Source organism: Streptomyces sp. KR55 (genome assembly GCF_052245645.1).
GTDB classification, from domain to species: domain Bacteria; phylum Actinomycetota; class Actinomycetes; order Streptomycetales; family Streptomycetaceae; genus Streptomyces; species Streptomyces flavusporus.
Window position 1 is genome coordinate 1 of the sequence record NZ_JBQQCE010000008.1, and the last position, 50,977, is coordinate 50,977.

Sequence of the window (50,977 nt, forward strand, 5' to 3'; positions counted from 1 at the left end):
CGTAGGAACCGTCGGCTCCGGCACGTACAGCGTCCTGAACGGGCCCAGTGTGAAACGCGTCACCGTCCCGCTGGCCAAACTCCCGCGTGCGGCACACGGTTTCCGGATCGCGGTGGTCAGCGACATCCATCTGAGCCCGGTCCTCGGCCGGGGCTTCGCCCAGAAGGTCGTGGACACGATCAACTCGACGCAGCCCGACCTCATCGCGGTCGTCGGCGACCTCGTCGACGGCAGTGTGAAGGACCTGGGGCCCGCGGCCGCGCCCCTCGCCCAGCTGACGGCCCGCCACGGCGCCTACTTCGTCACCGGCAACCACGAGTACTTCTCCGGCGCCGAGCAGTGGGTGGAGGAGGTACGGCGACTCGGCCTGCGCCCCCTGGAGAACGCCCGTATGGAGCTGCCCCACTTCGACCTCGCGGGCGTCAACGACGTGACCGGTGAGGAGGAGGGCGACGGTCCGGACTACGCCAAGGCCCTCGGCGACCGGGACGCGGCACGCGCGTGCGTGCTCCTGGCCCACCAGCCCGTGCAGATCCACGAGGCCGTCGAGTACGACGTCGACCTCCAGCTCTCCGGCCACACCCACGGCGGCCAGCTCTGGCCCGGCAACCTCATCGCGGCGGCTGAGAACCCGACCCTGGCGGGCCTGGAGCGCTACGGCGACACCCAGCTGTACGTCAGCCGCGGAGCGGGCGCCTGGGGGCCGCCCACGCGCGTCGGCGCACCCTCCGACATCACGGTGATCGAGCTGGCCTCGCCCCGGTGACAGGGCGAACGGAGCGGCGGCTCACCCGGATCTGAGCCCTACACGGGTGCAGCCGTCCGGGCCGGCAGGGTCACCGTCACCGCCAGCCCCTCGCCCGGCGCCGTACGCACCGCCACCTCGCCGCCGTGCGCATGGACCACCCCCTGCACGATCGCCATGCCCAGCCCGCTGCCGGCGCCGCCTCCCGCGCGGAAGAAGCGGTCGAATATGCGTGCCGCGTCCTCCGTGTCGAGGCCCGGGCCCTCGTCGGCGACGCACAGCCGTACCACCCCGTCGGAGCGCTCCACGCCGAGCCGCACCGGCACGTCGGCGGGTGTGTGGATACGGACGTTGCCCAGGAGGTTGCCGAGTATCTGGCGCAGCCCGGACTCGTCGGCGTGCACCAGCAGGGAGCCGTCGGCGCCGACCGTGATGGGCCGTTCGGGCTGCTGTACGCGCAGGTCCTCCGCCGCCTCCCGCACCAGTCGGCTCAGGTCGACATTGTGGAAGCGCAGTTCGGGCTGCTGGTCGAGGCGGGCGAGAGTGAGCAGTTCGTCGACGAGCCGGCCCATGCGGTCCGCCTCCGCCATCACCCGCTCCCAGGCCCGCTTGCGGTCCGCCGGGTCGCGCAGCATGCCCTTGTCGTACAGCTGGAGGTAGCCGCGTATCGCGGACAGCGGGGTGCGCAGTTCATGCGAGGCGTCGGCGACGAAGCGGCGCAGCTGGGCGGCGCTGCGTTCACGCGTGCGATACGCCGACTCGACCTGATGGAGCATCGAGTTGAGGGCGAGGCGGAGCTGCTCCACCTCCAGGGTGGCCTCGCGGCTGGACGGCACGCGCCGGGTCAGGTCGCCCTCGGCGATCGCCGTCGACGTCTCGACCATGTCCTCCAGGGGCTGCATCCGGCGGCGCACGCTGAACATCGTGAGACAGGCCAGCAGGGCCAGCAGCAGGGTGCCGACGGCGAGGTCGAGCTTGAGGGCCCTGCTGAGGATCTGGTGCACGGCCTCGGTCGAGGTGGCGAGCAGGACGGTGGTGCCGTCGGCGAGTTGGCCGGCGGTGACGCGGTAGTGGTCGCCCTGGACCTGGATGTCGTGGGGCTCGGTGTCGGCCACGAGGACCGCGGGTTCGTGCACCGCGGCGGCCAGCGCGCGCTGGGTGTCGGTCGGCGCGAAACCGCCTATGGTCAGAGGGCGCCCGGCCTTGTCGACGGCCGCGAAGACGGAGCCCTGCACGAGCGACTCGGCGTCGCCGCCGGACGAGTCGGGAGCCAGCTTTTCGCTGAGGGCGAACAGCGCGGTCAGCGAGTCGACCTGCTCGAAGGTGAGCGGGGCGTCGCCGATCGAGGCGCGGGACGTCATCAGCTCACGGTCCACGGTGTCCAGCAGGTAGATCCGCATGCCCATCAGGCTCACGGCGGTCGCCACGACGATGGAGAGCGCCAGCAGCACCACGTTCGCCAGCGTCAGCTTGCCGCGCAGGGAGTGCAGGCTGCGTCCGCAGCGGCCTTTGTACGGCCTCATGCCAGCCCGTATCCGACGCCCCGCCGGGTGGTGATCACCGGCGGTCCCAGCGCGTCCAGCTTGCGCCGCAGATAACTGATGTAGGTCTCGACGACCGTCGACTCGAGCGGGACATGCTCGTACTGCCAGACATGGCGCAGGAGTTGCTCCTTGGGCACGATCCGGCCGCCGTTGCGCACCAGGAAGCGCAGCAGGGCGTACTCGGTGGGGGTCAGCTCGACCGTGCGGCCGGCGCGGCGCACCGAGTACGTCGTCTCGTCCAGCTCCAGGTCGCCGTACCGCAGCGGGGGGCGGTGGGGCAGCACGTCGGCGGGGCGGGTGCGGCGCAGCACCGCGGTGACCCGGGCGACCACCTCGTCGATGTTGAACGGCTTGGTGATGTAGTCGTCGCCGAAGCCGAGGGCGCCGACGACCTCGGCGGGCGAGTCGCGCGCGGTGAGGAACACCAGCGCCAGGTCCGGGCGCCGCTCGCGCAGTTCACGGCCGAGGGCGCGGCCGTCGCCGTCCGGGAGCATGACGTCGAGCAGCGCCAAGTCGATGGGGGTGCCCCCGCGCGAGCCTGTTCGAGCGTGGGGGAGGGTGCGCTCGGCGAGGGTGAGCGCCTCGCGGACGGTGCCCGCGGTCATGACCTCGAAACGGTGGTAGCGCAGGGCGATCGCGAGGACGTCGGCGATGCTCACCTCGTCCTCCACGACCAGCACGGTGCCGGGAGCCGTCGTCATGCCCCCAGTATCGGCGCGGGCACCGACAACCGGTCCGTCTTCGCTTTGGAGTTCGTTGAGAGTCATGGGCGGGTCGTGTCCACGCCCGCGCCGGGCCGCCGATCCTGTTGCCCAGGACCTGGGGGACCAACCGACAACGGATGAAGGAGCGTTGAGCGTGGCGACATTGGCACGATGGTGCTATCGGCACCGGCTGGTGGTCCTGTTGCTGTGGGTGGGGGCGCTGTTCGGCCTGGGCTTCTCGGCCTCGAGCGCGGGCACGAACTACGCGGAGGTCTTCTCCCTGCCGAACACGGACTCCAAGAGCGCGTACGACCTGATGCAGAAGGCCTTCCCGCAGCGCTCCGGGGACGTCGACACGGTGGTGTGGAAGGTCGACGAGGGATCGGTGCGCGACGAGGACGTGCGGTCCCGGATGGAGCCCGCGCTGCGGGAGATCGGGGAGATGGACGGGGTCGGCGAGGTCGCCGGCCCGTACGGGGACCGGGGTGCGGCGCAGATCAGCGAGGACGGGCGAACCGCCTACGCCCAGGTCACCTTCGCCGAGCAGGCGAACGCGGTACCCAAGGAGCTGGTCCAGGACGTCGTCGACACGGCGCAGGACGCGGGAGGCGACGGCCTGCAGGTGGAGCTGGGAGGCCAGGCCATCACCCGCGTCCAGGAGCCGCCCACCGGCACCGCCGAACTGGTCGGCATCGTGGCGGCCGCCGTCGTGCTGTTCCTCGCCTTCGGTTCGCTGTTCGCGATGCTGCTGCCGCTCGTGGTCGCGATCTTCGGTGTGGGTACGGGCATGTTCTCCACCCAGCTGCTCAGCCATGCCACGAACGTGCCCGAACTCGCCTCGTTCCTGTCCACGTTGATCGGTCTCGGCGTCGGCATCGACTACGCCCTGTTCATCGTCACGCGGCACCGGCGCGGCATCCTGCGCGGCATGGCCCCGGAGGAGTCGGCGGCCACCGCCCTCAACACCTCCGGCCGGGCCGTGCTGTTCGCCGGCGGCACGGTGTGCATCGCGCTCGCCGGGATGCTGGTGACGAACCTGCGCTTCCTCGACGGTGTCGTCATCGGCACCTCGCTGACCGTCGTCCTGAGCGTGCTCGCGGCCGTCACCCTGCTGCCCGCGATGCTCGGCTTCCTCGGCCACCGGGTGCTCAGCCGCCGCCAGCGCCGCAAGCTGGCCGCGCAGGGGCCCGAGCCGGAGCGGCCGAGCGGGCTCGCGGCCCGCTGGTCCGCGACCGTCCAACGGCGCCCGCGTTCCGTCGCCGCGCTGGGGCTCGTCGTGATGGTCGTCCTCGCGCTGCCCGTGCTGTCACTGCGGCTCGGCACCGTCGACCAGGGCAACGACGAGGCGTCGACGACCACCAGGAAGGCCTACGACCTGCTCGCCGAGGGATTCGGCCCCGGTTTCAACGGCCCGCTCCAGGTCGTGGTGGACGGCGCCGGGACCGACGGGCTGGTCACCGCCATCCGGGAGACGGAGGGCGTCGCCCAGGTCGCCGCGGCACCGCCCGCGAACGGCGTCACCGTGATCCAGGTCGTACCGACCACGTCACCGCAGGCCGTGGAGACCGACCGCCTCATCGACACCCTGCGCGACGACGTCATCCCGGACGCGGGGGCACAGGCCCATGTCGGTGGGGTGACCGCCGTGTCGAAGGACTTCGCGACCGTCACCGGTGACCGGCTGCCGTTGTTCATCGCGACGATCATCGGACTCGGCTTCCTGCTGCTGATGGTCGCCTTCCGCTCCCTCGTCGTACCGCTGACGGCGGCCGTGATGAACCTGATCGCGGCCGCCGCGTCGTTCGGGGCGCTCGTCGCGATCTTCCAGTGGGGCTGGGGCCTGGATCTGCTGGGCCTCGGCAAGGAGGGCCCGATCGCCGCGTTCCTGCCGATCATCATGCTCTCCCTGCTCTTCGGCCTCTCCATGGACTACCAGGTGTTCCTGGTCAGCCGGATGCACGAGGAGTGGGTGCACACGAAGGACAACGCGCGCGCGGTGCGCGTCGGCCTCGCGGAGACCAGCCGGGTCATCAACTCCGCCGCCCTGATCATGGTCTGCGTCTTCCTGGCCTTCGTGCTCAGCGGCGACTACGCGGCGGCCATGGCGGGCGTCGGCCTGGCAGCGGCGGTCGCCCTGGACGCCTTCATTCTCCGTACGGCCCTGGTGCCCGCCGCGATGCACCTGCTGGGCCGCGCCAACTGGTGGCTGCCGGCGGGGCTGGAGAAGTGGCTGCCGCATCTGGCGGTGGAGCCGAGGGAGGCGGCGGCGACGACGGAGGAGCCGGTGGCCGCAGGGGGCGCCTCGGTGATCCACGGCTTCGTCCGTACGGCGGACGGCGAGCCCGTGGAGGGCACGGTGGTGACGCTGCTCTCGCGCGGCGGGCGTCAGCTGGACCGCGTGACGTCCCTGGCGGACGGCTCGTACATCGTGGCGGTGCCGGGGCCGGGGACGTATCTCCTGGCGGCGACGGCGAGCGGCCTGGGGTCGCGGGCACGGCATGTGGTCGTGGGTGAGGGGCCGCTGGTGTACGACGTGGAGCTGGCGGATGTGACGGAGGGGGAGGTGGACGCGGTCAACTAGCCTTCGGCTGACCGGCCTTCAGGATCTGGTCGACGTCGAGGACGACTTCGGCGCCGACTGACCTGGGCAGGGTGACGACCTCGCCGGGGGAGTGCGGGCGGTGATTCTCGTACTCGTCCCCGGCGGGCTCGGTCAGTACGTGAAGGCGCTGGTGCTTGCGGTCGACGATCACGTAGACCGGGATTTTGGCGCTTGCGTAGGCCTTCACCTTGTCGCGCAGGTCGGTTCGATAGTTGCTGGAGGTGACCTCCAGGACCAGGCGGAAGCAGACGGGGTCGTAACAGTTGTTCTCGACGTAGTGGTCCTGGAAGTCGGCGTCCACCAGAGAGAGATCGGGGATCGCGTAGTCCTCGGTGCCGGTCGGCAGCCACAGGCCGATTCCCTGTACCACCCTCGATTCTGTCTCGTGGAGACCGGCGGTCAGGAAGGGCAACATGAGATCGGTCAGGGCTACGGCGTGCGGGCCGTCCGGTGGCGGGGTCACGAGGATCTGGCCTCCGATGATCTCGACGCGGTAGCCCGGATTGCGGTCCATGAGCCGGTTGGCCTCTGCGGTCAGAGGGCGGTGCTCATGGGGCCGCTCGACGGATGCTGCGGACATCACGTGCCTCCCGTGGGCTGGTGTCGAGAGCATCATCGTAGGCAGGTCAGGACCCGAACGTCCCGCTCAAGCCGATTCACCCGATCGTGGATCACCCTGCCCGCCCTGCACCCCCCGGATCCGGCAACACCTTGGTCATCCCCGGCAGAAAATCCGTGAACAGCTCGTGCACCTCCAGCACCAGCGGCCGCAGCACCCGGAACCGCGCCAGGCTCACCCCGCGCGCGGTGAGCCGAGCCCCCCGCTCGGCCAGCCGGTAACTGCGCCCGCGCCCCTCGGTCCGGTCGAAGATCCAGTACAGGCACAGGCCCATCTGAGCCAGCCACATCAACTCGGGAAGGACGTCCCGCAGTTCCTCCGGTACCTTCGCCCTGGACCCGGCGAGCACCTCCTGGTGCACGCTGATCGCCTCCACGCGCGCGTGCTCCGACTCCGGCGAGAACGGGCTGAGCGGGCTGTCGGGGTCGGCGGCGTTCTTGAAGAACTGCACCGCGAACTCGTGGTACGGCGTCGCGACGTCCAGCCACGCCTTCAGGACGCCCGCGAGCCGCGCCTCCAGGTCGGTCTCCCGGTCCAGGACGTCGCGGACCGCCGCCTGGTGCTCGGCGGCGATCCGGTCGTAGAAGCCCTGGACCAGGTGCTCCTTGCCGGCGAAGTAGTAGTAGGCGTTGCCGACGGAGACCCCGGCCTCTTCGGCGATGGCCCGCATGGTGGTCCTGTCGTACCCGCGCTCCCTGAACAGCCGCATCGCCGTCTCCAGGATCAGCGCACGCGTCTGCTCGGACTTGGTCGGCGTACCGCTCCCCTCGGAGTGGTCGCTCGGCGCGGGACTGTCGTTCTTCGCGGGCACGAAGAGAGCCTAGCCAGTGGGATTCAGGGCCTCCGCCCCAGCTCCGGCCGCTTGCTGTAGTCCGTGAATCCGAGGATGTTCCCCCACGGATCGGCGATCTCGACGGTCCAGCCGGTGGCCACGGGGGAGGGGGCGTCCAGGAGGGGGATGCCGGCCTCGGTCAGGGCATGGGCCGCCGTGCGCGCGTCCGGCACCTCGAGCCACACCCGCGGCGACGGCCAGGGCGGCGGACGGTGCCCGAACTCCTCCTCCCGCCGCAGCAGAATCCCGGGCGTCTCACCTCCGACCTTCAGCAGTGCGATCCCGGCCTCGTCGAGCCGGAAGTCCGTCGCGAACCCGGCCCGCTCGTACCACCGCACGGCCTCGTCGAGGTCTCCGACGGGCAGCAGTACGTTGTCGAAACCGAGCAGCTCGTACGACTGGTCATCTGACATGCCCTCAGGTTAGGTGCACGCCGAAGCCCGGCCACGGACACCGGACCGCGGGCCGACCATGTGATCACCCGTTGAGGTGAGGCCGAGGCCGGAGGCCCGTTGTCGGTGCCGCCCTCTACATTCGTCGGCATGGCAGTCGTGACGTTCGTCGACCATCGCCTTGCCGAGGGTCACCGCCGGCATCCGGGAGCCCGACACAGCGAGGGCTCCCGGCCCGGCGTACCGGACGGGGAGCCCTCGCTGTGCTGACGGAAGGTCAGAAGCGCCGGGTGATCAGCGCCCTCTTCACTTCCTGGATCGCCTTCGTGACCTCGATGCCGCGCGGGCAGGCGTCCGTGCAGTTGAAGGTCGTGCGGCAGCGCCAGACGCCGTCGCGGTCGTTGAGGATCTCCAGGCGCTGCTCGCCGGCCTCGTCACGCGAGTCGAAGATGAAGCGGTGCGCGTTGACGATGGCCGCCGGGCCGAAGTACTGCCCGTCGTTCCAGAAGACCGGGCAGGACGACGTGCAGGCGGCGCACAGGATGCACTTCGTCGTGTCGTCGAAGCGCTCGCGGTCCTCCGCGGACTGCAGACGCTCACGCGTCGGCTCGTTCGTGTCCTTCGTGATGAGGAAGGGCATGACGTCCCGGTACGCCTGGAAGAACGGCTCCATGTCCACGACCAGGTCCTTCAGGACCGTCAGGCCCTTGATGGGCTCGACCGTGATCGGCTTCTCGGGGTTGATGTCCTTGATCAGCGTCTTGCAGGCCAGGCGGTTCTTGCCGTTGATCCGCATGGCGTCCGAGCCGCAGATGCCGTGCGCGCAGGAGCGGCGGAACGTGAGCGTGCCGTCCAGGTCCCACTTGATCTTGTGGAGGCCGTCGAGGACGCGCTCCTTGGGGTCGATCTCCAGCTGGAAGTCTTCCCAGGTCGCCTCCGCCGAGACCTCCGGGTTGAACCGGCGGACCCGGAAGGTGACGGTGATGTACGGGGTGGCCGTGGACTCCGCCTCGGCCTTGTCCAGAACAGGGGTAGCCATCAGTACTTACGCTCCATCGGCTGGTAGCGGGTCTGGACGACCGGCTTGTAGTCGAGACGGACGGACTCGGTCCCGTCGGCGCCGACCTCGCGGTACGCCATGGTGTGGCGCATGAAGTTGACGTCGTCGCGGTTGGGGTAGTCCTCGCGGTAGTGACCGCCGCGGGACTCCTTGCGGGCCAGCGCGGACACCGCCATGACCTCGGCCAGGTCGAGCAGGTTGCCCAGTTCGACGGCCTCCAGGAGGTCCGTGTTGAACCGCTTGCCCTTGTCCTGGATCGCCACGTTCTTGTAGCGCTCGCGCAGCTCGGCGATCTTCTCCACCGCCGTCTTGATCGTCTGCTCGGTGCGGAACACCATGACGTTGGCGTCCATGGTCTCCTGCAGCTCCCGACGCAGAGTCGCCACGCGCTCGGTACCCGTCGACGTCCGCAGGCGCTCGATCTGCTCGACCACGAGCGACTCCGGGTTCTCCGGCAGCTCGACGAAGTCCGCCGTCTGCGAGTACTCCGCCGCCGCGATACCGGCCCGCTTGCCGAACACGTTGATGTCGAGGAGGGAGTTCGTGCCGAGACGGTTCGCGCCGTGCACGGACACGCACGCGACCTCACCGGCCGCGTACAGGCCCGGGACGACGGTGGTGTTGTCGGCGAGGACCTCGCCCTCGACGTTGGTCGGGATGCCGCCCATCGCGTAGTGCGCCGTCGGCTGGATCGGGATCGGGTCCGTGTACGGCTCGATGCCCAGGTACGTGCGCGCGAACTCGGTGATGTCGGGCAGCTTGGCGTCCAGCTGCTCCGGCGGCAGGTGGGTCAGGTCAAGGTAGACGTGGTCGCCCTCGGGACCGCAGCCGCGGCCCTCACGGATCTCGGTGTAGATCGACCGCGACACCACGTCTCGCGACGCGAGGTCCTTCATGACCGGCGCGTACTTCTCCATGAAGCGCTCGCCGTCCTTGTTGCGGAGGATGCCGCCCTCACCACGGGCGCCCTCCGTCAGCAGGATGCCCATGCGCCAGATGCCGGTCGGGTGGAACTGGAAGAACTCCATGTCCTCCAGCGGCAGACCCCGGCGGTAGACCGCGGCCTGGCCGTCACCGGTCAGCGTGTGCGCGTTCGACGTCACCTTGAAGAACTTGCCGCAGCCGCCGGACGCGTAGATCACGGCCTTCGCCTGGAAGACGTGGATCTCGCCGGTGGCGAGTTCGTACGCCACCACACCGGCCGACTTCTTGATGCCGTCGACCTCGGTGATCAGCTGGTCCAGGACGTAGAACTCGTTGAAGAACTCCACGCCCTCCTTGACGCAGTTCTGGTACAGCGTCTGGAGGATCATGTGGCCGGTGCGGTCGGCCGCGTAGCAGGAGCGGCGGACCGGAGCCTCGCCGTGGTTGCGGGAGTGACCGCCGAAGCGGCGCTGGTCGATGGTGCCGTTCGGGGTGCGGTTGAACGGCAGGCCCATCTTCTCCAGGTCGAGGACCGAGTCGATGGCCTCCTTCGCCAGGATCTCGGCGGCGTCCTGGTCGACCAGGTAGTCACCGCCCTTGACCGTGTCGAAGGTGTGCCACTCCCAGTTGTCCTCCTCCACGTTGGCCAGCGCCGCGGCCATGCCGCCCTGCGCGGCGCCCGTGTGGGAGCGGGTGGGGTAGAGCTTGGTCAGCACGGCGGTGCGGCTGCGCTTCGTCGACTCGATGGCGGCGCGCATGCCTGCGCCGCCGGCGCCGACGATGACGGTGTCGTACTTGTGGATCTTCATGAGTGGATACCTCAGCCCCGTGCCTAGCGGATGTTCGGGTCGAAGGTGAAGATCACCAGCGTGCCCAGCAGGATGGTGAACACCGTTGCGGTGTACAGCAGGCCCTTCAGCCACAGGCGCGTGTTCGCGCGCTCCGCGTAGTCGTTGATGATCGTGCGCAGACCGTTGGCGCCGTGCAGCATCGCCAGCCACAGCATCAGCAGGTCCCAGACCTGCCAGAACGGAGACGCCCAGCGGCCGGCCACGAAGGCGAAGCCGATCTTGGAGACGCCGCCGTCCAGTACGAGCTGGATCAGCAGGTGCCCGATGACCAGGACGACCAGGACGATGCCGGACAGGCGCATGAAGAGCCAGGCGGCCATCTCGAAGTTGCCGCGCGTGGTCTTCGGGGTCTTCTTGGTGCGCTTGCGCGGGGGCTCGATGAGCGGTGCGGGGTTGTCGACCGTGTAGACGGAGCCGCCCTCGACGGGGCCGATCCCGGAAGCGGTCTTTTCAGTCGTGGACATTGGCGTCAGCTCCCGAACACTTCACGAGCGGCGTGGCCGAGGACGGGGTAGATCGCCCCGAGCATCAGCACGACCCAGATGCCCACGACCGTCCAGAGCATCTGCTTCTGGTAGCGCGGGCCCTTCGACCAGAAGTCGACGGCGATGACACGCAGGCCGTTGAGCGCGTGGAAGAGGACGGCGGCGACGAGGCCGTACTCCAGCACGGCGACGATCGGCGTCTTGTACGTTGCCACGACCTCGTCGTAGGTCTCCGGGGAGACACGGACGAGTGCGGTGTCCAGCACGTGTACGAACAGGAAGAAGAAGATGAGGACGCCGGTGACTCGGTGAGCCACCCAGGACCACATTCCTTCCCGGCCGCGGTACAGCGTTCCAGCCGGCACGGAAGAACCCTCCGGGAGCGGGGATTGGGGCCTGCCGGCTTCGTTGGTCGGACGGGCCCGGCCGGGTACGGTCCACCGGCCCCCAGCATCGTAGCGACGTGTGCCTGCGGCGCTTACGCCGGGACCTCCGGTGTGATCAATGTGGCAGTCGAACGGGCTATTCGTGGTGGGGTGTGCCGTTATGTGCCGGGTGTGCACCGTTTGGGCTGGTCGCGCCCCCTGGCAGAGCCGCTGATGTCACAGCCCCGCGCCCCTGAGGGCGTGGATCAGCCGACCCCTTGCCAGGCGGCGGAGTTCTTCTGCCGCTACCACCCGCTCGTCCTCCGGATTGTTTGTCAATCGTGACCGGATGGCTGCCAGGGTCTGGTCGAGGGCCTCGTCCGGGGGGAGGTCGGTCACACAGATGACGAACGCGTGTCCGAATCGGGACTCGTATGCCGCCTGGGCCGCGCTCAGTGCCGTGTGGGCGGCGGAGTACACGCCCTCGGGCAGCTCGGGCAGGGCCTCTGCCGCCAGCGCCTCCGCCAGGTCCCCCGGTGTCAGGTCGTACGCCGCCTCGTCGGATGCGGCGAGCAGGGCGTCCAGGTCGGGGTAGGGGCGGTGGGCGGTGAGGCGGTGGGCCCAGTGGGGGCTGCGCAGGCAGGTGAGGAGGATGCGCTGCATCGCCTCGGCGGGGGCCGTGTTGAACAGGTCCAGCGGGGCGGGGGCGCCGCGGGTCTGTTCCGGTAAGGCGACTTGGCCGGGGAGGTCTGGGAGACGGTGCGCAGGCAGCGTGGGTCCTCGTGGGCGTCACGTGTGTGTCAGCAGGGGATCTTGTGAGAGGCGTGTCGTCACGTTATCGAGAGTGGTCAGGGATTGTCCGATGGATGCGCGAATTTCACCCGCACGGCAGAGTTTGAAAGCGCGCGGTGGACGTTCGACGCCTTAGGTTGGCGGGGTGAGCCAGCACAGGCGCCGGGCACCGGCGACGAAGGTGAAGCGGAGGCGGGTGCTGATCACGGCGGCCGTCGCCGGCGTGATCGCGGTCGGGCTGAGCCTGGGCGTGTGGGCCGTGGAGGGCGGCAGCGGTCCGGCCGGTTCGGCGATCCGGCCCGCGGACACCGCCGCTCCGACGGCCTCCGGCCCCGATGCCGCGGCCGCGCCGACCCCGACCCCGTCGCCCACCCGCTCGTACCCCCTGTCCACGGCCCCGCGCACGATCCCCGCCGTCCGCGACCACACTCCGGGGCGCGGCCCCGGATGGCGCCCGGCGCGTGGGTACCGCGTGGTGGTGAACGATGCGGACCTGGCCGACGAGGGGCGGCTGATCGCCGGTGAGCTGGGGCTGTCGTACGGCGGTGAGAAGGATGACGTGCGCGCCGGGGACGTACGGCTGGCGCTCGGCGGCGAGGCGGGTGCGGACCCGGAGTCGTACACCATGACTGTGCGCGGCGGGCGGGTGACCATCAGCGGGCCTGCCGACGCGGGTGTCTTCTACGGCACCCGCACGCTGAAGCAGACTGTGCACGGCGGTGGCACGGCTCCGGAGGGCATCGTGCGCGACGAGCCGGCCAAGCCGCAGCGGGGGCTGATGCTGGACATCGCCCGCAAGCACTTCACCGCCGACTGGATCGAGGACCGGGTGCGGGAGCTGGGCGACCTGAAGTTCAACCAGCTGGGCCTGCACTTCTCCGACGACCAGGGCTTCCGCATCGAGTCCGACAAGCATCCGGAGATCGTGTCGAAGGAGCACCTGACCAAGGCGGAGGTCGGCAGGATCGTCGACCTCGCGGAGAGCCGGCACATCACGGTGGTGCCCGAGATCGACTCGCCGGGTCACCTGGGCGCGGTCATCGCCGCCCATCCCGATCTGCAGTTGCGCAACGCACAGGGTGTGGCGGCGCGCGGTGCGGTGGACATCTCGAAGCCGGCCGCCGCCGAGATCGTCGACGAGCTGATCGACGAGTACGCCGGCCTCTTCCCCGGCGGGCAGTGGCACCTCGGTGGTGACGAGTACCGGGCGCTGACGACCTCCGACCCCCAGGCCTCGTACCCGCAGCTCGCGGCCGCCGCGCGGGAGGCGTACGGCTCCGGCGCGACCGTCGCCGACCTCGCCACCGGCTGGCTCAACGACCGCGCCGCCACCGTCCGCGCCCACGGTCGCACCCCGCGCGCCTGGAACGACGGGTTCTATGCCGGTACGACCGTGCAGCCCGCCAGGGACATCAAGGTCGCGTACTGGACGGGCAAGGAGATCGGCGCGCGCATCCCGGTCGAGTATCTGAGGGCGGGCCGCGAGGTCATCAACTACAACGACGAGTTCCTGTACTACGTCCTCGGGCAGCCCCAGACCTTCGTCTATCCGACGGGGCAGCGGATCTACGAGCAGTGGACGCCGCGCGTGCTGCGCGGTACCCAGGCGGTTCCGGCGCAGTACGACGACCAGATCCTCGGCGGCTCCTTCGCGGTGTGGTGCGACCTCGCGAACTCCCAGACGCAGGCCCAGGTGGCCGCCGGCATCCGGATGCCGCTGCGGGCGACGGTTCAGAAACTGTGGGATCCGGATCAACCCGAGCTTTCCTGGGCAGAGTTCCGCAAACTGGCCGACCGGCTCGGCTGAAGGCGCGAAGGGCTGCGAAATTCCCCGGGGTTGTGGTGTATTCGGCCCACAGGGCCGAGTCGAAACGCCGGGGGAACGGACATGGGCTACTGGGGATACTTCGTCGTGGGACGCGACGAGCGGCCGCTCGCGGAGCTGGCCGCGCTGTCGGGGGTGCCGGGCGGTGAGCTGCGGGAGTCGGCGCCGGGTGGCTGGCAGGTGTGGGAGTACGCCGGCGGCGACGGTGACGTGGGCAGCATGAACGCGCTGGCCGCCGAGACCGGGGCGCCCGCGCTCTTCGGGTTCGTCATGGACAGCGCCTGCGTGGTCGTGGAGGCGGCGGCACCGCAGAGCGGGGCGTGGACGGCCTGTCTGGCGCGGGCGGCGATGGCCGGGTACCTCGGCGCGGACAGTGAGGGGCTGACGCTGGAGGACTACTTCCTCGAACCCGGCGACGCCGCCGAACGGGCCGTCGCCTGGGCCGCGGAGGCCGGTCACACCGTGCCCGCCGAGCCGCTGCTCGACGTCCTGACCACCGATCCCGACCCGGCCTCACTCCCGACGGATCCCCTGGCCGAAAACATCTTCTTCCGCTTCCTCGACCGGCTCGGCGTGGTACCCCTGTGACACTGCGGCGGCGCTGCGCGCAGTAAGGGGAAGTGCGGGCTCCGTAAGGGATGGCGCCCCGGAGCAGGAGGCGTGGATGAGCCTGGTGGAACTGATCGCGCAGGCCGACGAACGCGGACTGGTCGCCAGTGGGCTGGCTTGTTTGGATCGGTGTGTGCCCTTGTTGGGCGGTGACGACGAGGTGCTGCGCCCGCTGTGGGCGAACCTCGCGGACGGCTCGGACACGGGCGAGTGGGGCGCTCTGCTGGACAAGACGCGCGCACAGCTGGGCGTCGCGGACGTCATGGACGCCGAGGACATCGAGGACGAGGCCGCGCTGCTGGTCCGGCGGATGCTGGCCGCCGCCCCAGGTGTCCGGTCGGCCGCAGAGGCGCGGGTGTGGGCCGACGGCTGCTCGGTCGCCTCCCTGCAGATCCACCGCCTCCTCGACCCCGCCGAGGACGGCGCGGACTCGGTCGACTCCCGCCGCGCGGGCAGTACGGAGGGCATGTCGCCGCTCGTCGCCGCCGAACTGCGCCGCCAGATCACCGTCCTGGAGCTGCTCGCCGAGCACGGCTCGGGCGGGTTGCGCCGGGCGCTGGAGGTGTCCACGGAGGGGCGGCGGGTGCTGCGAGCGGTCGTGTCACGCCGGGCGCGCCACGCGTAAACCGGGTTGCGGGAAAGAATCCTGTGACCGTCCTGGGGTGGCGTTGGGGCGGTCCTGCGCCGGTTGCGGGAACCCGCCGGAACCGTGTGACGAATCCTCGCGCCGCCGCGCTCTTCGGAGTGTGACGACTGTGACGACAGAGCAGGAAACCAGGCCCTCAGCTGCGACGAAGCCGGTGCGCTGGGCAGCGGACGCGGTGGCGACGCTGCGCGAGGGGGCGCGGCTGCACCTCGACTACTCGGCGCAGAGCCTGTGGCGCGTCGACCGGCTCATCGACGAACTGCGCCGGGAGGAAACGCCGTACGCCGCCGTGGAGAGCGTGCTGCGCGGCCTGGGCGCGTACGCGGGTGAGGTGATCGTCCGTCAGACCGGCGCCGAGTGGTGGGCGACCGGGGGCGACCACTGGATCCGCACCCCCGACGGCCGCCTCTGGGACCCGGTCGACGAGGCCCGCCGCTGCTTCGCGGGCGACGGTTCGCTGCGGCTGCTCTGCCGGGACGCGACGCGCGGGGCGGACCGGCGGTAGCGGGACCCTTCCGTCAGCCGGTGGCCTCGTCCGTGCGGTAGCGGGCTTCCGTCAGCCGACGGCCTCGTCCGTGCGCTCCGGCGCCGGAAGTTCGCCGGTGCAGGTCGCGCGTCCGTACGTCCCGGAGGCGGTCGCGCTCTGGACGTGCTGCCCCCGGATGGCCAGGGTGCAGCGGGCCTGGCCGCCCTCGCCGTCCAGGACGATGTTGACGGTGGGCGGCTGCCCGAGCGGCACCTGGACGGTCTTCTTCCAGGGGAGCTCCACGTTCTTCTCGACGGTCGCCTCGCCCTGCTCGCTGCGTGCGAGATAGCTGACCTCGACCTGGCCCTCTCCGGTGACCTCGTACGTCACGGCGGCGGTCGGCACCTTCCGCTCGGGCTTGTTCTCCTCGCCGAATCCCCCGAGCACGCCGAACAGGACGAGCCCGAGGCAGGCGGCCAGGATTGCGCCGCCGATGACGAGGGCGCTGCGGTCGCCGTCGTCCGGCTTCTCCTGCTCCCCCTGGTCCTTCTGGTCATTGGTTTCGGTTGCTGGCATGGCCCTGGCTTTCGTCGTGATGTCGTCGTTTCGGGCTCGCGGGTAATTCTTGCGCGAAATACCCGGGTGGTGAACCGGGTGGTTATACCGCATGCGGAGCCGTCTGTTCCACCCTGCGGATAAATAGGGCAAAGGGTCTTGCGGAATGCAGTGCGATGTCCGGCAGGAGGTCGCCCGTCCCCTTTGTCGCCCTGCTTGACCTGCCCGTTTGTTGCTGATTAGACAGGCCGGATGCCGGTCGGGAATACCCGCCCGGCGGTTTGGCGTGCCCGAATTCCGGTGGAATTCCGGGAAGGGTGCGTCGCAGACGGAAAGGGCATTGGACGTGAAAGTCCGATACGGGAGACTGATCTCCTGCCTTGTCGCTTCGGCGGTGGTGTGCACCGCACTGCCGCAATTCGCGTACGCCGCGCCCGCGGCCGCGTCGGACGATGACGACAAGGGCGTCATCGACACCGTCGCGGACTGGTTCTCCGGCGACGACGAGGACGACGACAAGCCGCCGACCGGCGGCAAGCTGGAGATCCTCAGCCGGCAGAAGCTGCCCAAGGGCAAGACGCTGCCGCCCGCCAAGCGGGTCAAGGAGCTGGAGAGCAAGCGCACGGCGACGGCCCGCTACTGGCAGCTGTCCGACGGGCGGATCGAGGCCGAACTGTCGGCCGAGCCGCTGTCGTACCGGGACGGCAAGACCTGGAAGACCATCGACACGTCGGTGGAGAAGACCGAGGCCAAGGGCTTCGAGTTCGCCAACACCTCTAATTCCGGGCGGAGTTGGTTCGGTGAGAGCAGCGGCAAGCTGGTGCGGTTCAAGTCGCCCGACGGCCGCGCGGTCACTCTCGGCCTGGCCGGCGCCGACCGGACGCTGAAGCCGGTCGCCGACGGCTCGACCGTCACGTACGAGAACGCCGTCGGCGGCGCCGACCTCGAGTACAAGGTCGGCCGCGGCCAGGTCAAGGAGAACATCGTCCTGACCGAGCCCCCCTCAGGCCCGGTCAGCTACACCTTCACCCTCGACACCGACGGGCTGACGCCGAAGGCGCGCAAGGACGGCGCGATCGAGCTGTACGGCGAGCTGCCGAACACGCCGGTCATGGTGATCCCGGCGCCGTACATGACGGACGCCAAGAAGGTCGCGGACTCCCCCACGGGCGGGACGTATTCGACGGCCGTCAAGCAGAAGCTGACCCGTGACGGCAAGAGCTGGAAGCTCACCGTCACCCCGTCGGCGAAGTGGCTGGCCGCCAAGGACCGCCAGTACCCGGTGAAGATCGACCCGACGATCACCATCGCGCCGGACGCCTCCAGCGCCCAGGACACGATGGTCCTGTCGGAGTTCCCGACGGCCAACTACGCCACCAGCTGGAAGCTCTCGGCGGGCAGGACCAGCAACGGCTACATCTCGCGGTCGCTGATCTACTTCCCGCTCAGCGCGATCCCCTCGGGCACGACGATCGACTCGGCGCGCCTGGAGATGTACTTCGACCAGGTACACGCCGGGGAGGCCAACGACGTCACCATGGAGGTCCACCGGGCCACGGGGTCGTGGACCGAGACCGGCGCCAACTGGAGCAACACCTCCGGCCTGGTCGGTGAACTGTCCGGCACCACCGTCCAGATCGACGACGGCGACACCGGCACGGCGGCGGTCGGCGAGTGGCCACGCGCGACGACCACCGGCGGCGCGGCCACCAACGACGACTTCGCGTACAACAAGAACACCGCGACCGGTGAGACGTACACCTGGCAGCCGAAGATCAACGAGACGGCTTCCTACCGGGTCGAGGCCCACTACCCGCCCGCCTCGGACGGCGCCACCGCGGCTCCCTACACGCTCACGCACCGCGACGGCACGGCGAACCACACCGTCAACCAGAGCGGTACGGCGGCGTCCTGGAAGGCCCTGAGCAGTACGCAGTACTACTTCAGCAAGGGCAACGCCGGGAAGATCGTCCTCGGTGACACGGGCAGCTCGACCACCCGCAACATCGCCGACTCGCTGCGCCTGGTGAACCCGGCGCAGATCGTCAAGAACAAGGGCGAGCACAGCCAGTGGCACAACTTCGCCGTCACCGACACCGTCCAGAAGTGGGTGTCCGGTACGGCGACGAACCACGGCTTCGTCATCCAGGCGCAGAACGACACCTCGACGTCGACCCCGGTGGGCGGCCCACGCTACGAGTCCGGTGACGGCGCCTACGGCGGCGAGACCTCGACGATCCCGCGGCTGACGGTGACGTACGGCAAGGTCGGTACGACCCTCAACTCCCCGACCGTGGTGCACTCCACGGGCCCGGAGCTGAGCTGGAAGGCCTACAGCAACACCACCGGCGACCCGGACCTGGACATCGTCGAGTACCAGCTGCACCGCTCCACGCAGCAGGCGTTCACGCCGTCGGCGGCCACCCTGGTCGCGCCGATCGACAAGGCCGTGACGACCTACACCGACACCACCGCCGTACCGACCCCGGACTCCTCGGCGAACGAGATCGGCAAGTCGTACTACTACCAGCTGGCCGTCAAGACCAAGGACGGGCAGCTGCTCGGCTCGCCGACCCGCACCGTGGGCATTCCCAAGGCCGGCCGGACGATGAAGATCATCCAGGGCAGCCAGGGCGGCGTCACCGACACCACGCTCTCCTCCACCAAGCCGGACACCAACTACGGCGCGTCCCTGACCGAGCCGGTCACGAACACCGGCCAGACCTGGCTGGAGGTCGGCAACGACTCGCCGACGTACGGCAAGACGCGTGCGCTGCTGAAGTTCCCCACCACCTCGATCCCGGCGACCGCGACGGTCCTGGACTCGAAGATGTACATGTGGGGCGCGGAGACGACGACCGGTACCGACGGCGCGATCTACGAACTCCACGGCATGACCCGGGACTTCGACGCGGCGACCGCCACCTGGAACAAGGCGAACTCCACCACCTCGTGGACGACGGCGGGCGGTGACCTGTCCTCGACCGTCTCCGACACGGTGGCTTCGGTCTCCGACGTCGGCCGTCACTGGTGGGACGCCACCAGCCTGACCCAGACCTGGGTCAAGACGCCCACCAACAACAAGGGCGTCGCGGTCAAGCTGAAGGACGAGACGAGCACCGGCCCTCAGGAGCACACCCTGTTCCTGTCCGCCGAGGCCGCCGACCCGCAGCTGCGCCCGTACATCCAGGTCATCTACGTCGACTCGACCACCGAGGACACGTACTACGCCCCGCAGACCCCCGCCCGCATGACCCCCAACTCGACCTACACGGTGGAGTTCACGGTCACCAACACCACGGCCACCGCCTGGGCGGCCGGCGAGCGCGAGCTGTCGTACACCTGGAAGCTGCCCGACGGCACGGACGTGACCAACGGCGGCAACCAGGTCGCCACCGCGATCCCCGCGCTGCTGCCGGGCAAGTCGGCGACCATCCAGGCGCAGGTCAAGACGCCGATCAACTCCGACTCGGGCAGCAAGCGCACCGAGTACGTGCTCGGCTGGGACGTCCGCAAGATCGCCGACGGGACCTGGCTGTCCGCCGGTACCGGTGGAATTCCGCCGCTGAAGCAGAACGTGGCGGTGGAGGACCCGACCTCCAACACCATCGGTCTGGAGAAGTTCTACAGCTACGCCGGCAAGAACACCGGTGCCGGATCGTCGCTGATGAACAACGTGGCCTCCGGCAACACCGTCTGGCAGTACAACGCGATCAACAACCCGGGCCGCGGTCTGAACACCTTCGCCCGTGTCGCGTACAACTCGCTGGACACCAGTGACACCGTCCTGGGCCACGGCTGGTCCGCGCAGGTCTCCGGCCCGACCCGGCTCGGCGCCCCGCTGGACTTCCACCCGAACCCGAACGCGAACGCGACGGAGATCCGGCTCCCGGACGGCGACGGCACCACGCACGTCTTCCGCAAGCAGGAGGACGGCAGCTGGAAGGCCCCGGCGGGCGTCCACTACAAGGTCACGATGAAGGCGGGCCTGGACTGCCAGCCGGCCAAGGATCCGATCCCGGACGCCTGGACGCTCACGCGCCCCGACGGCACGCGGTTCCTCTTCGGGTGCGACGGCTACATGACGTCGGCCGTGGACAACGACGGCAACACGCAGACGTTCACGTACGAGCAGCGCCGGTCCCACAACAAGCCGACGAAGTTCCTGAAGTACATCACCGACCCGGCGGGCCGGCAGTCGCTCACGATCGACTACTACGACAAGGCCGAGGCTCCCTTCCCGAAGGTCGAGGACCACGTCCAGTCGATCACTGACATCTCGGGCCGGAAGCTCACCTTCGAGTACTCGGACCAGGTGCTGCTGACGAAGGTGACGGACGGCGCGGACTCGTCCCAGCCGAAGGTCTTCGGCTTCACCTACGACGCGACCCAGGGCAACAAGAACGTCAAGCTGGTCAAGGCCACCGACCCGCGGGGCAACGCTACCGACCTGGCGTACTACGCCCCGCAGACCGGTGACGACCCGAAGTTCCACTGGTGGACCAAGACGATCACCGACCGTCTCCGGTACACCACCGGGTTCACCTACGCGGCGAACACGTCGAACACCAAGTTCATCGACACGAAGGTCACCGACGCGGAGAACCACGTCACCACCCATGTGACGGACGACTTCGCCCGCCCGGTCCAGCTGACCAACGCCAAGTCGCAGACGACCAAGCTGGGTTGGGACGCAGACAACAACGTCACCTACCTGGAGGAGGCGAACGGCGCCAAGACCGCGTCCTGCTACGACGCCAAGACCGGCTACCCGCTGCGCCAGTGGGACGCCGAGGTCACCAAGAGCTGGACGTCGTTCAACCAGACCGACTACTGCGACCCGGCCAAGTACCCGGCGAACGCCACCAAGTACGAGTACCAGACCCGGCTCGACGGCTACTCCGCCGACCTGTGGCGCAAGACCTCGCCGCTGGGCAACATCTGGGAGTTCGGCTACGACTCCTTCGGCAACCAGACGTCCGTGACCGACCCGGAGGGCGTCGCGTCCGCCACGGCCGGCGACTACATGTCGACGACCGAGTACGACGCGTACGGTCAGCCGAAGAAGGACACCGACGCCAACGGCAACTCCACGACGTACGCGGAGTACGGCCCGCACGGCTACCCGGCGAAGATCACGGACGCCAAGCAGGCGACCACGACCTTCACCTACGACGTGCGCGGCAACACCCGTGAGGTCATCAACGACAAGGGCGCCAAGGTCACCCAGGACTACGACTACTTCGGCCGCCCGCTGGAGAAGAAGGAGCCCAAGGACCAGGCCGCTGGTGAGTTCATCACCACGCCGGCCCCGGTCTACGACGCCAACAACAACATCACCAAGGCGTACGCGCCAAACGGCGCCGAGACCACCTCGGAGTACGACGCGGCCGACCAGGTCACCGACGTGATCTCGCCCAAGGACGAGGCCACCGACCCGGAGCGCCGCACCGTCACGACGTACGACAAGGTCGGCAACGTCAAGACGGTCACCGAGCCCAAGGGCACGCTGACCAGCACGGCCGGCGACTACATGACCTCGTACACCTACGACGAGATCTACCAGCCGGTCTCGGTGGTCAACGCCAAGGGCGACACGGTCACCAGCACCTATGACAACGTCGGCAACCTGATCAAGGTCGTCGACCCGAAGAAGAACGCCACCACCGACCCGGACGACTTCACCACGAAGTACGACTACGACCTGAACCACCGGGTCGTGAAGACGACGGACGCGAAGGGCAAGTTCACCACCGTCCACTACGACCTCGACGGCCGGACCGACCAAGCCACGGACGCCGAGGGCAACACCACGGAGACGACCTTCGACCGGCGCGGCCTCGCCAAGCAGATCAAGGTCCCGTACTCCAAGGACGGCTCCGGCACCATCACCTACCGCACGACCCAGTTCGAGTACGACGAGGTCGGCAACCAGACGAAGGAGATCAGCCCGCGCGGCGTCGCCACCACCGACGACGCGACCGACTACATCACCGAGACGGTCTACGACGAGCTGAACCGGGTCAAGGAGACGCTGTCGCCCTTCGACAAGGACGACACCCGCTACTCCACGCCCGACCGCACGATCTACACCTACGACTCGGTCGGCCAGCTGAAGGAGGTCTCGGCCCCGCCGTCGCAGGGCCAGAGTGTCCGCAACGTCACGTCGTACGAGTACTACGACAACGGCTGGACCAAGTCGGCCACGGACCCCTTCGGGATCCAGACGAAGTACGACTACAACGTCCTGGGCCAGCAGACGAAGAACACGCTCATCTCCGCCGGCGGCTCCTCGCAGCGCACGATGACGTGGGACTTCTACCCGTCGGGTAACCAGAAGGCGCGCGGCGACGACGGTATCCCGGTGGGCAACCAGGTCGTGGTCGTCGACTCCTCGGATGTCAACAACACGGCCGTGCAGGGCAGTTGGGGCCCGTCCCAGGCCATGGGGCAGTGGGGCTACGACGTCCGGACGAACGGTGCGGGCACCGGCGCGGACGCCTTCACCTGGCAGCTGAACATCCCGCAGGACGGCACGTACGAGGTCTTCGTCCGGCACGGTGACGTGACCGGCGCGGCCACCGACGCGAAGTTCCAGATCACGCACTCGACGGGCACGGTGACCAAGACGGTCAACCAGGCCACGGGTTCGGACACCTGGACCTCGGTCGGTTCGTACACCTTCACCGAGTCCGGCACGCAGAAGGTCACCCTGACCGACGCCGCCAACGGCACGGTGATCGCCGATGCGATCAAGCTGGTGCGCTCCAACACGGGTGAGACCGACAACGAGCGCAAGGACTTCACGTACAAGTACGACGCCAACAGCCTGCTGACGGAGGTCAAGGACCTCTCGCCGGGGGCCAAGGCCGACACGTACACGATGTCCTACGACGAGCTCGACCAGCTGTCGAAGGTCGAGGAGAAGCTGGGCAGCACGGTCAAGAACACGACCTCGCTGACCTACGACGCCAACGGCAACCCGCTGACCACCACGCACGACGTGACGTGGTCGAAGGCGGAGTACGACGCCCGCGACATGATCGAGAAGATCACCAACGCGGACTCGCCGACGGCCGGCAACCAGCAGATCACCACCTTCACCTACACCGACCGCGGCCAGCCGCTGAAGCAGACCAAGCCGAACGGCAACACGGTCGACTACAGCTACTGGCTCAACGGCGCGGTCAAGCAGCAGGTCGAGAGGACGTCGGCCGACACGGTGGTGGCCCAGCACGACCTGGAGTACGACCCGAACGGGAACCGCTCCAAGGACACGGCGAAGGTCATGAACGCCGACAACTCGGCGGACTACCTGGACACCGTCTCGACCTTCGACTACGACCCACAGGACCGCATCCAGAAGGTCACCAAGACCGGCGACGCGGCGGGCACGGAGGAGTACTTCTACGACGGCAACTCCAACATCGTCGAGCAGAAGGTCGGCGCGGCGGGCAGCGAGGTCACCACGACCTCGACGTACGACCGCAACCGTCTGCTGAAGACGACGACGGCGGGTGTCGCGTCGACGTACAACTACGACCCGCTGGGCCGTCTGGACACGGTGTCGTCCAACGGCTCCACGGCGGAGAAGTACACGTACGACGGCTTCGACCGCATCGCCAAGCACACGGCGGGCACGGGCACGTCGGCGAAGACGACGACGTACGTCTACGACGCCTTCGACCGCACGGCGCAGGAGACCACGTCCGGGACCAACGGGAAGACCACGGTCTTCACCTACCTGGGCATGGAGGACAAGGTGCTGCGGGAGGAGGTCGCGGGTAAGGCGACCAAGTCCTACCAGTACTCGCCGTGGGGCCAGAAGCTGACCCAGATCAAGCACAACACCGACAGCACGAAGGAGTACTCGCAGTTCCTCTACCACCCCAAGGGCGATGTGGAGGCGATCACCAAGGACACCGGCACCACGCGTGCGACCTACGGCTACACCGCGTACGGCTCGGACGACGAGAAGCAGTTCACGGGTGCCGACAAGCCGGACGCGCAGAACCCCGACAAGGAGCAGTACAACGCCTACCGCTACAACGCGCAGCGGTACGACGACGGTTCCGGCACCTACGACATGGGCTTCCGGAACTACGACCCGGGCCTGAACCGGTTCCTGACCCGGGACATGTACGGCGGCGCCGCCGCGGACATGGCCCTGGCCACGGACCCGTACACGGGCAACCGGTACGCGTTCGCCGGCGGCAACCCGATCTCGTTCGTGGAGCTGGACGGCCACCTGTTCGGTATCGACATCTCCCTGTCCGACGTGGGCCACGCGGCCCTCGACGTGGCGGGCATGGTGCCGGTGATCGGCGAGGCGGCGGATGTCGCGAACGGCATCTGGTACGCGGCCGAGGGCAACTACGCGGATGCGGCGCTGTCCATGGCGGCGGCTGTTCCGGGCGTGGGGATGGCGGCGACCGCTGCCAAGTACGCCAAGAAGGGTGCGAAGGCAGTTGATGCCGTCAAGGGCGGTAGCAAGACGAGCAAGGGCACCAAGACGACCAAGGCGAAGAACGCCACCCCGAAACCAGCCAAGTCCGGGCCCAAGCCGAAGAAGTCCGAACCAACGGCCTGCAAGGTGCCCCCGAAGAAGCGCAACAGCTTCACTCCCGGCACCAAGGTGCTGATGGCAGACGGGTCCATGAAGAACATCGAGGACCTGAAGGAGGGTGAGTACGTCCTGGCCTCCGACCCGGAGACCGGCGACGTCCAGGCCCGCCGGATCACCGAGACCCGCAGCCACAGTGGTGACAAGCATCTGATCACCCTCACCGTTGACCCGGACGGCAAGGACGGCAAGGCCGAACCCAGCACCATCACGGCCACTGCCGAGCACCCGTTCTGGCTGCCGGACTACGGCAAATGGGTGGATGCGGGAGACCTCGCTGCCGGCATGTGGTTGCAGACCTCGGCCGGTACCTGGGTCCAGATCACCGCGATCGATGAGGCTCACCGGACCCAGCGGGTCCACAACCTCACCGTTGACGGTCAGCACACCTACTATGTGGTGGCCGGCAGCGCTGCGGTCCTCGTACACAACGCGGGATGCCCGACCGCCGATGCGCTGCGGGCGGCACCGCACCCGGGCAAGGTGAGCTTCTCGAAGCTCGACCCCAAGAAGACGGCAGCCGATGCCGGTGGTGTGCAGGCCGCGAGTGGCTATGCCTCCCAGGTTCCCTCGGGATTCCAGCGGGCGACGCCTCAGCAGGTGCTGTCCAGCATCCCCGGCTATCAGAGGATGCCGAATGCCTTCCTCGACAACAAGGAGGGCCCGGGCGCGTACTTCCTGTCGCACGCGGAGAAGCAGGCTTCGGCGCTGAACCCGGGGGCCGACGCTATATCGGTGAACCGGTCCATGTGTGACGACTGTATCGGCGCATTTCAGCAAAAGGCGCAGAGCCTCGGAAAGACACTCTACGTATCGGATCCGGATGTCATCAACATCTTCCGTCCTAATGGACGTTGGGATGCGATGAACTATCCAGACTGGATGCTGTAGCAGTTGACCTACCGGGTGGTGCGGCTGTCTGCCGCGCCACCCGGTTCGTTTGGGTGCGGTACCATTTGAAGGAAAGTGGTACCTCTTGTTTAGAATTCCGTGAGGGAGAAAATGGAAGAATGGCGGAAGTTTCCTGTCGGGAAGAGTGTTCCGTCGATCATCGAGTCCGGTGACACAGCGCTCCGTGACGGCGGCCTCGTGGCTGCGGGCAACTGGTATGCGCATGCTTGGCGGTTGGGATCGGCGGAGGCGAGTGAGAAGCTTCGGTCGCTTGCCCCTCGTCTCGAAGAGCTGCTCGACGACTCGGCTAGTGGCCCGGCCGCCGGTGCGCTCCTTGGTGGGATTCACCTGATGCTGAATCTGTCGCCCGGGCGTGCCTTTTCTTTGCTGCTCCGTGCTGCGCAAGCCGATGCCCCGGAAGCCATGCATGGTCTCGGCTTCATGCTGGCGGAGGGTGTGGGGGTGCCGGCGGATCGGGCGGCGGCGAACAGGTGGTTCCGCAGGGGTGCGGAACTGGGTGACGGGTTCTGTGCCTACAGCATGGCCCTTGCCGCCAGGGATGGTCTGGGAGTTCCGCAGGACAGTGCGCAGTTCCTGAAATTCCTTCGCATGGCGGCCGGTTGTGGAATTCCGGAAGCATGTGCGCTGCTCGCGGATCAGCACAATGCGCAGGATGAGGAAGAAGATGCCTTTAAGTGGTATCTGGTGGCCGCACAGGGAGGCCACGTACCCGCGATGTGGGTGGTGGCGGCGCGCTACGAGGCCGGCCTTGGGGTGGCACAGGACCCGGTCATGGCCGTGCGCTGGCTCCTGGAGATGATGAACCGGGGCAACGGTGACGGATTCCACGAGGCCCTGCGTATCGCCCGTGGCATGTCTGCTGATGACATCAGGCGAGCCGGGGAGATGGCAGGACGTACTGCGGACGCCGAGGCGATCCTGAGCGTTGTGGCCAATCCCTGAGCACCTTTTCCAGACACGGGGGCCTGGGACGGGCAGGGCTGTTACGCGCAACGCTGTGGACATCACGATGTCGCTTCTGAGTGGGGGTTCGTATATTCCGCAGAACCGGGGGATGTTGAGTTCATGTCTCCTTAGCCGACAAGGACGGCCAAGGATGCCCAGGGCTTCGGCGTAGTCGCCTGACGTCCGGTTCGCGATGAAGTGTCAGTTCGGTGGGGTTCCGGGAACGTGACAGGCGTGGGCTTCCAAGATACGCGCCACTGACATTGGCCGTATGGCCTGTTCCAGGAGATGGGATGTAGATGACACTAGAAACAGTGAGCGCCACGCTCATCGCCGCGGCCGAGGTCGGATTCCCGGATATTCTCAAGGGCCTGAACAAGGCGCTGGAAGGTCTGGGATGGGTGCCCGCGGATTCTACTGCCCCGCCTTACTGCAAGCAATGGGAATCCGACGGGATCAGGCTCTTTCTCTCTCAGGGAGAGCATCAGTGGCTCGCGGATTTCATCTTCCGGGAGTTCTTCCCCAAAGATGTCGATGAGCGGGGTAGTGAAGCCCTCGAGGAAGCGGCGGCGGGGCAGGTTCCCTACCTCCATTCACTGCGGGACGAACTGCTCGGGAACATCGGCCGGCGAGTGGAGGCTGTGCCGTCGAGCGAACTGTCATTCGATGACCTCAGCCTCATGGAGTGGTCGGAATGGCGGCTCGCCGACCGACCCTTCTGTCTGGGTGTCCTGTTCTTCGACACCGACGCACCGGTACTCGTCATGGGCAGGGCCGTGCTCACTTCGGCCGCCGGGCTCGGCCGAGAGGCTGTTCAGGCGGCAGCCGACGCCGGTGATGTGATCGCCACCGATTGAGCATCTTTCCGTGATTGAACCTCGGAATGATGCGGCGCGGCAAGGAATAATAATGGGAGACATCACCCCTTGGGTTGGTATGGCGGGAATCCGGTTCGGCGAATCAAGGGCTGTGTTAAGGGATCGGCTGGGTGAGTACCGCTCTTTTCGAAGAACTCCCGGCACTCCGCTGATCGATCACTTCATGGAGGCCGGGGTGATGCTCAGTTTCGACGAATTCGACCATCTGGTTCTGATCGAATGCATTGATTGGGCGGAGCCATCCCTTTCCGGTGTGCGACTGACCGGGCGGCCTCTCGGGGACGTTCTGGCAGAGCTCACCGACCGGCAAGTGTCTTTTGAATTGGACGACTCAGGCTGTGTCCTCACGGGGCTCGGCCTGTCTCTGTACTCTCCGGCCCCGGACGAGTTGGATATCGACGTGAAGGGTGTGGCGATCTTCTCTCGTCCCTGGGGCGGACAGGGCGAGAGTGGGCGGACCGAGTCCAGCGATGCCTCCCCGTGGGAATCCGACGCCCCCCAGACCGAAACCCTCTTCTAGCGGAAACGGCACCGAACTTGCCTGATTCTGCCCGGAGTCGGAGTTGGCATTGGCTGCCCATCGGGATCCGCCGAGCCTCCAGTCTCGTCGTCCCTGAATGGGGACTTCGTTTCCGTGGAATGGAACAGGGAGATCCTCGGTAAGGGAGAGTCATCAGTCAGGCCATCGGTACCCGGACCCTCGGACTTTAGGATGTCCGGCGTGGTCCGGCTCGCGGACGCCGACGTGGCGAGGCTGAGGAAGGACTACGTCTGGCAGGACGAACCCGGTAAACCGGCGGTGCTGCGCCGTCCGGCTACGGGTACCGGGGAGCGCGCAGTGACAGGCGAGTGATGCCTCCACAGCCGTCGTCGCAGAGGAGCGCTACTCCGCCGCGTTCTACGCCGACTTCGGCCGGAAGGTGATCGTCTTCGACGCGACAAACCCCGAGAAGAAGGTGGCGTAGAGCCGCTCGGTGACATCGCCGCTTCGGTATGCGGAGAGTGAACTTCCCAGTGACTACAAGAAGTTGTGCGAGGCCTTCGGTGTCGGCGAGTTCTCGCAGATGGTGTCGGTGCTGTGCGCCCACGAGAGCCGCGTGTGGGATCTGCTGAGGATGTGGCGCGTTCTGCTGGAGAACGACGACAGTTCGGACGGCCCGTTCGCGCCGTACCGGATCCATGTACCCGGGACGGGGGGCTGATCCCATGGGGAATCTCGCGTGCGGGCGACAAGTTCTTCTGGCAGGTCACGGATGGCGCGGTAGACGCATGGCCGGTCCTCGCCAAGATGGAGGACGCCGAGGACTGGGACCGTTACGAGATGACCGCCACGGAGTTCCTGTACCGGATCCTCACCGATCCCGGATTCCGGCCCTACTCCGTGGCACAGCACATGCCCGAGCCGTTCTTCGAGCCTGCCTGAACGCCGGTGACGGAGAGGAGGGAACTTACTCTGATGGACGATGTGTGGAAGCCGCCGTCGTACGAGTCCCAGCAACCAGCATCCGCACCGTACGTGTGGCCACACACGCCGGCGGCGGGCCGTGCGGGCAGCCGCGTGCCGTTGCTGGTGGCGTTGGGGGTCGCGGTGGCCGGCATGGTGCTCGCGGCGGTGAGCATCCTGGTGACCGGGGGCGAGACGGCGGGCTACCGGACGTGGCAGCAGCAGAGCCGGGCGATGGAGCCGACGTATCCCGAGGGAAGCGACGTCACGGTGAGGCCCATCGACGGTTCGGGTGTCCGGCGCGGTGACGTGGTCCTGTTCTCCGCACGTGGCTGGGGCGCCGACAGCGTCTTCATGATGCGGGTGATAGGCGTCGGCGGCGATCACGTCGTCATCGACGAGACCGGGACGAGGGTGAGCGTCAACGCGGCAAGGCACTGCGGGAGCCGTACCTATCCAAGGACGATCCCGTTTTCGGCCTTCCTGTGGAGGTCACCGTCCCCGCGGGTCGGCTCTTCCTCCTCGGCGACCACCGGGACATCGCGGTCGACTCACGCGCCACCCACTACGAGCACAGCGGAACCATCGCTCGCTCCGCCGTCGTCGGCATAGCGGTGGACCCCGCAAGTGTTCCCTCCCCCGATCGTCTGTGGACGTGGGCGGGCGCGGCAACAGCCGCCGCGGGCCTGGTCGCGGCAGCCGTCGCCGCGACCGTCAGGCGCCGCCGCATCGGAGTTACACCGAGAATCTGACATCCCCGCCAGCCGCTGAAGGAGGCCAGGCCGGACGGGAACACCGGCCGGCCGATGAGGAGGCGGGGCCGGGTTCTTGGCGGACGCGGCCCCGCGCGGTCCGAAGGGCGTCAGCTCGCCCAGACCTCGGCATCGTCGGCCGGGACGGTGGTGGCCAGGCCCAGTTCCTTGCGGGCGGCGACCGTCTTGTTCGGGGCGATGCCGGTGAAGGCCGGGTCGTAGGCGAGGTAGAACGCGTCGGCGTCGGTGGCGTTCGCGGCCTTCTTCCAGTGCTCGGCGGTCTTCTTCAGCTGCTCGCGGAGCTTGCCGATCTCCGTGCCCTCGATGCCCTTCAGTCCCTCGAGGTGTGCATCGAGGGCGGCTGCGACGGCCTTGGCTTGTGCCTTGTAGCCGTCCAGGTCGTCCTCGACGTAATCCTCTTCGGACTGGTTCGCCCACAGAGCGTCGTAGACGGCGTTCGCACCCTTCAGGTACGCGGTCTGCTCGGGCTTCAACGCGGCCTTCAGCGAGCCGGTGAACTTGCCCGATTCCTTGGTGTAGGTGCAGGTCACGGCGCGGTCACCCGTCGCCCAGCTCTCCTTGGTCGGGGTGTAGTAGAAGAGGTCGACCCCCTTGGGGAGCGCCCAGGTGTCCTGGGCGAACTTCCCCGCCTCGACCGGGCACCGCTCGTCGGCGATCGCCGAGACCGCGTCGTCGCCGGGGTATGTCTTCTCTTCGTCGATCTTGAATTCGCCGACGACCTGACCCGCGTGCGCCTCGCCGCAGGGCACAATCTCGACGGCGAACGTATCGCCCTCGACCTTGCCGTTCGGGTTGTAGCAGTCCCCGATGCTCAGCGAGAACACCGATCGCTGGCGGGCCACCTTCTTCGCGCCGTCCTTGGCGCTGTCGACGGCATCCGAGACATCCGAGCACCCCACCGCGCCGATCGCGAGCAGGGCGACGACGGCAGATATGCCACGAAGGGAACGGTATGGGGTACGGATTGCCATGACGTGTACATCCTCTTATGAGAACTTTATGAGGGGCGGCGTGCGCATCGTATGCCACTCCTGTGACGGGACTGCACGAAGGTCCTTGCCGGTCAGGGCGGGTGCACGGCAAGTCCCTGCCCGCCGGGGCTTCGTGCCGACGCTCGGCTCGTTTCAGTCAGCGGCGATGTCGCGCTCCGTGCCGGGCCAGTACTCGGACAGCCGGTCCAGCGTCGGCAGGCCGCCGTCCTGCACTTTCCTCTTGGCTCGTCACAGCCTCTCTGACTCTCGACGAGCCGCAGTGGTTGTATGCGATCGCTGCAGGTACGGTCCACGGCACGGCTGAGGAGTTCGATGCGGCCGAAGCCTTGCAGGGCAGGGTTCCCGGCCGGGACCGGGTCGGGATTCCGGGGTCGTGGCCGTCGTGGCTTCCGCTCGGGTAGCCGGGCAGGGGGTGTCCGACCATGTCAACGGCCCTCGCCGTGGTGACGAGGACCGGTTGTTCGGGGGCTGGCGGTGGGCTCAGGCGGGGAGTCCGCCGTCCTTGACGGTGGTGATGAACGACGACCACGCTCGGGCCTCGAAGACGAGTGCGGGGCCGTCGGGGGCCTTGCTGTCACGGACGGGGACGATAGCGGGGAAGCTGTCGGCGACCTCGATGCAGTCGCCGCCCGTCGTGTTGCTGTAGCTGCTCCTGCGCCACGTCACGCCGCTCAGGTCGATGGCTCGCACGGGCCTTCCTCCAACATCCGGACAATGAACTTGCGCGACTCGGCCGGGGATAGGGCCAGGTCACGCACTGCATCATAGATGCGGTGCAAACGCTCAACTCTGCCGTTTTCTTCGATCAGTTCACCACGCTCATCGTGCTCGATGTAAGCCACGGTACGGCCGTCCAGTAACCGGAGGAACTTCGTAGCGGTGTTCATCAGGCCGTGGGGGCCTGCACTGAACGGCAGGACGTGGAGTGTGATGTTCGGGCGCTCCGCCGCCTCCGCCAGGTACTCCAGCTGTTCCCGCCACTCCCGTGGTTCGCGTAGCTGTGTGCGCAGTACGGCCTCGGAGAGGATGACGCGAAACGGAGGGGGGTCGTTCCCCTCCAGCAGCTTCCGCCGCCCCATGCGGGCCTCGACCTGCTGGTCCAGCTCCTCACCCCTGAGGCCGCCCGCAGCGAGCACCTCGCGCGCGTACCCGGGCGTTTGCAGCAGACCCGGCGGCGCGCTCACGGCGTAGTGCCACAAGCTCACCGCCTCCGCCTCCAGCGCCATATACCGCCGATACTGCTCCTTGAACTGCGTAGGATCCCCCACCGCCAGCTCCCACAACGCCAACAACAACCCCGGCGTCCCGTAATGCTGATCCAGCGCCTCGGCCACTTCGGGGCTCCCCAGCGTCGCCCCGCTCTCCAACTTCCCGAACAGCGACGCGTCCCAGCCCACCACCTTGGCCAGCTCACGCAGGCTCTCGCCCCTGGCCGTGCGCAGTAACCGGAGTTCCTCCGCGTACCGTAGGCGTGGTTCCTGGCTGCGTCCCGTGATCACCCTTCTCGGCGGAATCGCGCTCCTCCGTCGTCCCTGGAAGAAGGCCGTGGCAGGTGTGGAAGTAAGCCGCAGGGTGACGAAGGAGAACTCGTCCACGGCGTTCCTGTCCCGCTCCCGGGCCATGCTCGTAATGACCAGAACACGCAGCGTAATCCAGGCAGTTCACCCCGCGTGGGGGAACGGCGGAAGGGGCGGACCCATGACGACGGAGCACCGGGCGCCAGCCGAGACGATCAGAGACGCCGAGGAGGTCAGGGATGCCCTCGCGTCCGCCCTCGAACGCGCCGGACTCAGACTCCCGTCGTGCGTAGCGTAGGGGATGGCACCGACAGCGAACCGCTCTGCGGCGTCTCCTATAGGGCCCATCAGCAGTACAGACGTTTGCCTTCCGTCTCGGCTCGATGGGCCAGACCCGACAACAGGCGCAGCAGCTCAAGCGTCTCGTTGGCCAAGAACCGGTAGGTACGGATTTCCGCAGCGGCTGTATCCGCAATGTATCGACTGCAGTCGGAAGCAGGCTGGGTGGGCAAGGCAGTTGGCGCCCGTCATGAAGCCGATATACGAGCGGATCGCCAAGGAAATGGGACTTTAGGGAGGATGTCATGGACCTCACATGGGTCGAGTCGGAGGGCGGGCCGATGATTGTCGTGGAGGAATCCCTGAGAAACCTCTGGGGCGGCTACGCGAACTCTGATTACGAATCCGCCTGTGAGGTCGAAGACTACGCCGGGCTGATGAGTTTCGGAGAGACTCCGGACTCCGGGCTGGCGCTGGTTATCGGCGATACCCCCGCCCCGACCGCATTCATGGAGGAGTTCTGTGCCATTGTTCAATGGATCTCGGCCTCCAGCGATGCTCGATTCATCGAGGTTGTGCGCGAGGGTATCGACGATGTGGACAACTGGGTGGACGGCCCGGTGGTGAACGTGGCTGGTCCGCTAGCCGTGTTCGATGCGGCTCTGCCTGGAACAGAAGCTCGCGCAGACGAACTTCTGCTGGTGAATATCGAGCCAGCGGTCTATCAACTGAGGACCGCGGACATCGAGTCGGACACCGGTACGTGCGCACGAGTCCACAAATTTGATCGAGTGATCCAACCGGCTGAGCGTAGTCTTTGAGTAGGGAAGCCCCGCCAATCCTTGGCGGGGCTTCTCGTATTCTGTCGACTCTCCAGGAGCGCTCACTCCGGAATCGTCTTGGTGGCTACCGGTCGTTCCGGCGAAGGTCGTGTCCACGGACGTGGTGCATTGCGCTTGCTGTGCTGGTCAGGAGATTGGCATCTGAGTCCCACCGGCCACGCTTGCGTTCTTGGACACCGACCGCGATACGTGCATGTTCTGCAGGAACCCCATCGCGGGATACACCGAAGCTCGATCGCGACTCCTTCGAGGTCTATGGGCCCAGCGGTCTGATCAGTACGTACACTCGGGCTGTCGGACGTTTTGTGCGGCCATAACGGGAGGTGAGAATCAGTGACGGTGCTGTTCTAGACCTGGGATCCCGGTTATCAGCGCAGGACGATCGGTCTGGAGGAGGCGGTGGAGGCCTACCGCAACCTCCCCATGAACGTGTCGGCCTCGTTCTCGTGGAACGACTGTGAGGAGGAGTGCCTCATGGTTGGAGTCGAGGCCGAGTTCTCCACCGTGACCTGGGGCGTGATCGATCCTTCTGGAATCTGGTGATTTCCAAGGACGAGGAGAAGGGCACGATCCGTATGGGTCCGGACGACTACATGTGGCCGAAGGGTGGCATCCTGCCCCGCAACATGGGGTTGGAGCTACTGAGGAAGGTCAACGAGTTCGACTCGTTGTTCCTGGAATATTCGTGGGCTGAGGGGTGACCTGAAGCCTCAAATAGTCGAGGGCCGGTTGCCGCTGGTGCGGCACCCGGCCTTTCGCTCTCCTGGAGCAAATTGGGGTACGGACCTTCTGGCCTCAGACCCGGAGACTGGCAACCTCCAGGGTCGCCGGCAACCGGCGCCATCACCGGTGACGGCGTCAAGCACCTGGTCACCCTGACCATCGATCCGACGGCAAGGCCAAGCCCCCCAAGGTCACGGCCACGGCCAACCACCCGTTCTGGCTGCCGGACTTCGGCCGGTGACCTCGAGCCGGGCATGTGGCTGCAGACCGCAGCCGGCACCTGGGTCCAGATCACCGCGATCGACGACGCCCACCGCGGCCAGCGGGTCCACAACCTCACCGTCGAGGGGCAGCACACCTACTTCGTGCTGGCGGGGGTGTCGCCGCTTCTCGTTCACAACGACGGGAAGAAGCAGCAGCCCGAGGCCTGCCCGATCGATCTGGGGCAGGTGAACTTCCCGAAGCATCCGAGCAAGAAGGCGGCTGCGACCAATGGTCAGGACTTCACCCTGAGCGGTGACGCAGCGGACTTCCCGAGCGGGTTTGTCCGTCCGACCAGGGATCAGGTGCTGGCCGTGCAGCAGTCGATCGGCAAGGGACTGCAGTCGGTTCCGATGAAGTTCCTCGACAATGGGGAACACCCGTCCCGGGCGCAGGCCTGCGACAGGTAAGGCTGTTATTCGACCCGGTAATTACCCCAGTTGAGATTAGGAATCACCTGAGGAAGCTGGAGGGGGCCAGCCGATGTCACCCTCGCTCATGCGGCGGGCGAAGTCCCGAGCCTCTTCGATGAACTCGGCGTGGCGTGTGGCGCGCTCGGTGCGGAAGTCATAGTCGGCGCGTTCGCTCTCCTGGTCCGCGTCATCGTCGTCCTCGATCTGCTCCATGTCGAGGTGAGTGAGAAACGCCACCAACTCAGGCCGTGTGGTGCTTGCTGATGCGAGGTTCTCCCGGATGCGGGCAGGGAATCCGCTGGAGTACCGGGCACCGTGGTACTCATCGACGATGCCGAGGAAGATCGCGTCGAGGCTGGGAAATGACGCCTGGTCGAAGACCTCGGTCGGCAGCTGCGCACCGTAGTTCCGGGCCCTGGCGTTCCCACAGTCCTGTTCCAGGTCGAGTTCGAGGAGCATTCGAGCCGCTTGGGACGTGGCCAGTTCGATCAGGCCGTCGTCCTCGATGACGTTGTCGTGCAGATTCAGTTCCCAGAGTTGTGGAAGCACGGCCCAGGAGGCGAGCGCTCTCGCGCCATGCGACCCGACGCTGTTGTAATCCAGCACGACGCTTTGGAGACAGGGAGCTGAGGTTGTTGAGGTGAGGGCATCGCTGTCGTTGTCGTCGAGACCGCACTCAGTGATATTCAGCGTGCGCAATGTGCGCCAGACCGGGGCGTTATGGAGCGGCGCGGGCCAGCTGCCCACTGGATTGCATGACAGGTCGAGCGTGCTGAGCTTCTGCAGTCGGTCGGAGTTCATCAGCACGATGAGCCCGTCCACTCCGAGCCCGGTGGCAGCCATGTTCAAGTACGTCAGCTTCGTGGCATTGGGCGACGAAGCCCAGGCCTCGGCGCCGGCGTCGCCCACCGGCTGGACGTCGGGGCGCCCGTAGTGGGGCGAGCCACCTTCGCGGCCGCTCAGGTCAAGGTGCTCAAGTGCAGGCATCCGGACGTCGGTTGCCAGCTGCTGCGCCCCCTTCTCAGTGAGACGGTTGCGGCTCAGATCCAGGTGACGGAGGTTTGGGAAGGTGCCGGCTGCGCCGAATGCCTCGGCCGTCCTGTCTGTCGCGACCAGATCCGCGAGCGTCAACCTCTCAATGTGATCGTGGTCGATGCCCTCGAGGACGCGTTCGATCGTCGCGTCGCCTACGGGCAGCAGCTCGAGCGTCAGCTCGGTGAGCTGACGCGGCACGCCGTCGGCGACGATGGCGTCCACACCGCGAGCACCGAGTCCCTCCCGACCGAGCCCCATGGGCGTGCCCCGCACCGTGAGGTTGCGCAGGCTCGCGAGATCGGCGCGCGCGAAGAACGCCTCGCATGCGTCGTCGTCCTGATCGATGACGTTGCCGAAGTACGGCTTCCACAGCGGCTGGCGTCCGTTCTTGCCGCAGCGGAACCCGACTGCCAGGCGGTCGAGCTGGGCGAGTTCCGCGCAGTCGGCGAGGTCTTGCGCCTCGTCGACGCTGCACACGAGAACATCGGCGGAGCGCAGTTCCGGCACGAGTCCTGAACGCATCAAGTGGACCAGGTCGGGTGCCCGCAGACCCGCGTGTCGCAGCCGCCACGGCGGCCCAGCGAGCGGGCGGAACGACGGCTTCTCGAAATGCCACATGTCCTCTCGAACGCTCACCAGATTCAGCGATTCGAGCCGCGTGACGGCAGCGTTGTCGGCGAGCTTCGCGAGCAACTCGCCGTCCATGTCTGTGAGACCGGCGACCTGGATCGATCGCAGGTTCTCCCAGTGATCCATGGTCTCGACCAATGCTGCGAGATGATCTCTCGCGTACCAGCCGAGGTCGAGATGGGCCACGCCGCGCACCTCCGACCGAGAGCGCGGGTCCGGCAGAGGAGGATCAACGGTGCCGATGCGCGCTGATTGCGGCGCCAGTGACCGCACGAGCTGCCATGTCGGCTTCGTGTAACCGGCGTTCAGGGCGGCCAGCCAGGACCAGGGTGCCTCGCGCAGCACGTCAGGCCATGAAGCCAGTCGCTCGTCGCACCGGGAGACAAGGTCTCGAGGGCTACCCGCACGGACAAGAGCAGCACAGAGAGCGCGGAATGCAAGCTTGCTCGGCGGGCCGCCCAGTATCCGCTCGATCTCGGCGTCGTAGTCGATCACAGTCGTAACCTACTGCTGCCCTCGTCGAGACCGGCCCCTTTCACCCGCGTCACACGCGAGTGGTGTGCCGGTCCAGGATGGCGCGCAGCCGGTCGAGGTCTCTGGCCTCCGGCACGCCCCGCTTGGGCAGGACACCGAGGCACATGATGTTGGGGTCCCGGCTGAGCAGGACGAAGTGGCCGGCCGTCTCCCGGTAGCCCTGGAAGACGGACCATTTCTGGATCAACGTGCTGTGGTCGCTGCGGCAGGTGATCCCGGCCGGAGACACGGTGGCGCGGTACTCACCCTGCCAGCCGACGATCCGCTGCACGTGGGCGGCCTGCAGCCGCGGATACCCCCACACCACAAGGAAGACGAACAGGAACAGAACGGTCGAGACCACGTTGATACTCCCGCGGCTCACGGCGGAGATCAGCCACTGCCCTACCCACAGTGCGAGGAACACGCTCCGCAGCAGTAGCCCGGTCCGCTTGATCCGCTCGCGGACCCGCAGGCCGACCAGTGTGTCGGCCTGCTGGGGCCGGAACACCAACCGGACGTCGGTCTGTTCGTCCACGACGTCGTCGGAGGCCGCCGCGCTGTCGTTGGTGGTTTCGGTGCTGTGACCCTCGGCCATGATTCCTCCCCGGTACGACGACCCGCGGATCCTACTGACCTCAGTGCCGGGGCTGATGGCCGCCATGGCGGGGCAGGTGGCGGTCGAGTATGCCGCGCAGCCGGTCGGTGTCGTCGCTGCCCATGGCGCGCTTCGGCAGATAGTGCGCGACGAGCAGGTACGGCGGGGGCGTCAGCAGGACGAATCCGGCGGCGGTCTCCACGTACCCGCCGAGGCTCCGCCAGCCCCGGCGCGTCTCCATGTGCGGGCCCGCGAAGCGCACAGCGTCGTCAGAGTCGGTGACGGCCACGGTCCAGGGCCCCAGCGGGGCACCCATCTTGGCATGCCGCGCAGCCAGGACACCCGTCCTGACGACGAGGCCGAACAGGCTGCCGAGAAAGGCGATTCCCGCGGCCAGGGCGTCCTCGGCGAGCAGCCACACCGTCACCGCGAAGAGCACTGGCAGGAGCAGCCCCTGCAGCCGGCCCTTGATGCCCCGTGCCCGCCCGCGTGCGTGCAACGCGTCGGACCAGTCCGGCTGCCCGAGCTCGTATCTCAGCTCGACAGCGGCGCCCGCCGCTGTGCTCCGTCCCTCGGTCATAGCCCCTCCCCGGTACTGCTCGGTGACGAGCCGTGATCGTAGCGGGCTGCCCGTTCCCCGGGTCGCGCCGTCACGGACAAGCGAAAAACCAGAAGGTTGTACGCCTCCTGTGACTTTCTTGTGTGTCAATCAACACGTCTGTGACCTGTGATGTTCCTGATGCGACATCCGCTTGATCGGTCGGGAGAGCCGGAAGCAGGTCTCCCGACGGGCCGAGCGAAGGGGTGGGGTCCCATGAGTCCAGTGGACGACCGTGTCCCGGGTGCGGGAGAGATGCGGTCGTGGGCCGCGGGGTTCGTCACCCGCGTCACCGCCCGCAACCGGCTGCCGCTGGACTACTCCGTGGCCAGCCTGCGGGTCGTGGACTTCCTGATCGACGGGCTGCGCAAGGGCGGGGCCGCGCGCGAGCAGGTGCGAAACCCGCTGTTCGGGCTCGGTGCGTACGTCGGTGAGGTTCTCGTGCGCCGTGCGGGGGCGGTGTGGGTGGACTTCGACGCCGACCAGCGCGCCTACTTCGGCCAGCCGGTGGGGGCGCGAATGCCGGACGGGCGGGTCTGGAACCCGTTCGGCAAGGTTCACAATCGGTTCGAGCTCGGCGGGCCCGGAGAATCGCTCCAGACCTTCTATCTGACGTTGCACGGTCGGGCCAGGAGAGCCGCCGCGTGAGGAATCGCATGAGCAACACCTCTGCCGCGCTGGCGCTGCTCCTCGCCGCCGCGCTGACCGGCTGTGCGGGCTCGAAGGACGAGGGGAAGCCCGCCGAGTCCGCACAGCCCACCGCCCAGAGCCCGCAGGCCGCCCCCGCCGAGCCCGAGCCGCCCCACACCGTCGCCGAGTTCCTCGCCCGTGCCGAGGAGGCGATGGCCGGGCAGAAAGGCTGGACGTTCGCGGTGAAGGGCCTTGAGGGCCTGGTCCTGCAGGGGCAGGAGAACGCCGCGACCTACACGGCCACCGTGCGCCGGACCACCGGCGACCCGTGGGCGCTGCACTCCACCGGCACAACCCTCAGCAAGGGTGTGAGCAAGCCCGAGGAGATCTACGTCGCCGACGGGACGGCGTACGTCAAGAAGGGCACAGCCGCCTGGGAGCACGGGCCCGTCACCGACCCGGAGTTCGTGGACAAGGTGGAGGACCCCCTCGCCGCGCTCGACGCGTTCCGGGGATACGGCGACGAGGCCACCGTCACCGCGTCGGAGGATGGCCCGGAGGGCCAAGTCGAGCTGCGCGTCCGTACGGCGAGCGGCCCGCTGACCGGCGTACGGGACCAAGGCGTCGTACAGAAGGCCCTGCGCGAACTCGCCCCGACGCTGAGGCAGTTGCGCGCGGCCGGCGTCGCAGCCCCCGAAAGCGAGATCACCGTGGGCGGCGTCGAGGAGTCGCTCGTCCTCGACGCCTCGACGTACCGGGTCACCTCGCACACCTTCAAGTGCACCTTCCTGATCCCCTACGACGGGCAGAGCATCCGGTACGAACAGGAGGTGACCGAGCGGACCTCGGGGGCGTACGACGGGGCCGTCGTGCTGCCGAAAGCGGTGATGGACGCCCTATGAGAGGGCGATACGTGAGCTGATGTCTATATGCGCGACGACGGCACCGGCCAGGTCATCTACGCCAACGCTACTGACGATGGCCACGGGCACTGAACGGCTGACTCGCGAACATGTTCCGGTGATCCAAGACCTCGCGCGCGAGCGCGGGTACGGCCGTTGCGCAGTACTCGCAGTTTGCGCAGGAGTCACCACGTCTTGAGGGTGGCCACGGCCTCTTCGCCGAGGGCTGGGATCTTGGCATGGGAGCGGTTGACGGCCCGCCAGCCTGCGGAGAGGTCGTGCCAACGACCGCGATAGGGCACGCGGACGGTGTCGCCAGCGCTTTGGTAGCCCTTGTCAGTTCTCGTAAGCCCGCTCGGGATCTCCACGGTTCGGTCGGGCCACGAACCGTGTACGCGTCGACCTTCCTGCGGCCACTGTCACCCTGCCGGGAAAGTATCTGTTTCGGGTGAGGACCGCGCGGGCCCGGGGCCCATGGTCGTTGTCTGGTTACTCGGTGGTGTCAGGCCAGGGGTCCCGGCCCGTCGCCTTGATGCGCCGCTCCTCCGCTCCGGTCAGGAAACGCGGACCGGCCTGACCCCACCCCATCACCCCGGACAGCGGCGAATCGTCGTCGTCCTCGACACTGAGCACCCGGTACAAGAACTCGACCACTCCGCAGTCGGCAACGATCCAGGTGTTGTCTCCCCGGTTGTAGATGGCCACCGGCCAGGCGTCCGGCGTGTCACCGGTTGTCAGCCAGCACAAGAGGTCTCCCGTGCCGTCGCAGCCCCAGGCCAGCACGTGCTCGGCGGGGACGTCCAGCCCGTCCGGTCCGGGCGCGTTGCCCCAGGTCTCCCGGGCCTCCTCCGAGATGAACGTCATGGGCCCTTCAGCCCGGCCATCGGCCGACACTGCGGGCTCCAGCACAGTTAGGTAGTTCTCGATGGTGCCGCCGCCGTACCGTGCCATGAACGCCTGGTAGTCGGCGGGGAACCGCACCCCGTAGGCGCGTTCGGCCAACTGCCAGTCGACGACCGTCCCCGCCCCCTGGTGGGGCGGCATCAGGCCGATGAGATTCGCCAGACTCATGGCGTGATCCTCACTCCTTCTCTCACTGATGCCTCGTCGGCCCCGGCCGGTTCCGTGACCGCTGTCGTCCACGGACCTGACGTTGTACTCGATCCGGGTGTCGTCCGGTCCAGGGCTACCGGGAGATGGCCGGCCCGTTCGCCCTGCTCAGAGCAGCAGTTCCTGATTGCGCAGGATCAGCATGTCGGCGACGAGGCACGTGACCTCCCCGTCGTCGTCCCGGCCGATCCACACCGGGTAGGAGCCGTCTCCCATGCCGCTCGGGTAGACGATGAGGTTGCCCCCGGACTCCGGGTCGTCGAGGACGAGGATGCCGTCGGCGCTGTCGTCGTCCGGGATGGTGTTCTCTCCGCCGGTGAGCCTGCCGGCCGCCGCCGCGTCGACGAAGCAGCCGGTGCCGGTGTCCACGCCGAAGCCGTAGAACTCGCCCTCCCGCAGCGTCCGCGGGTCCTCACCGGGACGCAGCGCCAGCTCCCAAGTCGCTGTGGGTTTGTCGGAGATGAGGATGCGCGCCCCGGTGAAGTCCTCCATGTGCAGCGACTTGCCCCAGTGCTCGGTCGGGTAGGCCGCAGCCGCGATCTGCATGCGGTAGCTGCCGGGCGGTACGGCCACCGTGAACGGCTCACCGGGATCCAGCCACCCCGGATCGCAGGCGACGATCCGACCGGTCGGCAGCCGTAGCGATCCGGCCTCGATGACGCGCTCGACGACATACGGGCCGGTGGCCTGGTCGTCCGGCGGGGAGAAGCGGGTGCCGGGCGTGAACATCTCGTTGAGGTAGCGCGGGCCCAGGGGGCTGGGCGGACACCACCCGGGGGCGGTGGCAAGGCCGTGCTCCCGGTTCTCCGCCGGACCGTCTTGGCGAGGACTCTCCTCCGGCGCGTCCCGCAGGGAGACGTCGGATACGCGCCCGTCGGTCGCCATGGCCACCGCCCACGCCCAGTCGCCGAATGCGGGAGCCGGCGCCCAGCGCTGTTCGTGCGGAACATCCGGCAGGGTGTGCCGCGATCCGCCCCCGGCCCCCTTCGGTTCGGAGACCTTACGGCCCCTGCCGTCCGGGTAGAGGTCGATAAGAACGCGCCCCGCACGCTCTGCGAACTCCGCCATCTCCTCGGTGTCGTATCGCCACTGAGCGATGTGGCGGAGGAAGAGCCGACCGGGTTCCAGGCGGCGCAGGTCGAGCTCGCGGGTGCGACGGCCCTGGTCGTCGTACGCCCACACGCCCAGGTAGTCGTGCGCCCATGCGATGTTCAGCACGGCGACCGGCTGTGGGCACCCTCGTTCGCGCAACACCACGGCGTACCGCTCGCCCGCGGCGTCCCGGTTCGCGGCGAGCTCCCGGCTGATGGGGCCGAGGACCGTACGGGAGGCGGCGTCCCAGTCCTCCCCGTACGTCACGTCAATGATCACGCTGATCTCAGCGTCGGGGACAGCGGACCTGTCACATGTTGCAGCGCTGGAGTGACGAGTGGCTCGACCCGGTGCTGCATGAGCAGGAGCGGACTGAGCCGTCCCAACGGCTGGCTCGACACAACCCATGACATCGAACGGATCCTGCAGGTCCATGAAGTGGGAACGGCGCGAGACCTGGATCCCGAGCTCGTCACTGACTGGGCCGACGGATACGGCGATGCCGGCTTTCGGGTCGATGACGAGGAGTACTTCCTCTACGGCGAGGCCCAGGACCCGGTCTCGATCCGCCCGGACTACCTGCCGCACACCCTGAAGATCATTAACACTCCGGAGTGGGCGCGGGCGGCGAATGGTGACCGTTACGGAACACCAGGCGTACGCGGCTCTCGTACGCAGCGTACGCGCTCACGGACTGGGCATGGGAGGTGACGTTTAGTGACCGTGGGGGGCGGTGTGCGGGAGGTGGCTCATGTCAGGTGGCGGTTCGGTGGGGACGGCAGGGGGAGCCGGTGGGGGTGAGCCTGAATCGTCCGACAGTCTGCGGACGTTCGGGGCGGTGGTGCAGGCCCTGCGTGAGCATGCGGGGTTGGGCAGGGAGGAGTTCGGCGATCTCGTCGGGTACTCCAAACACACCGTCGCCTCCGTCGAACTGGGGCGGAGGATGCCGGATCCCGCCTTCGTGGAGAACGCCGAGGAGGCTCTCGGGAACACCGGTGCGCTGCGGCGTTCGGCGCCGTATCTCTCGCGGCAGCCGGGGATCGCGGCCTGGTTCCGGCAGTGGGCGCGGCTGGAGGCCGTGGCGATCAGTCTGTACACGTACGAATGCCGGGTCGTGCCCGGGCTGTTGCAGACCGAGGCGTACGCGCGTGCCGTGTCGCTCAGCGTGCCGCCCATTCCCGGCGAGGCGCAGCTGGAGCAGCGGATCGCCGCGCGGCTGGCGCGGCAGGAGTTGCTGTCGACGCGGCGCGAACCGCCGTGCAACTTCAGCTTCATCATCGAGCAGGCGGTGCTGGAGCGGTACACGGGCGGGGAGGACGTCACGCGTGAACTTCTCGATCATCTGATGGACTTGAGCGAGCGGCACTGGAACGTGGAGCTGCAGATCATGCCGTTGCGTTCGCCCGTCCACGCCGGGCTTGATGGGCCGTTGCGGTTGCTGGAAACCCCCGAACACCGGTGGTTCGCCTACTCGGAGGGGCAGAAGAACGGGCGGCTCATCTCCGACCTGAAAGAGATCAGCGTCCTCCACCAGCGGTATGCGAAACTGCGTTCGCAGGCTCTCACCCCTGGTGATTCCCGGAGTCTGCTGGAGCGGATGCGAGGAGCGCTATGAGCCCCACCACCGAACTGGCCTGGTTCAAGAGCAGTTACAGCGGCTCCGAGGGCGACGACTGCGTCGAGATCGCGCTCTCCTGGCGCAAGTCCAGCTACAGCAGCGGGAGCCAGGGCGACTGCGTCGAGGTCGCCGCCTGTCCCGGACTCGTCCACGTCCGCGACTCCAAGGACAAGGAGGGCGCCCAGCTCACCCTCGCGCCCGACGCGTGGCGGCGGTTCTTGTCGTACGCCGGCCGGTGACCGTCGGCGCGGTGGTCGGCTCACCGGCCGGGACCCCGTGCAGTGGGCGGGGTCCCGGCCGGGAGGTTTACGGCTACGGCGTCAGCGTCTGGCCCAGGCGGCCGTCGGTCGGGGTGCCGAGGGTCGTCTTGCTGTAGATGACCGCGTCGGAGTAGCCGAGGCCGGTGCTGTTGCTGGGCAGGTGGAGCAGGATGCCGTCGGTGCCGTCCTCGCCGTCCGCGCCGAAGGTCAGGTCCGCGCGGCCGTAGCCGGACAGGTCCGTGAGGGACACGGACGAGCCGAGGCGGTCGTCCTTCTCGGCGGAGCCGGGGATACCTGAGGTGTCCTGCGAGATCGCGACCGAGCCGGAGCCGGTCAGGCCGGACGAGGTGCCCTTGACCAGGAGGGCGTTGCCGGCGTTGGCGTAGTTCACGCTGCTGCGGGCCAGGTCCTCGCCCGGTGCGCCCGCGAGGGCGTCCAGGTAGCCGTCGGCGTTGTGGTCGCCGAGCGAGACCGAGGTGCCGAGGGCGTCGCCGGACTCGTTGCCGCCGGGGACGGAAGCCGAGTCCTGGTGGATGACGGTCATGCCGGTGGTGGTGAAGCCGGTCGACGTGCCCGGGACCATGGTGATCTGGCCGCCCGACACGCCACCCGACTCCGAGGCGACCGGCTGGCCGATGACGATGTCGTCGTAGCCGTTGCCGTTGACGTCGCCCGCGGCGATGGAGCGGCCGCCCTTGACGGAGATCACGCCGACCTTGGTCAGGCCGGTCGCCGAGCCGGCGAAGCGGACCACGCGGCCGATGCCACCGGTGTCACGGTAGTTGAGGGCGACGTCCGCGTAGCCGTCCCGGTTGAAGTCGCCCGTCGCGGCGTCCAGATAGGCCACCGAACCCGTGGCGGAGGTGAGCGTGCCGTACGTGTACTTGCCGCCGGTCAGCCGGACGTTGTAGTTGCCGCCCTTGCCGGAGCCGGCCGAGAAGACGTCCGCCTTGCCGTCGCCGTTGAAGTCGCCGACGGTGACGGTGGAGCCGAGCCTGGCGCCGGCCGCCGTGACGCCCGACGTGGTGTACGAGAAGCCGGTCGTGAGTGCCGGGCCGTACATCACCGTGACCTGGCCGCGGTCGGCGTTGCCGCTGGTGTCGTCCTCGCCGGGGGAGCCGATCGCGAGGTCGGCGTGGCCGTCGCCGTTGACGTCGCCCCAGGCGGTGGAGGCGCCGAAGTCGTCACCGGTCTCGGAGGAGCCGGGGATGCCGGGGCTGTTCTGGGTGAGCCCCGTCTTCGACGCCGTGACGGGCCCGTTGATGCCGCCGGGGATCACGGTGACCCGGTTGGCCTTCGGGGTGCCCGCGACCAGGTCGCTGACGCCGTCCCGGTTGTAGTCGGAGGTGGCCAGGGCGTGCGAGACACCCGGCGTCTTGGCCAGCTGGGCGATGAAACCGAGCTTGGCGATGAGGAAGTCGCCGGGGCAGGCGGTGGCGTTGGTGGCGTAGTGGCCGAAGACCCGCGGCAGCGTGATCGACTCGCCCTTCGGGACGTTGTTGCCGCTGTAGCCCTTGTCCACGCCGGAGGTGAGCGTCACCTTGCCGGTGGGGTCGATGCCGTACATCCCGAACTTCCACGCCACGATCCGCGCGATCGCGTCCAGCGCGGCCCGGCTCGGCTTGGCCTTCTCGAAGTTGCCGATGTACGAGATGCCGAGCGTGTTGGTGTTGAAGCCGGCGTCGTGCGCGCCGATGACCGGCAGTTCCATGCCGCCGCTGCGGCCCTCGAAGATCTGGCCGCACTTGTCGACGACGAAGTTGTAGCCGATGTCGAAGTAGCCGCGCGCGAAGTGGTCCTGCTGGAGGGAGCGCATCCGGGCCCGGGACTCGGCGCAGGACAGGGTGTTGTCGCTGTCCATGCCGGTGTGGTGGATGACGGCGGCCTTGATCTCGGTGCCGTACTCCGGCGTGCCGTCGTAGTCCGTCGACGCGCCCCACTCGGCCTGGGTGATGACCGGTGGCTTCACGACCGTCGAGGGGCGGGGCGCGGGAACGGTGGAGGTCGGGGTCGGGGAGGCCGAGGTCGAGGGCGAAGGAGAGGCGGACGCCGAGTCACTGGGCGTCACGGTCTCCGTCGGGGAACCGGTCGGCGTGGCCGTCTCGGTCGGCGTGGTCGTTTCCGTGGCCGTCTCGGTCGGCGTCGCGGACTCGGTCGTCGCCGGAGCGGTGGTCTCCGCCGCGAACGCGGCCGGCTGCGGGGCGCTCTCCGGGCCCGTGCCCGGGTCGAGCAGCTTGACGTCCATGCCTGCCGGTTGGCCGCCCACCTCGGTGCCGTCGGCGTTCACCACGCGCACCTCGATGCCGTCGGACTCGCCGGTCCACATCGACTCCGTGCCGCCGCGCAGGGCGGCCCGCTCGCCCTCCGCGCCGTCGGCCTGGGACGGCTCGGTCTGCAGCTTCTGCCAGCCGGACCACTTGCCGGTCTCGGCGTCCCGAGTGCGCACCTCGGGCGTACCCTTGGCCTTCGCCTCGGGGTCGTCCCAAGTCAGCAGCACCGCGCTGAACAGGTCCGTCTCCTGCTTGGCCAGGGCCTTGCGGCCACCGCCCTCGTGCTTGAGCTTCAGCGTGTGGACGGCCGGCTCACGGCCCTGGGCCTTGCCGTCGGACTGCGCGGACGGATCGGCCATCGCGTACGTGACGACGCCCGCCCCGCTCAGGACCACCGCTCCGATCGTCAGCCACGCTCGTCTCTTGAGACTGAGCGGCTTGTATGCATGGGTCCTGCGAAGACTGCGAGGACTCAACTACCCCACCCCTAGGAAATGGACACGGATGCACCAGCAGTCACACAGGTGCCACTTCCTCAGCGCACGGGTTTGGACAAACGTCACTCGGGGAATCGCAGGGCCCGAACTATGCCAGTGAATGGGCCAATTGATCTGTTCTGTTGCTTTCATCCGCCTGGGTGCCACCACCGCGGCGGCTCGTGTATAACCCGGCGCTCATGATCACTCCCACGCACACACGTCTGTCCCTGACGGCCGCCGTCGCCGTCGTCGCCGGCTGCTCGCTCGCCCTCCTCGCGCCGTGGCAGGCCGCGGCCGCCGTCACCCCGCCCAGGGCCGACTTCAACAACGACGGCCGCGTGGACCTGGCCCTCGGCGTCCCGGCCTACGCCGACGGCACGGTCACCGGCGCGGGTGCCGTGTCCGTGCTGCCTGGCGCGGCCGCCGGTCCCAACGCCTCGGCCAAGCTGGTCGTCACGCAGAACAGCACCCTGAACGGCACGGCGCTGCCTGGCAGTTCGGAGGCGGACGACGCCTTCGGCTCGGCCACGGCGTACGGCGACATCAACGGCGACGGGTACGGCGACCTCGCCATCGGCGCCTCCGGGGAGGACGACACCGCCGGCCACAACGACATCGGCGGCATCACGCTGCTGTACGGCTCGGCGTCCGGCTTCACCGCGGACCCGACGATGTACCACCTGCCGACCGCCCTGCGCCACAACGGCCAGCGCTGCGGTACCTCCCTCGCGGTCGGCGACTTCAACGCCGACGGCAAGGGCGACGTCCTCTCCCTGTGCAGCGGCAGCAGCTCGGTGATGTGGATCGACGGGGCCACGAAGGCGGTGCGCACCAACGCCGGTACGGTCAACCCCTACGCGCCGATCGAGGGCGAGGACATCACCACCGCCGATGTCGACGGCGACGGCTACGACGAGGCGGTCCTGTCGGTCGTCAACCACGACGTGGGCCCGCGCATGACCGTTCTGCCGGGCTCCGCCACCGGCCTGAAGCCGGAGTCCGCCGCCCAGGTCGACCGGGCTCCCGCCGCGTGGTCCCTGGCCACCGGCGACGTGAACGGCGACGGCAGGGACGACGTGATCGGCGGCTCGCCGTACGGCGGCAGCGGGCAGGGCGGCGCGGTCGTCGCGCTGTATGGCTCCACCACCGGGCTGTCCGCCGACCGCTCGACCACCATTACCCAGGACACCACCGGTGTGCCGGGCTCCGACGAGGCCTCCGACCAGATGGGCTACGAGGTCGCGGTCGCGGACGTCGACAGCGACGACGTCGACGATGTGGTCGCCGGCGTGCCGGGCGAGGACCTGGGCGAGACCGACCCCTACGACGCCGACCAGGGCGCGGTGCTCGTGCTGCGCGGCCGGGCCGACGGGCTGACCGGTGAGGCGGCCACCACGTACAGCGCCGCCACCGAGGGCGTCGCCGGCGCCGCCGAAGCCGGGGACCTGTTCGGCAGTGCCGTCGCCGCCGCCGACTTCACCGGGGACGGCAACACCGACCTCGCCGTCGGCATCCCGGGCGAGAACACGGGCGACGGCACGGTCCTGACCCTCAACAACAACACGGCCGGAGGCATGGACACCGGCTCCGGCCTGTACTTCGGCCCCGGCGCGCTCAACGCGGGCGCGGGCAGCGAGTTCGGCATCGGACGCGTGCTCGCGCCCTGACCCGCCCTTCACGGACGTATGACAACCCAAAAGGTTGTACGCGGTCTGTGATTTTCCTGTGTGTTGATCGACACGCCCGTCACCCGTGATGTTCGCGGGACGGCATCCGCTTGGTCACCCGGGAGTCCCAACAGGGGGCTCCCGGAGCCGAGCGGAGGGGCGGGGTTTCATGGAGAAGGCGGCGGAGAAGCGGATGCCGTCCGCGAGAGACATGCGTCCGTACACCGCGGCCTTCGTCGCGCGCGTCACCGCCCGCAACCGGCTGCCGCTGGACTACTCCGTGGCCAGCCTCCGGGTGATCGACTTCCTGATCGACGGCCTGCGCAAGGGCGGAGCCGAGCGGGAGCGGGTGCGGGAGACGCTGTTCGGCCTCGGGGCGTACGTCGGTGAGGTGCTGGTGCGCCGCGCCGGCGCGATGTGGGTGGACTTCGACGCCGACCAGCGCGCCTACTTCGGCCACACGGTCGGCGTGCGCATGCCGGACGGCCGGGTCTGGAACCCGCTCGGCAAGGTCCACAACCGCTACGACGCCGGCGGCCCCGAGGAATCCCTGCAGACCTTCTACCTGACCCTGCACGGACGCGCCCGAGGTGCCGTGACATGAGAAGACATCCTGCCGAGCTGTGACACTTCTGTGAGGCTCGGCGCTGACGATCTTGGGGGCGTCGACACGGCCGAAGCGTGTCGCACGCGGGGAACTTCGAACCCGTACGAACGAGGACGGTCTTGGGCCAGGGAGGGGAACCCCGGCGCGCACAGGCGTACGACGGGGAATTGGGCGCGGCGGTCGCGCGGGCCCAGGGCGGCGACGAGGCGGCGTTCGCGGTCGTGTACCGGATCGTGCAGCCCGGGCTGCTCGGCTATCTGCGCGGGCTCGTCGGCGACGACGCCGAGGACGTGGCGTCCGACGCCTGGCTGGAAATCGCCCGCGACCTCGGGCGGTTCAGGGGCGACGGAGCCGGCTTCCGCGGCTGGAGCGCGACCATCGCCCGGCATCGGGCGCTGGACCATCTGCGCCGGCAGCGGGTACGGCCCCGGTCGGCGACGCTCGAACAGGACGTGCTGGACCTGCCCGGCCCGCACACCACGCACGACCAGGCGCTGGAGTCCATCTCCACCGGGTACGCCCTGGAGCTGGTCCGCGGCCTGCCGCGAGACCAGGCCGAGGCCGTGCTGCTGCGGGTCGTCGTCGGCCTCGACGGCCCCGCCGCCGCACGCGTCCTCGGCAAACGCCCTGGCGCGGTGCACACCGCCGCATACCGGGGTCTGAAGCGCCTGGCCGAGCAGCTGGGCGTCGAAGGTGTGACGGAAGACGGATCCCGGACGCTGGGGGAGTCGAAGTGAACAGCGACGACGGGCGCACCGGCGAACGACCCGCGGAACCCGGTGTGAGCCGACGGGTCGTCCGAGTCGTATGAGTCATACGAGTCGTACGACCGGTCGTTCAGGTCGTACAGGCAGCACAGGCAGCGCAAGCGGTACAGGTCGGACAGAGGCGGGACACGGACATGGGTGAACGGCAGAGCGGCGGCGGGGTCCCCGGCCGCCGGCGTGTGCACCCTGGCGGCGCCGCGTCCGGCCACCGCGGAGCGCTCGACGAGCCCGGGCTGGAGGCGGTGCTCGCAGCTGCCATGCGCCGGGACGGCGTCGAAGCAGAGGGGGAGCGGCGGGCCGTGGCCGCGTTCCGGGCCGCCCGGGACGCAGACGCGCACAAGGCGCGCACCCGCCGCCAGGACGACTGGCGGCCCCGCAGAGCCGGGCGCGCGGCGCGGACGACGCTCGCCGTACTCCTCGCCAGTCTGACCGTGGGCGGCGTCGCCTTCGCGGCCATCGGCTCGTCACAACCGTCGACTTCACCGTCCCTGCGGAACACCAGCACCCCCAGGACGAGCCACCCGCCCACGACCACCCCGCCCTCCCGCACCGCAACCACCCCGCCCGACCGCCCCACCACCGCCGCCGACACCGCGGCCCACTGCCGCGCCTACGACCAGGTCGCGGGCCGCGGCAAGGCACTGGACTCGACGGCCTGGCAGCGGCTGGTGTCGGCGGCGGGCGGCGAGGCCGAGGTCGCGGCGTACTGCGCGGAACACGCGACGGGGATGGACAAGCAGAAGTCCGAAGAGCCCGACAAGAGCGGGAATCGCCGAGGCGACCACCCGGGCAAGGCCGAGGGCAAGATCAAGTAAGGTCGCCGCCAAGGCAACGGCCGGGGCCGCCACCCCCCACAGGAGAGGCCCCGGCCGTCGCGCGGCACGGGCCGCGCGGCGGCCCGTACTTTCTACAGCGCCATGGGTGCGTTTTCTGTCACACCCTGGCGTGTCACGAGTTAGTTGCATCTTCTATGGACATGGACTGGGAGCGGTTTCAGGACGTAACGTGCCTTTCGCGCCAGACGGCGGAGGAAGGAAGACCACCGCAACCACTGCGGTCCTCGAAACCGCAACCATCAATTGAGTAACCACGACGGCGAGACCCGGTCCGCGAGAGCGGCGCCGGTTTAGGCGCAAGAGGGGCGCGGTGCTGGGGGACGACGCGGAGCTGACAGCCGCGGTGCTTGCGGCACAGGACGGGGACGAGACCGCGTTCCGGACTGTGTACCGCGCGGTGCATCCACGGTTGCTCGGATATGTACGGACGTTGGTCGGCGACCCGGACGCCGAGGACGTGGCGTCCGAGGCCTGGTTGCAGATAGCGCGGGACCTGGAGCGGTTCAGCGGGGACGCCGACCGGTTCCGGGGGTGGGCCGCCCGGATCGCCCGCAACCGTGCGCTGGATCACATACGCATGCGGGGACGCCGCCCCGCGATAGGCGGCGACGAGACGGAACTGACCGGCCGGGCCGCCGAGTCCGACACTGCGGGCGAGGCCATCGAGGCCCTGGCCACCGACCGGACCCTCTCCCTCATCGCCCGGCTGCCGCAGGACCAGGCCGAGGCCGTCGGCCTGCGCGTGGT

At 68.3% G+C, this 50,977-nt stretch carries 47 protein-coding genes and 2 pseudogenes; 28 read left to right on the forward strand and 21 right to left on the reverse strand.

Annotated elements, in window-relative coordinates; genetic code table 11:
- The coding region (locus tag ACTWQJ_RS02125; protein WP_443304898.1) for a metallophosphoesterase at window positions 1–766 on the forward strand (766 nt) is incomplete at its 5' end.
- A 38-nt stretch (window positions 767–804) separates the two neighbouring features.
- Here ACTWQJ_RS02125 and ACTWQJ_RS02130 read toward each other — a convergent pair.
- Both ACTWQJ_RS02130 and ACTWQJ_RS02135 read right to left on the reverse strand, forming a co-directional pair.
- A complete protein-coding gene (locus tag ACTWQJ_RS02130) occupies window positions 805–2,268 on the reverse strand; it encodes an ATP-binding protein (protein WP_443304899.1) in 1,464 nt (487 codons plus the stop codon).
- Complete coding sequence (locus tag ACTWQJ_RS02135) at window positions 2,265–2,990, reverse strand: response regulator transcription factor (protein ID WP_443304900.1); 726 nt, start codon at window positions 2,988–2,990, stop codon at window positions 2,265–2,267. Before ACTWQJ_RS02135 ends, ACTWQJ_RS02130 begins: the two co-directional genes overlap by 4 nt.
- Window positions 2,991–3,156: 166 nt before the next feature.
- On the opposite strand from ACTWQJ_RS02135, the gene ACTWQJ_RS02140 reads away from it, so the two are divergent.
- A complete protein-coding gene (locus ACTWQJ_RS02140; protein ID WP_443304940.1) occupies window positions 3,157–5,574 on the forward strand; it encodes an MMPL family transporter in 2,418 nt (805 codons plus the stop codon).
- Here ACTWQJ_RS02140 and ACTWQJ_RS02145 read toward each other — a convergent pair.
- The 8 genes from ACTWQJ_RS02145 to ACTWQJ_RS02180 form a co-directional block, all read right to left on the reverse strand.
- Entirely contained in the window at window positions 5,567–6,175 is a 609-nt protein-coding gene (locus ACTWQJ_RS02145; RefSeq protein WP_443304902.1) for a Uma2 family endonuclease, read from the reverse strand. The genes ACTWQJ_RS02140 and ACTWQJ_RS02145 overlap by 8 nt on opposite strands.
- 91 nt (window positions 6,176–6,266) lie before the next feature.
- Entirely contained in the window at window positions 6,267–7,025 is a 759-nt protein-coding gene (locus tag ACTWQJ_RS02150; RefSeq protein WP_443304903.1) for a TetR/AcrR family transcriptional regulator, read from the reverse strand.
- Between the two features lie 23 nt (window positions 7,026–7,048).
- Window positions 7,049–7,459: a VOC family protein gene (locus tag ACTWQJ_RS02155; RefSeq protein ID WP_409470095.1), complete on the reverse strand. Its 411-nt coding sequence runs from the start codon at window positions 7,457–7,459 to the stop codon at window positions 7,049–7,051.
- 256 nt (window positions 7,460–7,715) lie between these two features.
- A complete protein-coding gene (locus ACTWQJ_RS02160; protein WP_129803663.1) occupies window positions 7,716–8,477 on the reverse strand; it encodes a succinate dehydrogenase iron-sulfur subunit in 762 nt (253 codons plus the stop codon).
- The gene (gene sdhA, locus ACTWQJ_RS02165) at window positions 8,477–10,231 is read right to left on the reverse strand and encodes a succinate dehydrogenase flavoprotein subunit (RefSeq protein ID WP_224737945.1); all 1,755 of its coding nucleotides are present in this window, start codon (window positions 10,229–10,231) and stop codon (window positions 8,477–8,479) included. The genes ACTWQJ_RS02160 and sdhA overlap by 1 nt, the downstream gene beginning before the upstream one ends.
- A gap of 23 nt (window positions 10,232–10,254) precedes the next feature.
- Window positions 10,255–10,737 (reverse strand): succinate dehydrogenase hydrophobic membrane anchor subunit, encoded by a 483-nt coding sequence (locus ACTWQJ_RS02170; protein WP_224737944.1) that lies wholly within the window; start codon window positions 10,735–10,737, stop codon window positions 10,255–10,257.
- A gap of 5 nt (window positions 10,738–10,742) precedes the next feature.
- Window positions 10,743–11,123 carry a succinate dehydrogenase, cytochrome b556 subunit gene (sdhC, locus tag ACTWQJ_RS02175; protein ID WP_443304904.1) on the reverse strand — a complete coding sequence of 127 codons (381 nt, stop codon included), beginning with the start codon at window positions 11,121–11,123 and terminating at the stop codon, window positions 10,743–10,745.
- A 237-nt stretch (window positions 11,124–11,360) separates the two neighbouring features.
- A complete protein-coding gene (locus tag ACTWQJ_RS02180; protein WP_443304905.1) occupies window positions 11,361–11,786 on the reverse strand; it encodes a 2-oxo-4-hydroxy-4-carboxy-5-ureidoimidazoline decarboxylase in 426 nt (141 codons plus the stop codon).
- Window positions 11,787–12,060: 274 nt separating this feature from the next.
- Here ACTWQJ_RS02180 and ACTWQJ_RS02185 point away from each other — a divergent pair, with 274 nt between their 5' ends.
- From ACTWQJ_RS02185 to ACTWQJ_RS02200, 4 genes are all read left to right on the forward strand, one after another.
- On the forward strand, window positions 12,061–13,722 hold the full coding sequence (locus ACTWQJ_RS02185) for a family 20 glycosylhydrolase (RefSeq protein ID WP_443304906.1): 1,662 nt from the start codon (window positions 12,061–12,063) through the stop codon (window positions 13,720–13,722).
- Between the two features lie 81 nt (window positions 13,723–13,803).
- Window positions 13,804–14,328 (forward strand): hypothetical protein, encoded by a 525-nt coding sequence (locus ACTWQJ_RS02190; RefSeq protein ID WP_443304907.1) that lies wholly within the window; start codon window positions 13,804–13,806, stop codon window positions 14,326–14,328.
- 76 nt (window positions 14,329–14,404) lie between these two features.
- Window positions 14,405–14,974, forward strand: coding sequence for a hypothetical protein (locus ACTWQJ_RS02195; RefSeq protein WP_443304908.1), 570 nt, complete (start codon window positions 14,405–14,407; stop codon window positions 14,972–14,974).
- Between the two features lie 130 nt (window positions 14,975–15,104).
- On the forward strand, window positions 15,105–15,500 hold the full coding sequence (locus ACTWQJ_RS02200) for a hypothetical protein (RefSeq protein ID WP_443304909.1): 396 nt from the start codon (window positions 15,105–15,107) through the stop codon (window positions 15,498–15,500).
- A 51-nt stretch (window positions 15,501–15,551) separates the two neighbouring features.
- Here ACTWQJ_RS02200 and ACTWQJ_RS02205 read toward each other — a convergent pair whose 3' ends face one another.
- Window positions 15,552–16,037 carry a hypothetical protein gene (locus tag ACTWQJ_RS02205; protein ID WP_443304910.1) on the reverse strand — a complete coding sequence of 162 codons (486 nt, stop codon included), beginning with the start codon at window positions 16,035–16,037 and terminating at the stop codon, window positions 15,552–15,554.
- Window positions 16,038–16,413: 376 nt separating this feature from the next.
- Between ACTWQJ_RS02205 and ACTWQJ_RS02210 the strand changes: the two genes are divergently transcribed.
- From ACTWQJ_RS02210 to ACTWQJ_RS02245, 8 genes and pseudogenes are all read left to right on the forward strand, one after another.
- Window positions 16,414–25,530: a golvesin C-terminal-like domain-containing protein gene (locus ACTWQJ_RS02210; RefSeq protein WP_443304941.1), complete on the forward strand. Its 9,117-nt coding sequence runs from the start codon at window positions 16,414–16,416 to the stop codon at window positions 25,528–25,530.
- 111 nt (window positions 25,531–25,641) lie between these two features.
- Window positions 25,642–26,493 (forward strand): tetratricopeptide repeat protein, encoded by an 852-nt coding sequence (locus ACTWQJ_RS02215; RefSeq protein ID WP_443304911.1) that lies wholly within the window; start codon window positions 25,642–25,644, stop codon window positions 26,491–26,493.
- Between the two features lie 317 nt (window positions 26,494–26,810).
- Window positions 26,811–27,353 carry a hypothetical protein gene (locus tag ACTWQJ_RS02220; RefSeq protein ID WP_443304912.1) on the forward strand — a complete coding sequence of 181 codons (543 nt, stop codon included), beginning with the start codon at window positions 26,811–26,813 and terminating at the stop codon, window positions 27,351–27,353.
- Window positions 27,354–27,405: 52 nt separating this feature from the next.
- Window positions 27,406–27,894 (forward strand): hypothetical protein, encoded by a 489-nt coding sequence (locus ACTWQJ_RS02225; RefSeq protein WP_443304913.1) that lies wholly within the window; start codon window positions 27,406–27,408, stop codon window positions 27,892–27,894.
- Between the two features lie 454 nt (window positions 27,895–28,348).
- Window positions 28,349–28,576, forward strand: a complete 228-nt coding sequence (locus tag ACTWQJ_RS02230; RefSeq protein WP_443304914.1) for a hypothetical protein — start codon at window positions 28,349–28,351, stop codon at window positions 28,574–28,576.
- 86 nt (window positions 28,577–28,662) lie between these two features.
- Window positions 28,663–28,797, forward strand: coding sequence for a hypothetical protein (locus tag ACTWQJ_RS02235; protein ID WP_443304915.1), 135 nt, complete (start codon window positions 28,663–28,665; stop codon window positions 28,795–28,797).
- Window positions 28,798–28,971: 174 nt separating this feature from the next.
- Window positions 28,972–29,235: pseudogene (locus tag ACTWQJ_RS02240) on the forward strand (S26 family signal peptidase); the annotation flags it as partial.
- Between the two features lie 68 nt (window positions 29,236–29,303).
- On the forward strand, window positions 29,304–29,570 hold the full coding sequence (locus tag ACTWQJ_RS02245) for a S26 family signal peptidase (protein ID WP_443304916.1): 267 nt from the start codon (window positions 29,304–29,306) through the stop codon (window positions 29,568–29,570).
- 110 nt (window positions 29,571–29,680) lie between these two features.
- Here ACTWQJ_RS02245 and ACTWQJ_RS02250 read toward each other — a convergent pair whose 3' ends face one another.
- The 3 genes from ACTWQJ_RS02250 to ACTWQJ_RS02260 all read right to left on the reverse strand — a co-directional run bounded on the left by ACTWQJ_RS02250 (window position 29,681) and on the right by ACTWQJ_RS02260 (window position 32,097).
- Window positions 29,681–30,562 (reverse strand): septum formation family protein, encoded by an 882-nt coding sequence (locus tag ACTWQJ_RS02250; RefSeq protein WP_443304917.1) that lies wholly within the window; start codon window positions 30,560–30,562, stop codon window positions 29,681–29,683.
- 501 nt (window positions 30,563–31,063) lie between these two features.
- Window positions 31,064–31,273 (reverse strand): DUF397 domain-containing protein, encoded by a 210-nt coding sequence (locus ACTWQJ_RS02255; protein WP_443304918.1) that lies wholly within the window; start codon window positions 31,271–31,273, stop codon window positions 31,064–31,066.
- On the reverse strand, window positions 31,255–32,097 hold the full coding sequence (locus ACTWQJ_RS02260) for a helix-turn-helix domain-containing protein (protein WP_443304942.1): 843 nt from the start codon (window positions 32,095–32,097) through the stop codon (window positions 31,255–31,257). The genes ACTWQJ_RS02255 and ACTWQJ_RS02260 overlap by 19 nt, the downstream gene beginning before the upstream one ends.
- Before the next feature lie 587 nt (window positions 32,098–32,684).
- Here ACTWQJ_RS02260 and ACTWQJ_RS02265 point away from each other — a divergent pair.
- From ACTWQJ_RS02265 to ACTWQJ_RS02280, 4 genes are all read left to right on the forward strand, one after another.
- Window positions 32,685–33,200, forward strand: a complete 516-nt coding sequence (locus tag ACTWQJ_RS02265) for an Imm21 family immunity protein (RefSeq protein WP_443304919.1) — start codon at window positions 32,685–32,687, stop codon at window positions 33,198–33,200.
- A gap of 420 nt (window positions 33,201–33,620) precedes the next feature.
- Window positions 33,621–33,764: a hypothetical protein gene (locus tag ACTWQJ_RS02270; protein WP_443304921.1), complete on the forward strand. Its 144-nt coding sequence runs from the start codon at window positions 33,621–33,623 to the stop codon at window positions 33,762–33,764.
- Window positions 33,761–33,922 carry a hypothetical protein gene (locus ACTWQJ_RS02275; protein WP_443304923.1) on the forward strand — a complete coding sequence of 54 codons (162 nt, stop codon included), beginning with the start codon at window positions 33,761–33,763 and terminating at the stop codon, window positions 33,920–33,922. Before ACTWQJ_RS02270 ends, ACTWQJ_RS02275 begins: the two co-directional genes overlap by 4 nt.
- A gap of 276 nt (window positions 33,923–34,198) precedes the next feature.
- The gene (locus tag ACTWQJ_RS02280; protein WP_443304924.1) at window positions 34,199–34,615 is read left to right on the forward strand and encodes a hypothetical protein; all 417 of its coding nucleotides are present in this window, start codon (window positions 34,199–34,201) and stop codon (window positions 34,613–34,615) included.
- Window positions 34,616–34,651: 36 nt separating this feature from the next.
- On the opposite strand, the gene ACTWQJ_RS02285 is transcribed toward ACTWQJ_RS02280, so the two are convergent.
- From ACTWQJ_RS02285 to ACTWQJ_RS02295, 3 genes are read right to left on the reverse strand one after another with little or no spacing between them, the layout of a single operon-like run.
- On the reverse strand, window positions 34,652–36,778 hold the full coding sequence (locus ACTWQJ_RS02285) for a hypothetical protein (RefSeq protein WP_443304925.1): 2,127 nt from the start codon (window positions 36,776–36,778) through the stop codon (window positions 34,652–34,654).
- A 49-nt stretch (window positions 36,779–36,827) separates the two neighbouring features.
- Window positions 36,828–37,394 (reverse strand): YcxB family protein, encoded by a 567-nt coding sequence (locus ACTWQJ_RS02290; RefSeq protein WP_443304926.1) that lies wholly within the window; start codon window positions 37,392–37,394, stop codon window positions 36,828–36,830.
- Window positions 37,395–37,434: 40 nt separating this feature from the next.
- A complete protein-coding gene (locus ACTWQJ_RS02295) occupies window positions 37,435–37,974 on the reverse strand; it encodes a YcxB family protein (RefSeq protein ID WP_443304927.1) in 540 nt (179 codons plus the stop codon).
- Window positions 37,975–38,208: 234 nt separating this feature from the next.
- Here ACTWQJ_RS02295 and ACTWQJ_RS02300 point away from each other — a divergent pair, with 234 nt between their 5' ends.
- Window positions 38,209–38,640 (forward strand): hypothetical protein, encoded by a 432-nt coding sequence (locus ACTWQJ_RS02300; protein ID WP_443304928.1) that lies wholly within the window; start codon window positions 38,209–38,211, stop codon window positions 38,638–38,640.
- Between the two features lie 8 nt (window positions 38,641–38,648).
- Entirely contained in the window at window positions 38,649–39,524 is an 876-nt protein-coding gene (locus ACTWQJ_RS02305; RefSeq protein WP_443304929.1) for a hypothetical protein, read from the forward strand.
- Between the two features lie 188 nt (window positions 39,525–39,712).
- Here the strand turns inward: ACTWQJ_RS02305 and ACTWQJ_RS02310 are convergent.
- The 3 genes and pseudogenes from ACTWQJ_RS02310 to ACTWQJ_RS02320 all read right to left on the reverse strand — a co-directional run.
- Window positions 39,713–39,871 (reverse strand): annotated as a pseudogene (locus tag ACTWQJ_RS02310) (IS5/IS1182 family transposase); the annotation flags it as partial.
- 142 nt (window positions 39,872–40,013) lie between these two features.
- Complete coding sequence (locus tag ACTWQJ_RS02315) at window positions 40,014–40,595, reverse strand: SMI1/KNR4 family protein (protein WP_443304930.1); 582 nt, start codon at window positions 40,593–40,595, stop codon at window positions 40,014–40,016.
- A 147-nt stretch (window positions 40,596–40,742) separates the two neighbouring features.
- Window positions 40,743–42,005: a DUF4241 domain-containing protein gene (locus tag ACTWQJ_RS02320; protein ID WP_443304931.1), complete on the reverse strand. Its 1,263-nt coding sequence runs from the start codon at window positions 42,003–42,005 to the stop codon at window positions 40,743–40,745.
- Between the two features lie 78 nt (window positions 42,006–42,083).
- Between ACTWQJ_RS02320 and ACTWQJ_RS02325 the strand changes: the two genes are divergently transcribed.
- The 3 genes from ACTWQJ_RS02325 to ACTWQJ_RS02335 are packed head-to-tail and all read left to right on the forward strand — an operon-like array spanning window position 42,084 to window position 43,583.
- Window positions 42,084–42,437 (forward strand): hypothetical protein, encoded by a 354-nt coding sequence (locus ACTWQJ_RS02325; RefSeq protein ID WP_443304932.1) that lies wholly within the window; start codon window positions 42,084–42,086, stop codon window positions 42,435–42,437.
- A 40-nt stretch (window positions 42,438–42,477) separates the two neighbouring features.
- Complete coding sequence (locus ACTWQJ_RS02330; RefSeq protein ID WP_443304933.1) at window positions 42,478–43,341, forward strand: helix-turn-helix domain-containing protein; 864 nt, start codon at window positions 42,478–42,480, stop codon at window positions 43,339–43,341.
- The gene (locus tag ACTWQJ_RS02335) at window positions 43,338–43,583 is read left to right on the forward strand and encodes a DUF397 domain-containing protein (RefSeq protein WP_443304934.1); all 246 of its coding nucleotides are present in this window, start codon (window positions 43,338–43,340) and stop codon (window positions 43,581–43,583) included. Before ACTWQJ_RS02330 ends, ACTWQJ_RS02335 begins: the two co-directional genes overlap by 4 nt.
- 73 nt (window positions 43,584–43,656) lie before the next feature.
- On the opposite strand, the gene ACTWQJ_RS02340 is transcribed toward ACTWQJ_RS02335, so the two are convergent.
- The gene (locus tag ACTWQJ_RS02340; RefSeq protein ID WP_443304943.1) at window positions 43,657–46,233 is read right to left on the reverse strand and encodes an FG-GAP-like repeat-containing protein; all 2,577 of its coding nucleotides are present in this window, start codon (window positions 46,231–46,233) and stop codon (window positions 43,657–43,659) included.
- Between the two features lie 317 nt (window positions 46,234–46,550).
- Here ACTWQJ_RS02340 and ACTWQJ_RS02345 point away from each other — a divergent pair, with 317 nt between their 5' ends.
- The 5 genes from ACTWQJ_RS02345 to ACTWQJ_RS02365 form a co-directional block, all read left to right on the forward strand.
- Window positions 46,551–48,020: an FG-GAP-like repeat-containing protein gene (locus tag ACTWQJ_RS02345; RefSeq protein ID WP_443304935.1), complete on the forward strand. Its 1,470-nt coding sequence runs from the start codon at window positions 46,551–46,553 to the stop codon at window positions 48,018–48,020.
- A gap of 169 nt (window positions 48,021–48,189) precedes the next feature.
- Entirely contained in the window at window positions 48,190–48,624 is a 435-nt protein-coding gene (locus ACTWQJ_RS02350) for a hypothetical protein (protein WP_443304936.1), read from the forward strand.
- Window positions 48,625–48,746: 122 nt separating this feature from the next.
- Window positions 48,747–49,364: an RNA polymerase sigma factor gene (locus tag ACTWQJ_RS02355; RefSeq protein WP_443304937.1), complete on the forward strand. Its 618-nt coding sequence runs from the start codon at window positions 48,747–48,749 to the stop codon at window positions 49,362–49,364.
- 164 nt (window positions 49,365–49,528) lie between these two features.
- On the forward strand, window positions 49,529–50,209 hold the full coding sequence (locus tag ACTWQJ_RS02360; protein ID WP_443304938.1) for a hypothetical protein: 681 nt from the start codon (window positions 49,529–49,531) through the stop codon (window positions 50,207–50,209).
- Window positions 50,210–50,540: 331 nt separating this feature from the next.
- The coding region (locus ACTWQJ_RS02365; protein WP_443304939.1) for an RNA polymerase sigma factor at window positions 50,541–50,977 on the forward strand (437 nt) is incomplete at its 3' end.

Excerpts from the sequence above, each read along its gene's own strand:
- ACTWQJ_RS02130 (WP_443304899.1), bottom strand. The coding sequence starts at position 2,268 with ATGAGGCCGTACAAAGGCCGCTGCGGACGCAGCCTGCACTCCCTGCGC.
- ACTWQJ_RS02135 (WP_443304900.1), bottom strand. The coding sequence starts at position 2,990 with ATGACGACGGCTCCCGGCACCGTGCTGGTCGTGGAGGACGAGGTGAGC.
- ACTWQJ_RS02145 (WP_443304902.1), bottom strand. The coding sequence starts at position 6,175 with ATGTCCGCAGCATCCGTCGAGCGGCCCCATGAGCACCGCCCTCTGACC.
- ACTWQJ_RS02155 (WP_409470095.1), bottom strand. The coding sequence starts at position 7,459 with ATGTCAGATGACCAGTCGTACGAGCTGCTCGGTTTCGACAACGTACTG.
- ACTWQJ_RS02160 (WP_129803663.1), bottom strand. The coding sequence starts at position 8,477 with ATGGCTACCCCTGTTCTGGACAAGGCCGAGGCGGAGTCCACGGCCACC.
- sdhA (WP_224737945.1), bottom strand. The coding sequence starts at position 10,231 with ATGAAGATCCACAAGTACGACACCGTCATCGTCGGCGCCGGCGGCGCA.
- ACTWQJ_RS02170 (WP_224737944.1), bottom strand. The coding sequence starts at position 10,737 with ATGTCCACGACTGAAAAGACCGCTTCCGGGATCGGCCCCGTCGAGGGC.
- ACTWQJ_RS02180 (WP_443304905.1), bottom strand. The coding sequence starts at position 11,786 with ATGCAGCGCATCCTCCTCACCTGCCTGCGCAGCCCCCACTGGGCCCAC.
- ACTWQJ_RS02190 (WP_443304907.1), top strand. The coding sequence starts at position 13,804 with ATGGGCTACTGGGGATACTTCGTCGTGGGACGCGACGAGCGGCCGCTC.
- ACTWQJ_RS02195 (WP_443304908.1), top strand. The coding sequence starts at position 14,405 with ATGAGCCTGGTGGAACTGATCGCGCAGGCCGACGAACGCGGACTGGTC.
- ACTWQJ_RS02205 (WP_443304910.1), bottom strand. The coding sequence starts at position 16,037 with ATGCCAGCAACCGAAACCAATGACCAGAAGGACCAGGGGGAGCAGGAG.
- ACTWQJ_RS02215 (WP_443304911.1), top strand. The coding sequence starts at position 25,642 with ATGGAAGAATGGCGGAAGTTTCCTGTCGGGAAGAGTGTTCCGTCGATC.
- ACTWQJ_RS02225 (WP_443304913.1), top strand. The coding sequence starts at position 27,406 with ATGGGAGACATCACCCCTTGGGTTGGTATGGCGGGAATCCGGTTCGGC.
- ACTWQJ_RS02235 (WP_443304915.1), top strand. The coding sequence starts at position 28,663 with ATGGAGGACGCCGAGGACTGGGACCGTTACGAGATGACCGCCACGGAG.
- ACTWQJ_RS02250 (WP_443304917.1), bottom strand. The coding sequence starts at position 30,562 with ATGGCAATCCGTACCCCATACCGTTCCCTTCGTGGCATATCTGCCGTC.
- ACTWQJ_RS02265 (WP_443304919.1), top strand. The coding sequence starts at position 32,685 with ATGGACCTCACATGGGTCGAGTCGGAGGGCGGGCCGATGATTGTCGTG.
- ACTWQJ_RS02280 (WP_443304924.1), top strand. The coding sequence starts at position 34,199 with ATGTGGCTGCAGACCGCAGCCGGCACCTGGGTCCAGATCACCGCGATC.
- ACTWQJ_RS02290 (WP_443304926.1), bottom strand. The coding sequence starts at position 37,394 with ATGGCCGAGGGTCACAGCACCGAAACCACCAACGACAGCGCGGCGGCC.
- ACTWQJ_RS02295 (WP_443304927.1), bottom strand. The coding sequence starts at position 37,974 with ATGACCGAGGGACGGAGCACAGCGGCGGGCGCCGCTGTCGAGCTGAGA.
- ACTWQJ_RS02300 (WP_443304928.1), top strand. The coding sequence starts at position 38,209 with ATGAGTCCAGTGGACGACCGTGTCCCGGGTGCGGGAGAGATGCGGTCG.
- ACTWQJ_RS02305 (WP_443304929.1), top strand. The coding sequence starts at position 38,649 with ATGAGCAACACCTCTGCCGCGCTGGCGCTGCTCCTCGCCGCCGCGCTG.
- ACTWQJ_RS02315 (WP_443304930.1), bottom strand. The coding sequence starts at position 40,595 with ATGAGTCTGGCGAATCTCATCGGCCTGATGCCGCCCCACCAGGGGGCG.
- ACTWQJ_RS02325 (WP_443304932.1), top strand. The coding sequence starts at position 42,084 with ATGAGCAGGAGCGGACTGAGCCGTCCCAACGGCTGGCTCGACACAACC.
- ACTWQJ_RS02330 (WP_443304933.1), top strand. The coding sequence starts at position 42,478 with ATGTCAGGTGGCGGTTCGGTGGGGACGGCAGGGGGAGCCGGTGGGGGT.
- ACTWQJ_RS02335 (WP_443304934.1), top strand. The coding sequence starts at position 43,338 with ATGAGCCCCACCACCGAACTGGCCTGGTTCAAGAGCAGTTACAGCGGC.
- ACTWQJ_RS02340 (WP_443304943.1), bottom strand. The coding sequence starts at position 46,233 with ATGGCCGATCCGTCCGCGCAGTCCGACGGCAAGGCCCAGGGCCGTGAG.
- ACTWQJ_RS02345 (WP_443304935.1), top strand. The coding sequence starts at position 46,551 with ATGATCACTCCCACGCACACACGTCTGTCCCTGACGGCCGCCGTCGCC.
- ACTWQJ_RS02350 (WP_443304936.1), top strand. The coding sequence starts at position 48,190 with ATGGAGAAGGCGGCGGAGAAGCGGATGCCGTCCGCGAGAGACATGCGT.
- ACTWQJ_RS02360 (WP_443304938.1), top strand. The coding sequence starts at position 49,529 with ATGGGTGAACGGCAGAGCGGCGGCGGGGTCCCCGGCCGCCGGCGTGTG.